The organism is Pseudomonas sp. G11-1 (assembly GCF_024031555.1).
Classification (GTDB): Bacteria; Pseudomonadota; Gammaproteobacteria; order Pseudomonadales; family Pseudomonadaceae; genus Halopseudomonas; species Halopseudomonas bauzanensis.
Window position 1 is genome coordinate 861,196 of record NZ_QEYQ01000002.1, and the last position, 51,569, is coordinate 912,764.

Genomic DNA, 51,569 nt, shown 5'->3' on the forward strand with positions numbered 1-51,569 from the left:
AGCAACCCGGACATATCGACGTCGATATCCTCACGCAGCAGCCGATAGCATCCCTTCTCCGCACGCCGCCGGGCCAGGGTGATCAACTGGCACAGTCGTTGATAGCCCTGCAGGTTCTCCACCAGCAACACCAGCTTCGGCCCGTTCTCTACCTGCATTTCACTGCCGACGATCAGCGGCAGCTGGTGTTCCTTGGCCGCCTGCCAGGCCCGCACGATGCCGGCCAGGGTACATTCATCAGTGATCGCCAGAGCTTGATAACCGTGCTGACGCGCTCGGGCAAACAGTTCATCGGCACTGGAGGCACCCCGCTGAAAGCTGAAGTTGCTCAGGCAATGCAACTCGGCATAGGCCGCGCTCATGCGAACCAGCCTTGCAGCATGAACGGCCCCGAGCCGTCGACCGCGCGCCAGACCCAGGCCCGACGCCCGTCCCGGGTGCGGACCAAATAGTAATCCCGCCGCAGATCGCCGGCATCCCACCAGCCCGACTCGATGCGCTCGGGGCCCGCGATAATTTCGGGGACCAGGTCATTGAGCGGCTGCGGCTCGGTCAGCAACCAGCCCGGCCGCGGCCGGCCATCGTGCTGCCCTGCTCTGCCGCCCGTCACATCGGTACGCCAACTGTGCTCCGGACGGTGATCAGCCACGGCGGCCAGCCCATACACGGCCTGGTCTCCCAGGCGGGCACGCAATCGTTCACGCAGCTGCTCCCAGGGCTGGGATTGTTGCGGCCGTTCGACAAAGAGTGTTTGTGACTGCGGTACGAAATCCGGCAGGTTCGGTGCCGACAGGCGCAGCGCCAGTACCGGGGCGGGCAGCTGTAGCTGTTCCAGGCGGCCGCGCGCCACATCGAACAATAACTGGGTATCACGCTCCGGCGTCAGCAGGCCCACCGGCACCGCGGTGGCAGCCAGACTGCGGTGCTCCAGCGCCAGCATGAATTGCTGCACGCCGCAGTCCCGGCCAGCAAGGAAGGCATGCAGATCGGCAATCAACCGGCGTAGCGGAAACAGCAACGCCTGGTGGTTGTTGACCTCGAAGTTGAATTCGATCCGGGCAGCAAATTCATCAGCCGGCTGGAAGTTGCCGAGCGCCAGCGGCTGATGACCCAGCAGCGTATCCAGATGCCACAGCACATCCTTGGGGAAACGCCGCCCCAGCGTATCCCGGGGCAATACCAGCAGCTGTTTCACCCGCCGCAGCCCCATGCGGGCCAGGGCTGACACGATGTCGGCCGGCAAGCCACAGCGACTGATGGGCAGGCGTTCGACTTCCCTCTGCAGGGCAACATCGTCCACCGCCAGGCCGTCATGCACATTGGCCAACATCCGCGCCGCCGCCGGGTTGGGCGCCAATACGATGCGGTGCTGAAAGCCCAGCTCAGTCAGTTCGGTGCGCAAACGTTCTTCAAAACGTGGCCAGGGGCCGAACAGCCCCAGACTGGACTCGATTTCCAACAGCAGAGCCCGCGGATAATCCAGGCTGACATGGGAGCTGAAACGATAAGCCCAGGCGGCCAGGAAATGTTGCCAGTGATCGATCTGCTGTTGATCATACTCGGCCACGGCAAAACCACTGGTCAGTGCCTGCGCGGCAATCAGCGTCTGACCGGGCTTGAGCCCCAGCTGACGGGCTGCGGGATTGACTGCCCGGATGATTCGACGCTGCGCCGGACCGGCCACCAGCACCAGCGGCTGGGCCTGATCGTCACGGCTGCGCGATACGCCATCCAGCGCCAGTTGAGTGAGCAGAATACAGGCCCAGCGCATGGTCAGAGCGCAACCGACTGACCCGGCACCAGCGCGCCCCGGCATTTGAGCACCCGCACTTGTCGTGGCTGGCAATCCACTGCCAGACGCAGGGCGGCTGGCGACGGATTGACCGCCTCGCGCAGAGAACGGCAGGCAAACCCCAGGGTCTGACCGGTCGCGGCCGCCAGTTGCAAGCGGCGCAACCCACGATCATCGATGCGCTGCGGCCAGCACAACACCGCCGCGCAGCTGCCCGAGCGCAGACATTGCTCCGCCGCCCACAGTGACTCCCGCTCGGGCGCATCGATCAAGGTCATCCAGCGCAGGTCGACTCCAGCCTGGAGCCAGGCGTGGGGATAGGGAACATGAGGCGGTGCCACCAGCACGATCCGTTCCCCCGCCCGGGTCAGTCGCGCCAGGGTCGGCCACAACAACTGCAGTTCTCCCGCGCCAGGCGCCGCCAGCAGAATCTCACTGAGCGCCGCCTCCGGCCAACCACCGCCGGGCAGCAGCGCATCCAACTGCGGGTGACCGGTGGGCTGAGCCGCAGCTGGCGTGGCCTCGCCCCGCCCTTTCCATACCCGCTGCTGGCGCAACAGGGCATCGAGCGACACCACTGCGCTCATCGGCCCGGCTCCAAAAGCAAGGCAGCAGAGTCAACCTGCACAAACCGAATAGGAGAGGAATAACCAACCATGAGGATACCGTTACACTGTATAGGCATACAGCATATTGAGTACCCCAACCGCGGTCAATCTGCAGTGGATGAATGGATGCCTGGGGTGGTCATCAACTCAACGCCGCCGGAGAAACTCCAGATCTTCCGGCCGGGTGACCTTGATATTGTCTGCCCGCCCTTCCACCAGACGCGGCGCCTGGCCGGCCCATTCCATGGCCGAGGCCTCATCGGTGATCGCCACGCCGGCCGCCAGCGCGTCGCTTAACGCTGTGCGCAGCGCACCGAGGCGGAACATCTGCGGGGTATAGGCCTGCCAGAACAATGAACGATCCGGAGTAGAACTGACCCGACCGTCCGGTCCGGCCTGTTTCAAGGTGTCGCGCACCGGCACCGCCAGCAGCCCGCCGACGGGATCATGCTGCAGCGCAGCCAGCAGCGTCTGCAGATCGGACTGAGCCAGATTGGGCCGGGCGGCGTCATGCACCAGCACCCAGTCCTGCTCCCCGGCGCCCAGCGCCGTGAGCGCCTGCAGTCCGTTGAGCACCGAGTCGGCTCGTTCACGGCCACCATCGGCCCGGGTAATGCGTGGATCACGCGCGCAGGCCAGTTCCGGCCACCATTCATCAGTTGGCGACAGGCAAACCACCAGGCCGGATAATCCGGGCTGGTCGAGAAAACAGTCGAGGGTATGTTCGATCAGACAGCGCCCATTCAAGGGCAGATATTGCTTGGGACGATCGGCGCGCATGCGCGAGCCGACGCCGGCAGCAGGAATGACCACCCAGAAAGACAGCGGGTGGTCAGTCATTACCGCTCAGCTGGAACAGGGTTTCGCCTTCCTTGACCATGCCCAGCTCATGCCGGGCACGTTCTTCGATGGTTTCCAGCCCCTGCTTAAGCTCGATGACCTCTGCGGTGAGCACGCGATTGCGCTCCAGCAGCTTCTCATTCTCGCTCTGCTGACTGGCGATGTCCTGCTTGAGCTGGGTGACATGCGCCAGACTACCCTCGCCCACCCACAGTCGATACTGTAGGGCGGCGAGCAAGGCCAGTGATATCACCCAGAGCCATTTCAAACGGGCAGTCTCCCCGGAAGCCGATTATCAGCCACGAAACTCGGCACGGCCCTTGTAAGGCGCCTGACCAGCCAGTTGCTCTTCGATACGCAGCAGCTGGTTGTACTTGGACACCCGGTCGGAGCGGCACAGCGAGCCGGTCTTGATTTGACCAGCAGCGGTACCCACCGCCAGGTCGGCGATGGTGTGATCTTCGGTTTCACCGCTGCGATGCGAAATCACCGCAGTGAAGCCAGCCGCCTTGGCCATCTGGATGGCTTCCAGGGTTTCTGTCAGCGAGCCGATCTGGTTGAACTTGATCAGGATGGAATTGCCGATTTTCTCGTCAATACCGCGCTTGAGGATCTTGGTATTGGTCACGAACAGATCGTCACCGACCAGTTGCACCTTGGCCCCGATCTTGTCGGTCAGCACTTTCCAGCCAGCCCAGTCGGATTCGTCCATGCCGTCTTCGATGGAGATAATCGGATAACGTTGGCTCAGGCCCGCGAGGTAGTCAGCAAAACCGGCAGCATCGAATGCCTTGCCTTCACCGGCCAGGTCATACTTTCCATCCTTGTAGAACTCGCTGGCAGCGCAATCCAAGGCCAGGGTTACGTCTTCACCCAGCTTGTAACCGGCATTGGCAACCGCTTCGGCAATGGCACCCAGAGCATCTTCGTTGGACGCCAGGTTCGGTGCGAAACCGCCCTCGTCACCTACCGAGGTGCTCAGACCGCGCGCCTGCAGTACCGCCTTGAGATGATGGAAGATCTCGGTGCCCATGCGCAGCGCATCAGCGAATGTCTTGGCGCCTACCGGCTGGACCATGAACTCCTGGATATCGACGTTATTGTCGGCGTGCTCACCACCGTTGATGATATTCATCATCGGCACCGGCATGCTGTACTGGCCGGGTGTGCCGTTCAGATCGGCAATGTGTGCATACAGCGGCACGCCCTTGGCCTGGGCAGCGGCCTTGGCAGCGGCCAGGGAGACCGCGAGAACGGCGTTGGCGCCCAGCTTGGCTTTGTTCTCGGTACCATCCAGCTCAATCATGGCGCGATCCAGACCGGTCTGATCCAGCGCATCACGGCCGACCAGCAGTTCACGGATGGGACCATTGATATTGGCAACGGCTTTCAATACGCCCTTGCCCAGGTAGCGGCTCTTGTCGCCATCGCGCAGTTCCAGCGCTTCACGGGAACCGGTGGAGGCACCGGAGGGGGCGCAGGCACTGCCGAGGATGCCGCCTTCCAGAATCACATCCGCTTCAACGGTCGGGTTACCGCGCGAGTCCAGTACTTCACGACCCTTGATTTCAATGATCTTCGCCATGATTGCTGCTTTCTCCATCTGAAACATGCTTTAAGAAGTTAAAGGGGTTTGCCTGCCGCTCAGGCAGTTTCAAGTTGCGGGAAGCCCTTTACCAGATCATCCAGCGCCTTGAGCTGGGTGAGAAAGGGTTCCAGCTTGTCCAGCCGCAGGGCGCAAGGGCCGTCGCACTTGGCATTGTCCGGGTCCGGGTGCGCTTCGAGAAACAGACCGGCCAGGCCCTGGCTCATGCCGGCCTTGGCCAGATCAGTGACCTGGGCGCGCCGTCCGCCCGCCGAGTCGCTGCGCCCGCCGGGCATCTGCAGCGCGTGGGTCACATCGAAGAATACCGGATACTCGAACTGCTTCATGATGCCGAAGCCGAGCATGTCCACTACCAGGTTGTTGTAACCAAAGCTGGAGCCCCGTTCGCAGAGAATCAGCTGATCGTTACCGGCCTCTTCGCATTTTGTCAGGATGTGCTGCATTTCCTGGGGCGCCAGAAACTGCGCCTTCTTGATGTTGATAACCGCGTCGGTCTTGGCCATGGCCACCACCAGATCGGTCTGCCGGGACAGGAAGGCTGGCAGCTGGATGATGTCACATACTTCGGCCACCGGCGCCGCCTGATGCGGCTCGTGCACGTCGGTAATGATCGGTACCTTGAAGGTCTGTTTGATCTCTTCGAAGATCTTCAAACCTGCTTCCATGCCCGGACCACGATAGGAGTTGATCGACGAGCGATTGGCCTTGTCGAAGCTGGCCTTGAACACGTACGGGATACCCAGCTTGCGGGTAACCTCGACGTATTCTTCGCAGATACGCATGGCCAGATCACGGGACTCCAGCACGTTCATGCCGCCAAACAGCACGAACGGCTTATCGTTGGCTATATCGATGTCGCCAACGCGGACTATCTTCTGCGCCATAGCGTAGATCCTCAGGCTTTCTTGGCTGCACGCTGCTTCAGCGCGGCATTGACGAAGCCGCTGAACAGCGGATGACCATCACGCGGCGTGGAGGTGAACTCGGGGTGGAACTGACAGGCGACGAACCAGGGGTGATCCTCGACCTCGACCATTTCCACCAGCGCACCATCCATCGACCGCCCGGACACTTTCAGGCCACTCTTCTGCAATTCAGGCAACAGGTTGTTGTTGACCTCGTAGCGGTGACGGTGACGCTCGACGATCACATCCTGGCCGTAGCAGTCGCGGGCCTTGCTGCCGGCTTCCAGGGCGCATTCCTGCGCGCCCAGGCGCATGGTACCGCCCAGGTCGGAAGACTCGTCACGGGTCTGCATTTCGCCGGTGGCGGTCTGCCATTCGGTGATCAGACCAACTACCGGATGCTTGGAAGTCTTGTCGAATTCGGTGGAGTTGGCATCATCCCAACCCAGGATATTGCGGGCGAACTCGATGACTGCCACCTGCATACCCAGGCAGATACCCAGATAGGGAATCTTGTTTTCCCGGGCATAGCGCACGGCGGCAATCTTGCCTTCGACGCCGCGCAGGCCGAAGCCACCCGGCACCAGAATGGCATCCACATCTTCCAGCTGGCCAGTGCCATTCTCCTCGATGATTTCCGAGTCGATATAACGCACATTGACCTTGGTGCGGCTCTGGATGCCAGCGTGGCTCAGGGCTTCGATCAGCGATTTGTAGGCATCCAGCAACTCCATGTACTTACCGACCATGGCGATGGTGACTTCCTTCTCCGGATGCAGCTTGGCATCCACCACCCGCTCCCACTCGGACAGATCGGCACTGCCGCATTCCAACCCGAAACGCTCGGCGACATAATCATCCAGGCCCTGGGCATGCAGGATGCCGGGGATGCGGTAGATGGTGTCGGCGTCCGGCAGGCTGATGACCGCACGCTCCTCGACGTTGGTGAACAGGGCGATCTTGCGCCGGGAGGCCAGGTCGATCGGATGATCGGAGCGGCACACCAGCACGTCGGGCTGCAGACCAATGGAGCGCAGTTCCTTGACCGAATGCTGGGTCGGCTTGGTCTTGGTTTCGCCGGCGGTGGCGATATAGGGCACGAGTGTCAGGTGCATCAGCATGGCGCGTTTGGCGCCCACTTCCAGACGCAGCTGGCGGATGGCTTCGAGGAACGGTTGCGACTCGATGTCACCCACGGTGCCGCCCACTTCGACCATGGCCACATCGGCATCGCCGGCGCCACGGATGATGCGGGTCTTGATTTCATCGGTGATATGCGGAATCACCTGGATGGTGGCACCCAGATAATCACCACGGCGCTCCTTGCGCAGCACGTCTTCATAGACGCGACCAGTGGTGAAATTATTGTTCTGGGTCATGCGGGTACGAATGAAGCGCTCGTAGTGCCCCAGGTCCAGATCGGTCTCGGCCCCATCATGGGTGACGAAGACTTCGCCGTGCTGGAACGGGCTCATGGTACCCGGATCCACGTTGATGTAGGGATCCAGCTTGAGCATGGTGACCTTGAGGCCACGTGCTTCGAGAATCGCCGCCAGGGATGCCGAGGCGATGCCCTTGCCCAAAGAAGATACAACACCACCCGTGACGAAGATGTAGCGCGTCATGAAAAACCCGTAGATTGAAGTTAGGCGACCGCAGTCGCAAGGAATCGAAGGGAGACCAAAGTCTCGTCAAGATGGGAAGTCAGGATACCAGACAGCCCCACCTTGCTCAATCTAAAACCGGCTCCCAGCACACACTGAATCCGGCCTCACTGGAGCCTGCTGCTGCCCCTTCGGCCGTCCAGCGGCCAGCCACCGAAATCAGTTGGTTGTCGCAGTATAGCAAGGGGATTGCCGGCCGCAGCCAGACTGGAATGCCAGCCTGCTGGAACAGATCCTTGAGACTCTGACGCGGCCGACCGGGCAGCTTGATTTGCTCACCACCACATCGATAGCCGATGCGCCAGACACCCTCCCGGATCGCGATGCCAGCACCGGGCCGCAGATACAGGCGGCCATTGCCTGCCGTCAGCCGGGTGTCGATCAATTGCGCCAGCGGCTGCTCGACCCCGGCGGGTACCCCTCCAGCCGGCAACAACCACAGGCGTCCCGACGAACGGTGTAGCTGCGCGCCGTCCACTTGCACGACCGGCTGACCGTCCGGCGCAGCGCCGAGCTGACTCATCAAGCTGTGCAGATGGCGCTGGTCCGGCAGCCTGATGGCATGGCTGTGCAACCAATAACGCAGCAGGTTCTTTTGCCGTGCCGCAGTCAAGGTGGCGAGGATCGTCATGTCCAGACTGGGCCAGCAACACAGCCAGTCATCGATCACTCCACCCGCCGCCAGCGATAGGTCTTCAGCGGCCCGCTCATCCAGCAGTTCGTTAGCTTCGGCCGCATGCTCGGCCAGCCGCAGCAGGTTCTGCGGCATGCTCGGCCAGCGCTGGCGTAACTGTGGCAGCAGTTCGTGGCGCAGGGCGGTGCGGGCGTAACGCGGATCGGCGTTGGCCGGATCATCGATCCATTTCAATTGTTGACAGCGGGCCCAGCCAGCGAGCTGTTGGCGCGACCAAGGCAGCAGCGGCCGCAACAGCTGACCTGCGCCCAATACGCGGCTGCTCGGCATACCTGCCAGCCCGCGCAGACCGGTGCCGCGCAGCAGGCGAAACAACAGGGTTTCCAGCTGGTCATCGGCGTGATGGGCCAACAGCAGCCAGTCTCCGGTCTCCAGCAACCGCTCGAACACGCCATAGCGGGCATCCCGCGCCAGTTCCTCGATGCTACCGCCGCCTGGCAGCTGCACCCGCTCGATATGCAGGGGAATATCCCGGGCAGCACATTCGCGTGCGCAATGCTCAGTCCAGCGGTCCGCATCGGTGTGCAGGCCGTGATGTACATGAATGGCTTTGAGAGGGGGCAGCGGATGGTCGCGGCGCAGTTGCACCAGGGCGTCCAGCAGCACCATGGAATCCAGCCCACCGGACAACCCCAACCAGCAGGCCGGGGCGTCCCTACAGGGCGCCAGCTGTTGCAGCAGCCCCTGCAGAGTGAACATGTTACTTGATACCGAAAGCCATCAGGCGCTCGTAGCGACTGTCCAGCAGTTCTTCGGCAGACTGCTCGTCCAGCTTCGCCAGCTCGGCAAGCAGTTGCTGCTTGATCCGCGCCGCCATGGTTTCCGGCTCGCGATGAGCGCCACCCAGCGGTTCGGGGATCAGATTATCGACCAGACCCAGTTCCTGCAGGCGGCTGGCGGTAACCCCCATGGCCTCAGCAGCGTCGGACGCCTTCTCGGCCTTCTTCCACAGAATCGAGGCGCAGCCTTCGGGCGAGATCACCGAGTAGATGGAATACTGCAGCATCATCAGCCGGTCGCAGACACCGATAGCCAGCGCGCCACCGGAGCCGCCCTCACCGATAACGGTAGAGATGATCGGTGTCTTCAGACGCGACATGACCTGCAGGTTCCAGGCGATGGCCTCACTCTGGCCACGCTCTTCGGCATCAATGCCGGGATAAGCGCCGGGGGTGTCGATGAATGTTAGGATCGGCATATTGAAGCGCTCGGCCATCTGCATCAGGCGGCAGGCCTTGCGATAGCCTTCGGGCTTGGGCATGCCGAAGTTGCGACGGACCTTTTCCTTCACGTCACGGCCCTTCTGATGGCCGATAATCATCACCGGCCGGCCGTCCAGGCGGGCAATACCACCCACGATGGCGGCATCATCGGCAAAGTGACGATCGCCATGCAGCTCTTCGAAATCGGTAAAGATGTGGCGGATGTAGTCCAACGTATAAGGGCGCTGCGGATGCCGGGACATCTGAGCCACCTGCCAGCTCGACAGGTTGGAGAAAATGCTCTCGGTGAGCGAACGGCTCTTGTCCTGCAGACGGGTGATTTCTTCGGTGATATTCAGCGAATTGTCGCTGCCCACCAGACGCAGCTCTTCGATCTTGGCCTGCAAGTCGGCAATCGGCTGTTCAAATTCGAGGTATTTCTGGCTCTTGATCATAAGCGTCGATTATCCGCGTGGCCCCGCGTCGGGGCATCCTGTTTTTTGCGTTACCTTACGGGATTGCCTCGGCTGCGTCGAGCAGCCCGGTCCCGTGAGAATGTCTGAATTCGGTTTATCTATAGTGCAGGGAGACGCTGCCTTTACCCAACTGGTCACGTAGCGTCTGCACCAGGTCATCAGCCGGCTCCACCCGCCATGCTTCGCCCAGGCGCAGCATGGCCAGCGCATCAGGGCGCTGCACTTCGATGGTGACTGCACATTCGCCCTTATACTTCTGCAACACGCCGGCCAGCCGGTTGAGACAGTCCGGACCGTGCCGGCGCGTATCGAGATTGATGCGCACACTGTCCAGCAGCGAGGTGCGCGCCTCTTCCAGGCTCATGACCCGCTTGGCGCGCACACGCATGCCACCGGAGAAATCATCCACCGCCACCTCGCCTTCCACCACCAGCAGCGCATCTTTCTGCAACAGCGATTGCGCCGCCTGATAAGCCTCGGCAAACAGCGAGACCTCGACCCGGGCCGAGCGGTCATCCAGCGTCACGAAGCCGACCTTGTCACCACGTTTGCTTTTCATTACCCGCAGATCGAACACCAGACCGGCGATGGTCTGCGACTCGCGCGAGGGCTTGAGGTCGATGATCCGCTGCCGGGCGAAACGGCGAACCTCCTTTTCGTATTCATCGATGGGGTGGCCGGTCAGGTACAACCCCAGGGTATCCTTCTCACCGCGCAGGCGCTCCTTGAAGGTCCACTCCCGCGCCTGACGATAGGCTTCATACACATCCCGCTCGGTGGACGGCCCGAGCAGGTCGCCAAACAGGTCGTCGTGACCACTGTCGGCGCTGCGGTGGGTCTGTTCGGCGGCGGCGATCGCCTCTTCCATGGCAGCTGCCAGGGCGGCGCGATTGCGGTCGACCTGTTGCAGATAGGCCTGCTGTTCGGTATCGAAGAAGGGGCCCAGCGAATCCAGCGCGCCGGAGCGGATCAGCGCTTCCATGACCCGCTTGTTGATTCGCTTGAGGTCGACCCTGGCGCAGAAGTCGAACAGGTCGGCGAAGGGACCACCTTCCAGGCGGGTGTTGACGATCGTTTCCACCGGCCCCTCCCCCACGCCCTTGATGGCGCCGAGACCGTAGACCACGCTGCCGCTGTCATCCACAGTGAACTTGTATTCAGAGAGGTTCACATCCGGCGCCTTCATCCGCAGCTTCATGCTGCGGCACTCCTCGATCAGCGTCACCACCTTGTCGGTGTTGTGCATATCCGCCGAGAGCACCGCGGCCATGAACGGAGCCGGATAGTGGGCCTTGAGCCAGGCGGTCTGGTAAGAGACAAGACCGTACGCCGCCGAGTGCGACTTGTTGAAACCGTAACCGGCGAACTTTTCCACCAGGTCGAAGATATTGCCCGCCAGGTCGGCGTGAATACCGTTGTTCTGGCAGCCTTCGAGGAAGATCGCCCGCTGTTTGGCCATTTCCTCGGGCTTCTTCTTACCCATGGCCCGGCGCAGCATGTCCGCACCGCCAAGGGTGTAACCAGCCATCACCTGGGCAATCTGCATCACCTGTTCCTGATACAGGATGATGCCATAAGTCGGCTTGAGCACCGGTTCCAGACCGGGATACTGATAATTCGGGTGCGGGTAGGAAATCTGTTCGCGGCCGTGTTTACGGTTGATGAAATCATCGACCATGCCCGATTGCAGCGGGCCGGGGCGGAACAGGGCCACCAGGGCGATCATGTCTTCCAGGCAGTCAGGCTTGAGCTTCTTGATCAGCTCCTTCATCCCGCGCGATTCCAGCTGGAATACCGCGGTGGTCTCGGCCTTCTGCAGCATCGCGTAGGTGGGCGGATCATCCAGCGGGATGCGGTCGATGTCTACCGGCTCCAGGCCTTTGCGCGCCTGTTCACGGTTGATGGTCTCCATTGCCCAATCGATGATGGTCAGGGTACGCAGGCCCAGGAAGTCGAACTTCACCAGACCGGCAGCCTCGACATCGTCCTTGTCGAACTGGGTTACCAGGCCCTCACCGGCCTCGTCGCAATACAGCGGCGCAAAGTCAGTCAGCTTGGTCGGTGCAATTACCACGCCCCCGGCGTGCTTGCCGACGTTACGGGTGATGCCCTCCAGCTTCAGCGCCATGTCCCAGATTTCCTGGGCTTCCTCATCAACCTGCAGGAAATCGCGCAGGATTTCTTCCTGCTCATGGGCCTTGGCCAACGTCATGCCGACCTCGAAGGGGATCATCTTCGATAGCTTGTCGGCCAGACCGTAGGACTTGCCTTGCACCCGCGCCACATCACGTACCACCGCCTTGGCCGCCATGGTCCCGAAGGTGATGATCTGCGATACCGCATCGCGGCCGTAGGTGTCGGCCACATACTCGATCACCCGGTCGCGGCCCTCCATGCAGAAGTCGATATCGAAGTCAGGCATGGAAACCCGTTCCGGGTTTAGAAAGCGCTCGAACAGCAGGTCGTATTCCAGCGGATCCAGATCAGTGATCAACAACGCATAGGCGACCAGCGAACCTGCTCCGGAACCCCGGCCGGGGCCAACCGGCACGCCGTTGTTCTTGGCCCACTTGATGAAGTCCATGACCACCAGGAAGTAACCGGGAAAGCCCATCTCGATGATGATATCCAGCTCGAACTTCAAGCGATCGAGGTAGACCTGGCGGCGTGCTTCGTAGTTTTCCGACTCGGGCGGCAATACTTTCTTGAAGCGCTCTTCCAGCCCTTCCAGCGAGACCTGGCGAAAATAGTCGTCCATGGTCAGGCCGTCGGGCACCGGGAAGTCCGGCAGATAGTAGGTACCCAGTTGCACGTCGATATTGCAGCGCCTGGCGATTTCCACGCTGTTGGCCAGCGCTTCGGGAATGTCCGAGAACAGCTCGGCCATTTCCTCGGGTGACTTCAGATACTGCTCTTCGCTGTACTGGCGAACCCGGCGCGGATCATCCAGCGCCCGGCCTTCGCCAATGCAGACGCGGGTTTCGTGGGCTTCGTAATCCTCCCGGTAGATGAAACGCACATCGTTGGTGGCCACCACCGGACAATCATGCCGCGCCGCCAGGGCGACCGCGGCGTGCAGATGCTCTTCATCATTGGGCCGTTTGGTGCGCTGCAGTTCAATATAGAAACGGCCGGGGAAGACTTCCATCCAGTACCGCAGCAGGCTGTCGGCATGGGCCGGATCACTGGATAGCAGGGTCTGGCCGATTTCCCCCTCCTTCGCGCCGGACAGGGCAATCACGCCTTCGCTGGCCTCGGCTACCCATTCGCGGCGGATAGTGACCAGACCATTACGCTGGCCATGCGTGTAGCCGCGAGATATCAGCTCGGTGAGATTGCGGTAGCCCTGACGATCCATGGCCAGCAGGGTCATGCGGCTGAGGTGGTTCTCGTCTTCCTCGCCGGTCAGCCAGATGTCCACCCCGGAAATCGGCTTGATACCAGCACCCATGGCGGTCTTGTAGAACTTGACCAGGCTGCACATGTTGTTCTGATCGGTCACTGCGACCGCCGGCATCCCTGCCCCGCCCACCGCCTTGATCAACGGCTTGATCCTGACCAGGCCATCGACCAATGAATACTCGCTGTGGACACGCAAATGGATGAAGGAAACGCTCATGTCTGTCCTGATTCGGAGGCTGGGGAATTAGCCGGGTGATTGTAACGGTGGGGGGAGCTGGGGGCCAGTCTGGCAGAAAAGCTTCGCGGCCAAGACCGCTCCTACAAAAAATCAGGGAATCACCACCACTCCCGAGCCGCCAGTCGTTACTTCTTCCATCACCGTCGTAACCGGCCCTGCCGCCAACGCCTCACGCACCGGCGCGAAGGAGCGGCGATGAATCGGCGTCGCGCCGAGCACTTTGATAGAAGACAGGTGTTCGGGCGTTGGATAACCCTTGTGCTTGCCTATACCGTAGCCGGGATAGAGCAGCTCCAGCTCTTGCATCTCTCGATCACGGGCGACCTTGGCCAGAATCGACGCAGCAGCGATGGCTGGCACCCGGCCGTCGCCCTGGATCACCGGCTCGCTCGGCATCGGCAATACCGGGCACCGATTGCCGTCCACCAGCACCCGGTCCGGGCGAATGGACAAACCCAGCACCGCGCGCCGCATCGCCAGCATGGTAGCGTGCAGGATGTTCAACTGATCGATTTCCTCGACCTCGGCACGGGCGATAAACCATGCCAGCGCGCGCTCCTGGATCAATGGAAACAGCTCTTCGCGGCGCGCCTCGTTCAGTTTCTTCGAATCGTTCAATCCCTCAATGGGCCGCAGCGGATCAAGGATCACCGCGGCGGTCACCACTGCGCCACAGAGCGGACCACGGCCTACTTCATCAACGCCGGCGATCAGCTCATCACCCTCGGGCAGAGTCCAGTCCATGAGCATCTGGGTCATGCTAGCCGGCCCTTGCGTTGCAGCAGTTCGAGGATCGCCGCCGCTGCAGTGTGATCGGCGTCGCGGCGCAACATCTGGTGCAGCTCCAGGAAGACTGCCTCGGTCTGCTCCCGCTCGGGCGTGGGTCCCAGACGCGCCAGCAATGCCTGGCCCATAGCCTCGGGCGTAGCATCGTCCTGTAGAAACTCGGGAGCGACTTCGCGTCCGGCCAGCAGGTTCGGCAGCGCCACATGGCCAACCTTGACCAGACGCTTGAGGATCCTGAAGGTCAGCGGCGCCATGCGGTAGGCGACCACCATGGGCCGTTTGAACAGCATCGCCTCCAAGGTCGCCGTACCCGAGGCAATCAGCACGGCATCGCAAGCGGCCAGGGCTTCATGGGCCTGACCGTCGAGCAGCGTCAGCGGCAGTTGCAGGTCGCTCTCGGCCAGTATCGCTTCCATCTGCTGGCGCCGCTCGGGATTGGCGCAAGGCAGGACGAACTGCAGATCGGGGTTGCGCTGCAGACACCAGTGCGCAGTCTGCAGGAACAGCAGGCCAAGCTTGCGCAGCTCACCGTTGCGGCTACCGGGCAGCAGCGCCACAACGGTTGCGCTCTCGCTCAGGCCCAGCGTCTGTCGGGCACCGCTGCGGTCCGGCTGGAGCGGAATGCGGTCAGCCAGCGTATGCCCGACGCAGCGTACCGCCACGTCATGCTCGCGATAGACTTGTTCTTCAAATGGAAACAACGTCAGCATCAGGTCGGTGGACTGACGGATGCCCAGCACGCGCTTCTTCCGCCAGGCCCAGACCGAGGGGCTGACATAATGCACGGTCGGGATGCCCACTTCACGCAGCCGCCGCTCGACACCGAGGGTAAAATCCGGCGCATCGATACCAATGAAGACATCGGGGCGGCGTTGCTGGAGAAAGCTCACCAGCTCACGGCGTATGCGCAGCAGCTCGCGCAAACGTCCCAGCACTTCGACCAGCCCCATCACCGCCAGCCGCTCCATCGGCACCTGGGTAATCAGCCCTTCGGCCTGCATGCGCGGCCCGCCGATACCGATGAATTCGGCGTCTGGATGTATTTCCTTCAGCGCCCGGATCAACCCTGCGCCCAGGGTATCGCCGGATGCTTCACCGGCAACCAGGGCGATACACAGGGGGCGTGAGGATGGCACCGCAGAGGTATTCATGGCTCAGCGCGTGATGCCGCGGGTCGAAGCCAGAATCGAATCACGATACAGGGCCACTTCGGGATATTGGCTGGCCTCGTCATCAAGCAACTGCAACGCCTCCTGCAGCGTCTTGCCCTGGCGGTAGACCACCTTGTAGGCCCGGCGCAGCGCGGCGATCAGCTCCTGACTGTAACCCCGACGGCGCATGCCCTCGAAATTCATGCCATGAGCACTGGCCGGGTTGCCGCCAACCATGACGAAAGCCGGGATGTCCTTGAACACCGCGCTGTTGGCCGCACTCATGGACCAGGCGCCGATGTGGCAGAACTGATGAACAGTGGTGTAGCCGCCGAGAATGACGCCATCCCCCACATGCACATGGCCGGCGATGGTCGCGTTGTTGGCCATGATGATGTTGTCACCGACGATGCAATCATGGGCGATATGCACATAGGCCATCAGCAGGTTGTTGCTGCCGATGGTGGTCACGCCACGGTCCTGCACGGTGCCCCGATGCAGGGTGCAGCCTTCGCGAATGACATTGTTGTCGCCGATGACCAGCCGGGTCGGCTCACCATGGTACTTCTTGTCCTGGCAATCCTCGCCGACGGAGGCGAACTGGAAAATCCGGTTGCCCTGGCCGATGGTCGTCGGCCCGCGGACCACCACGTGAGGCCCAATGACCGTTCCCGCACCAATCTCGACATCCGGCCCGATAAGGGTCCAGGGGCCGACCTCGACGTCATCAGCCAGCCGTGCGGCTGGATCAACGATCGCCTGAGGGTGAATTCGACTCATACCTTGTGTTCCGCACAGATGATTTCACCGGAACAGGCTTCCTTGCCATCCACCAGAGCACGGCAGGCGAACTTCCAGATTCCGCGCTTGTTACTCAGGTAGGCTGCTTCCAGCTGCAGCTGATCGCCGGGTACTACGGGCTGACGGAAACGCAGCTTGTCGGAGCCGACGAAATAATACAGGGTGCCATCTTCGGCCTTGGTGTTCATCATCTTGAACCCCAGCAGACCGGCTGCCTGGGCCATGGCCTCGATGATCAGCACGCCCGGCATGATCGGGTGACCCGGAAAGTGACCATTGAAGAAAGGTTCGTTGACCGACACATTCTTGTAGGCGCGAATACGCTTGCCCTCGAGGTCCAGCTCGACTACCCGATCCACCAGCAGGAAAGGATAGCGGTGGGGCAGGTATTCTTTAATTTCGTTGATATCCATTATGTCTTGAGGCCTTGCAGTGAAGGGTTGGATGCGCAATACGCACAGCTCAGGACTCAGATGAGCCCTGCGTCGCCTGAGTCACCGCGGGCAACTGCTTCTCCAGTTGTTGCACACGCTTGGCCAGCCCATCGAGCTGGCGGAAGCGTGCGGCACTTTTCTTCCATTCAGCGGCAGGCTGCATTGCGGTACCGGAGGAATAGGCTCCCGGTTCGGTAATGGAGCGCGTGACCATGGTCATGCCGCTGACAAATACGTTGTCGCAAATCTCGATATGGCCAACCATGCCCACACCGCCGGCGATGGTGCAATGGCGACCGATGCGGGTGCTGCCGGAAATACCGACGCAGGCCGCCATGGCCGTGTGTTCACCGATCTGGACGTTATGGGCGATCTGGATCTGGTTATCCAGCTTGACGCCGTTGCCGATGACGGTATCGCTGATAGCGCCGCGATCGATGGTGGTATTGGCACCGATCTCCACGTCATCACCGATCAGCACACCGCCGATCTGGGCGATCTTCTGCCAACTGCCGCGGTCATTGGCAAAGCCGAAGCCTTCGCCACCGATCACTGCACCGGACTGAATGACCACCCGCTCACCCATACGCACGTCGTGGTACAGGGTGACGCGCGGTGCCAGCCAGCTGTCGGCACCGACCCGGCTGCGCGCGCCGACGAAGCATTGTGCGCCCAGAGTGACGTTGGCACCGATGACCGCATCCGCCTCGATCACCGCACCGGCGCCGATGGAGGCCGTGCCATCGATCTGGGCCGACTCCGCGATCACCGCCGTCGGGTGAACCCCCGGCTGCGGACGCGGCTTGGGGTCGAAGCGATGCGATAACCGAGCATAGGCCAGGTAGGGATCGTCGACAATCAAGGCGTTACCGGCAAAGTCAGCGGCATCCGCCTCGGTCAACAACAGGGCACCAGCCTGGGTGGTGGCCAGCAACTTGCGGTATTGACGATTGGCAAGGAAGCTCAGCTGGTCCGCGCTGGCGTCCTGCAAGGTAGACAGACCTATGACTACCTTGCTGCCATCACCGACCAGTCGCGCACCCAGGCCGTCAGCCAGCTGCGCCAGGGTGAAACTGATTGAATCCGCCATCCCGATCAGCGCGCGCTATTCAGGCGCTCGATGACCTGACGGGTAATATCGAATTCCGGTTTCACGTCCACTACTGCGCTGCGATCAATGACCAGATCATAGGCACCGGCCTGCAGGACACTTTCCACTGCCTTGTCCAGCTTCGGCTTGAGCTGCTCCAGCATCTCGCGGTCGGACTGGGCCTTGGCATCGTTCAGCTCCTTGGACTGGACCTGGAACTCACGGGCCTTCTGGCGAAACTCCAGTTCGATTTTCTCCACCTCGGTCTGCCCCAGCTTCTCACCGTCACGCTGCATGCGATCCTGCAGACGCTTGGCTTCAGATTCGAGGTTCTTCAGACGCTGCAACTGGCTACCGAACTTCTTTTCTGCGTCCACGGAATAGCGCTTGGCTGCGTCCGACTCAAGCAAGGCCATCTGATAGTCCAGCACAGCGATTTTCATCTGCGCGGCAGCCGGGAAACTGGCCAGCGCAAACACGGACAATATTGCTACGGAAATAAACTTGCGCACTCTGTGACACTCCTGATGAAAAATGGGGTACCCGGTTTCAGAACGTCTGACCCAGGGTGAACTGGAAGACCTGCCGATCATCGTCAGACTCGTCGTTCAGCGGCACACCAAGGCTGAAGCCCAGCGGACCCAGGGCAGTCAACCACGACAAGCCAACGCCGACACTGTAACGGATTTCGCTAGCGGCCACATCAGGGCAACTGCTGCAATAGGTGTTGAAGACGTTACCGGCATCAAGGAACAGCACTGTGCGCAGCGAGCGTTGGTCCTGGACGAAGGGCGCGGGGAAAATCAGCTCGGCACCACCGGTGATCTTGACGTTACCACCGAAGGGTAACTCGTCGCGATCCGGGTCATCCGGGTGGGGGGTGCTCTTGGGACCCAGGGTACTGTCTTCGAACCCGCGCACCGAGCCGATACCGCCGGCAAAGTAGTGCTCGTAGAACGGTACCTGCTTGGTCGAACCGAAACGCCGGGCGAAACCGCTGTCAGTATGCAGACGCAGGGTCCAATCCTGGGTGATCGGGAAGAACCGCTGGCCGCGGTAGCCGATCTTGTAGAAATACAGGTCGCTGCCCGGCATGGTGGTTTCCAGCCCCAGACTCTGCGAGTAACCGCGATCCGGGAACACACCCCGGTTGAGCGTGGATTGCGACCAGCCGATATTGGCCTTGACGCTGAAGAAGTTGTCGCCTTCGGCATCGAGGAACTCACCGATCTCCTGCACGGTGTAGACCCCTTCCTTGATCTTGTCTTCTTGCAATGACAGACCGAAGGACAGACGCGAAGTATCGCTGATCGGATAACCGATATTGAAGCCGGCACCATAGGAGTCGACCGAGTAGCTGGAGATATCCACATCCAGCTCATCGTAATCGGTGGTGCGGTAGAAGGCGTTGTAGCCCAGGCTGACACCATCGGCGGTGAAATAGGGGTTGAGGAAACCGAACGACAGCGCGGTCTGGTAGGCCGAGCGGTTGGCGCTGAAGCTGACGCGGTTACCGGTACCGAAGAAGTTGTTCTGGCTGATCGAGCCACCGAGAATCAGGCCGGTGCCCTGGGCAAAACCGAGGCTGGCGGTCACCGAGCCGGAGGGCTGCTCTTCCACGGTGTAGTTGACGTCAATCAGGTCGTCAGCGCCGGGAACCGGCACGGTTTCAACGTTCACTTCCTTGAAGAAGCCCAGGCGCTCGAGACGCACCTTGGATTGGTCGATCAGGTAGGTTGATGCCCAACCACCTTCCATCTGGCGCATCTCGCGACGCAGCACTTCGTCATCGGTCTTGGTGTTGCCACGGAAGTTGATGCGGTTGACATAGGCACGCTGGCCAGGATCGACAACGAAGGTTACATCGACGGTGCGATCTTCCTCGTTGACCTGGGGAATACCGTTGACGTTGGCGAAGGTGTAACCCTCGTTACCCAGGCGGCGACCGATCAGGTCCGAGGTCGCTGTCATTACCTGGCGCGAGAACACCTGGCCCGGCTCGACCAGCAGCAAGCGGCGAACGTCCGCCTCGGACACCACCAGGTCGCCCGACAGCTTCACGTCATTGACGGTATACAGCTCGCCTTCATTGACGTTGACGGTGACATAAACGTGCTTCTTGTCCGGGGTGATGGATACCTGGGTGGAGGTGATATCCATATTGATATAGCCGCGGTCCAGGTACCAGGAGCGCAGCCGCTCCAGGTCGCCGGACAGTTTTTCACGGGAATACTTGTCATCGTTACGGATGAAGGACAGCCAGCCGGTGGTCTTGAGTTCGAACAGCGGAATCAGCTCTTCGTCGGAAAACACCGAGTTGCCGACCACATTGACGTGCTTGATGGAGGCGACCGAGCCTTCATCCACGACGATTTTCAGCGCCACTCGGTTGCGCGGCTCGGCAATCACCTGGGCATCGATATCGGCGGAATAACGGCCCTGAGCTACATACTGGCGCAGCAATTCGTTGCGTACGCCTTCCAGCGTCGCCTGCTGGAAGATCTCCCCCTCAGCCAGCCCGGCCATGCGCAGGCCGTCGAGCAGGTCCTCGGACTTGATCGCCTTGTTACCTTCCAGTTCGATGGAAGCAATGGATGGCCGCTCAACTACATTGATGACCAGCACATCACCTTCTCGACCCAGCTGGATATCCTGGAAGAAGCCGGTACGAAACAGGGAACGGGTAGCATCGACCAGCGACTGATCATCCACATCGTCGCCGATGTTGAGAGGCAAGGCACTGAACACACTGCCAGCGGAAACACGTTGCAATCCATTGACGCGTATGTCGGAGATCTGGAAGGCATCGGCATAAACTCCCGGCGCCAGGAGTATCAGCAATAGCGCAGGCAATAGGTAACGTTTCATGAAATCCGTTCTGGCTGACTGGTTAATTCTTATCTGCCGCATGCGACAGCTCGGGTATTGGAGCGGGTGTCACCAGGACATTCCCGCTTCCGTATCTCTATGCCGCTCAGCTGCCCAACCGGCTTATATCGTTGTAGATGGCGAATAACATCACGCCGACAATCATGGTCAATCCTATCTGCAATCCCCACCCCTGGATACGCTCGGAAAGGGGCTTGCCTCTAATCCACTCGGCCACGTAATACACCAGATGACCACCGTCGAGCACCGGAATGGGCAGCAGATTCAACACCCCCAGACTGATGCTCAGATAGGCAATGAAACCGAGAAAGCTTTCGACTCCAGACTTGGCCGAGGCGCCCGCCACTTTAGCAATGGTTATCGGGCCGCTCAAGTTTTTTGCCGAGACCAGCCCGGTGACCATCTTTTTCAGCGAATCGAGGGTCAGCGCGGTCATGTCCCAGGTTTTCATCACTGCCACCGGGATCGCCGTCAGCGGATTGTGGCTGATGCTGCGCATCATGTGCTCGGGCCATTCGAAGGCTTCGATACCGGCACCGATGAAACCGATCAGCCGGCCATCCTGCTCACGGGCCGCGGGAGTCAGGGCCAACGTGCGGATGCCTCCCTCACGCTCCACGGTCAATTCCAGTGTCTGACCGGCGCTGGCCTGAATAGCCGGCACCACGTCCACCAACCAATCGCTGACCGGCTCGCCATCGATCGCCACGATCAGATCGCCCGCTTGCAGTCCAGCCGCCGCGGCCGCGCCATCCGGACTGATCTGCCCGATCAGCGGAGGCACCGCCGGCTTCCAGCTGGTCAGACCCAGCGCCGCTACCGGGTCCGGCTGTTCGGCCCCGCGCAGCCAGCTCTGCAACTGCAGGGTATAACTCTGCGGCGCGCCGCCCTCACCTTCCCGCGCCAGCAGCTGCAGCTGCCCCGTTTCGCCAAGGCGGCGGATCAGCTGCAGATTGACTTCATGCCAGGTGGGCGTCGCGGTACCGTCGATCTCGAGGATCTCCAACCCTTCGCGCATACCGGCGCGCTCGGCGATACTGCCGGGCTCGACCGGGCCGGTTACCGGCGCGACCGTGGTGATACCCAGCACCGCAATGATCCAGAATGCCAGGATAGCCAGCAGGAAGTTGGCCAACGGGCCGGCAGCGACGATGGCAATGCGCTGCTTGACGCTCTTGCGGTTGAACGCTTGATCCAGCTCCTGCTCCGGCACCGGACTCTCGCGCTCATCGAGCATCTTGACGTAGCCGCCCAACGGGATGCCGGCAATCACATACTCGGTGCCCTGGCGATCATGCCAGCTGTACAAAGCCGGCCCGAAGCCGATGGAAAAGCGCAGCACTTTGACGCCGCACCGACGCGCGACCCAGAAATGGCCGTATTCGTGAATGGTGACCAGCAGCCCCAATGCCACGATGGTGGCCAGCAGAGTAAACAAAAGATCCATTCAGCGCCTCATTCGGGGACCGGTCTGAGTCTCATACTCAGACCCGCTTGACCAGCCATGTTTCCGCCTGTTCACGGGCCTGCTGATCAGCCAGCATGACCTGTGGCAGCTCTTCGACCCGCTCGGGCGGAAGGCAGTTCAATGTGTGCTCGATAATAACAGGGATGTCGGTGAAACCAATGCGTCCACCGAGAAAGGCCTGCACGGCCACCTCGTTGGCGGCGTTGAGGATGGCGCAGGCGGTGCCGCCAGCGTCAAAAGCCTGCCGAGCCAAGGACAGACAGGGGAAACGCAGCGGATCAGGGGCCTGGAAGTCCAACCGCGCGGTCCGCAGCAGGTCGAGCGCACTGACCCCGGAATCGATCCGCTCCGGCCACGCCAGAGCGTGGGCGATGGGGGTACGCATATCGGGATTGCCCAGCTGCGCCAGCACCGACCCATCGACGTAATCGACCAGCGAATGCATCACGCTCTGTGGGTGCACCACCACCTCGACCTGCTCGGGTCGCGCATCGAACAGCCAGCAGGCCTCGATCAGCTCCAGGCCCTTGTTCATCATGCTGGCCGAGTCCACAGAGATTTTCTGTCCCATCGACCAGTTGGGGTGCGCGCAGGCCTGTGCTGGTGTTACCCCGACCAGGTCTTCCAGCGCATAATCGCGGAAGGGTCCGCCAGAAGCGGTGAGCAGAATACGCCGCACGCCTACCTTGCCGAGGCCGGCGCCGTAGTTCTGCGGCATGCACTGAAAGATGGCGTTGTGCTCGCTGTCGATCGGCAGCAGCTGCGCGCCAGACTGGCTCACCGTCTGCATGAACAGGGCGCCAGACATGACCAGCGCTTCCTTGTTGGCCAGCAATACGCGCTTGCCGGCACGTACTGCCGCCAGCGTCGGGGCCAGTCCGGCCGCGCCCACAATGGCCGCCATGACTACCTGGACACGCTGATCGGCTGCCACGTCGGCCAGCGCCTCGGACCCATGCAGTACCCGGGTCGGCACACCGGCCGCCGCCAGACGCGGCTGCAGTTCAGCTGCCTGGGCCGCGTCCGCCACCACAGCGAACACCGGCCGGTGCTGTTGACACTGCGCCTCCAGCACAGCCATGCGGCTGTGCCCGGTCAGAGCGAAAACACTGTAGCGGTCAACGTGCCGGGCCAGCACATCCAGAGTGCTGACGCCGATCGAGCCGGTCGCACCCAACACTGTAATCCATTCGTGACTCAACCCAGCAGACTCCCGAACAGATACCAGCCCAGGGAGAAAACCGGTACCGCCGCCGTCAGGCTGTCGATGCGGTCCATCACACCTCCATGCCCGGGCAACAGGTTGCTGCTGTCTTTCAGCCCCTGCTCGCGCTTGAACAGGCTTTCGGTCAGATCACCCACGACCGAAAACAGGACGACTACCAGGGTACCAACCATACCGATCAGGATAGATTGCATGGACCAGCCGAGATAGAGCATCGCCGCCACGGCGAGCAACTGGGTCAACAGCACACCACCAAGCAGACCCTCGATGGTCTTGCCGGGGCTGACCCGCGGCAGCAGCTTGTTGCGGCCGAAGGTCTTGCCGGCAAAATAAGCGCCGATATCCGCCGCCCAGACCATCACCACCACAGCCAGTATCAGCCACAGCCCGCCGTCCAGCGCACGCAGCCAGACCAGTCCGTACCACGCCGGCAGCAATATCAGCAAACCGAACAGCTGCGCAATCAGTGAGCCGGTCCAGAGTCCGCGACCGTTGGGGTAGCGTATGATCATACTGGTCGCCAGCAGCCACCAGCCCAGTGCCGGCGCCAGCAGAAAATGCGGCGCCCAGGCATCGCGATACAGGCCGACCAGCATCAGCGCCACCGCCAGAGCATAGATTACCCGCCCTTTCTGCGAGGCCTCACCGGCAAGCCGGGCCCACTCCCAGGCTCCCAGGGTAACAATGAAGCCGATCATCACGGCAAACCAGAGATGGTCGAGCAGCACAAAGCCGGCGATGACCAGGGGCGCTAGAATCACGCCGGTGAGAATGCGTTGCTTGAGCATCAGGACTCCGCTGCCACTTGTTCGCTGGTCTTGCCAAAGCGCCGCTGCCGGCGAGCAAAATCCGCCAGTGCCTCGCGCATGGCATCGTGTTTGAAATCAGGCCAGAAGAGATCGGAAAAATAGAGTTCGGCATAGGCCATCTGCCACAGCACGAAGTTGCTGATACGCCGCTCGCCGCCGGTGCGAATACACAGATCGGGCAGCGGCAGACCGGCAGTACTGAGCCGGGCTGCGAGATCATCCGCTTCGATGGTATCAGCGTCCAGAATGCCCGCTGCAGCATCGCGCGCCAGCGAACGGGCCGCCTGGGTGATATCCCATTGCCCGCCGTAATTGGCTGCCACCAGCAGCCGCAGACCACGACATTCAGCAGTGTAGGCCTCGGCATCCGCCATCGCCTGCTGCAACTTTGGCGCAAAGCGGCTGCGCTCACCAATGATGCTCAGACGGATGTCGTTATCCCGCAGCTTGCGCACTTCCCGGTGCAGCGCCAGCAGGAACAGCTCCATCAAGGCGCCGACCTCAGCCTGCGGCCGGGCCCAGTTCTCACTGGAGAAGGCGAACAGCGTAAGTACTTCCACCCCTTCCCGGGCGCACACCTCGATGACCGCACGGACGGCATCCACGCCCGCTTTGTGCCCTGCCACACCGGGCAGGAAACGTTTGCGTGCCCAGCGGTTGTTGCCATCCATGATGATGGCGACATGGCGAGGGACGGACCCGGTTGCAGCTTTATTATCAGTCATGATCAGGGTCTGCTGGTGTGCTGAACAAATTCATCTCCTGGTGCCCCTGCCCCGATCAGGCGCGCCCTTGGGCAGCACCCGCCAGGGCGGGATCTGCCTCAGATGGCCATCAGGTCCGTTTCTTTGGCTTCCAGCGCCTTGTCGATCTCGGCAATGTACTTGTCGGTGAGTTTCTGCACCTCATCTGCGGCACGACGCTCGTCGTCTTCGCTGATTTCCTTTTCCTTCTGCAGGTCCTTCAACTGACCCAGCGCATCACGACGGATATTGCGTACTGCCACCCGCGCGTTCTCCGCTTCGCTGCGCGCCTGCTTGGTATAACCCTTGCGGGTTTCCTCGGTCAGTGCGGGCATCGGCACACGGATGGTGGTGCCGGCAGTCGCCGGGTTCAGACCCAGGTCGGAAGTCATGATGGCCTTTTCCACAGCCTGAATCATGCTCTTGTCGAATACGCTCAGGGCCAGCGTACGCGAGTCTTCGACGGTGACGTTGGCCACCTGACGCAGCGGCGTGTCGGACCCGTAGTAGGACACCATAACGCTGTCGAGAATGCTCGGGTGTGCCCGACCAGTGCGGATCTTGGCGAAGGCGACGTCCAGCGACTCGGCCGACTTCTTCATACGTTCCTGCGCTTCTTGCTTGATTTCGTTGATCATTACTCAGCCCTCGATCAATGTTCCCTCGGCGCTTCCTACCACTGCATTGAGCAGCGCGCCAGGCTTGTTCATGTTGAATACCCGCAAGGGCATCTGGTGATCGCGGATCAGACAGATGGCTGTCAGATCCATTACACCCAGCTTGAGGTCCAGCACCTGGTCATAGCTGAGCTTGTCAAAACGTTCGGCATTCGGATCCTTCATCGGATCGCGGTTATAGACGCCGTCCACCTTGGTTGCCTTCAATACCACATCCGCATCCACCTCGATACCGCGCAGGCAGGCGGCAGTGTCGGTGGTGAAGAAGGGGTTACCGGTACCAGCGGAAAATATTACCACGTCGCCACCAGCCAGATAGCGCATGGCCTTGCGTCGATCATAATGCTCGGTGACGCCTTCCATGGTGATAGCTGACATCACCCGGGTCTGGATATTGGAGCGCTCCAGGGAGTCGCGCATGGCCAAACCGTTCATTACGGTGGCCAGCATGCCCATGTGGTCACCGGTAACCCGGTCCATGCCAGCGGCACTGAGAGCGGCGCCGCGGAACAGATTGCCGCCACCGATCACCAGTCCCACCTGTACACCAATGCCGATCAGTTGGCCGATTTCCAGCGCCATGCGGTCCAGCACCTTGGGATCGATACCGAAGTCTTCGGTACCCATCAGGGCCTCTCCGCTGAGTTTGAGAAGGATTCGCTTGTACTTGGGCTGACGGCTGCTAGGTAGCTGGGCCATTCATCACTCTCCTGCTGTGGCTGGTGAAACACTCAACAAGTCACACCCAGACCATCAGGATGGCGACTTGTTCAGTATTTCTTAAAAAGAAGGCTTCACGCCTGCGCGGGAAGCCTTCCGATACTACTCTGGTTGCAGACTCCGCGCAGGGAGTCTGCAGAGCGCTGGTCACGCCGCGCAATTACTGCTTGGAGGCAGCAATCTGGGCAGCTACTTCGGCAGCGAAGTCAACCTCGGCACGCTCGATGCCCTCGCCCACTTCAAAGCGGGTGAAGGAAACGATTTCAGCACCGGCTTTCTTGGCCAGCTCGCCGACCTTGATTTCCGGATCCTTGACGAAGGCCTGCTCGACCAGACTGGCTTCGGCGAGGAACTTGTTGATCCGGCCTTTGACCATATTCTCAACAATGTTCTCCGGCTTGCCGGCGATCTTGTCAGCATTCAGGCTCAGGAAGATTTCCTTTTCCTTCTCGATCACTTCAGGAGATACCTGGGAAGGATCAAGCAGCTGCGGGTTGCTGGCAGCCACGTGCATGGCGATGTCACGGGCCAGCTCGGCGTCGCCGCCTTTCAGGACAACCAGCACACCGATACGATGACCGTGCAGGTAGGCACCCACCACGTCGCCTTCAACACGGGTCAGACGACGGATGTTGACGTTCTCACCACACTTGGCAACCAGCGCCTCACGGGCGGTTTCCTGATCGGCGATCAGCGGAGCAGCGTCGGTGTAACCGGCAGCGAAACCCTTCTCCAGGCTATCGTTGACGAAGCCCTTGAAGTCGTCTTGCAGCGCCAGGAAGTCGGTCTGGGAGTTGACTTCGATGATAATGGCTGACTTGTTGTCGTCCGCCACCTTGACAGCAATGGAGCCTTCAGCGGCAATGTTGCCAGCTTTCTTGGCGGCCTTGATCGCACCGGCAGCACGCATGTCGTCGATGGCTTTCTCGATGTCGCCATCCGCTGCGGCAAGCGCCTTTTTGCAATCCATCATGCCCTGGCCGGTACGCTCACGCAGTTCCTTGACCATGGCTGCAGTAATCTGTGACATGAATTATTCCTCTGGCTTGCTTGATTGGGAGCCACCCGGACCACAGGGTAGCCTCATCATGTTGCTTTCAAGATATTTCAACATAGTGCAAAAAGGGGGCAAGGCCCCCTTCTTGGTTACGGCATTGAGACCACGCCGGTTCCTGCTCAGCCTTCGGAGGCCTCGGGAGCCGCAGCAGCTTCTTCGACGAACTCGTCGACACCGCCGCTGTTTTTGCCGCGCAGTACAGCATCAGCCATGGCGCCGGCGTACAGCTTGATGGCGCGGATGGCGTCATCGTTACCGGGGATCACGTAGTCGATGCCTTCGGGGCTGCTGTTGGTATCGACGATGCCGATGACCGGGATGCCCAGCTTGTTGGCTTCGGTGATAGCAATGCGCTCGTGCTCGACGTCGATGACGAAGATGGCGTCAGGCAGGCCGCCCATGTCCTTGATACCACCCAGGCCGCGATCCAGCTTTTCCAGGTCGCGGGTGCGCATCAGGGCTTCTTTCTTGGTCAGCTTGGTGAAAGTCCCGTCCTGGGACTGAACTTCCAGGTCACGCAGACGCTTGATGGACTGACGGATGGTCTTGTAGTTGGTCAGCATGCCGCCGAGCCAGCGATGATCAACGTAGGGCATGCCAGCGCGGGTGGCTTCTTCAGCAATGATCTTGCTGGCAGCGCGCTTGGTACCGACGAACAGCAGCTTGTTCTTGCCACTGGCCAGTTTCTCCACGAAGCTCAGGGCTTCATGGAACATCGGCATGGTCTTTTCCAGGTTGATGATGTGAATCTTGTTGCGAGCGCCGAAAATGAACTTGCCCATTTTCGGGTTCCAGTAACGGGTCTGGTGGCCAAAGTGCGCACCGGCCTTCAGCATGTCACGCATGGAAACTTGGGTCATGATAACTCCATATATAGATCGGGTTGGGCCTCCACGCATCCCGCTATCCAACCCCGAAGGGCACCCAGGACAACGTGTCGATACGTGTGCGGTTTCAGTAAATACCTGAGGTAAAAATCTGCGGTTCTCTCAGGCGCGGCGCTTTATACCATAGAGTGGGGGGCCGAATAAAGGCTGGCGTGCCGAACGGCGCCTGCCCCGGGCAGCCTTTCTATCTGATAAACTCACGCCCAATCAATCCATTCCGCACGCCAGTCGGCGTGGCAAGACGAGAGAATTCCCCCAATCATGAGCGTATCCATCAAGACCCCCGAAGACATCGCCGGCATGCGCGTCGCCGGCCGACTGGCCGCCGAAGTGCTGGAAATGATCGGGGAATACGTCAAGCCGGGCGTGACCACCGATGAGCTGAACCAGCGTTGTCACGACTTCATCATCAATGAACAGAAAGCCATTCCCGCGCCGCTGAACTACGGCGGCGGGCACGGTCGCATCCCCTTCCCCAAGTCCATCTGCACCTCGCTCAATCACGTGGTCTGCCATGGTATTCCCAACGACAAGCCGCTGAAGAATGGCGACGCGATGAATATCGATATCACTGTAATCAAGGATGGCTACCACGGTGACACCAGCAAGATGTTCCATGTTGGCGAGGTGCCCGACTGGGTCACCCGACTGTCCCGCGTTACCCAGGAGTGCCTGTACAAGGGTATCTCCGTGGTTCGCCCCGGCGCCCACCTCGGTGATATCGGCCAGATCATCCAGGACCATGCCCACGCCAACCGTTACAGCGTGGTGCGCGACTATTGCGGCCACGGCATCGGCAAGGTCTTCCATGAAGAGCCCCAGGTGCTGCACTACGGCAAGGCCGGCACCGGACTGGAGCTGAAGGAAGGCATGATCTTCACCATCGAGCCCATGCTCAATCAGGGGCGTGCCGAAACTCGGCTGCTGGGCGATGGCTGGACCGCCATCACCAAGGATCGCAAACTCTCTGCCCAGTGGGAGCACACTATCCTGGTCACTGCCGATGGCTATGAGGTGCTGACTCTGCGCAAGGAAGAAGACTTCCGCTAAAGGCCAACTCTGCCGAGGAATCATTGTGGATCACGAACTGTTTGACCCTGGCCAATTCCAGGCGGACCTGGCCCTCAAGCGCAGCCCGATTCCGGCTTTCAAGAAAGCCCTGCGCCATGCCCGCGAGGTATTGCAGGCACGTTTTGAGGGCGGCCGGGACATTCACAAGCTGATTCACGATCGGGCCTGGCTGGTCGATCAGATCCTGCGCCAGGCGTGGACTACCCTCGGCTGCCCCGACGAAGCCGATATCGCCTTGCTGGCTGGCGGCGGCTACGGGCGCGGGGAATTACACCCCCATTCGGACATCGACCTACTGATCCTGCTACGCGATGGCACCGGCGATCGCTACAACGAGGCTATCAGCCACTTTCTCACGCTACTCTGGGACATCGGCCTGGAAGTTGGCCAGAGCGTGCGGACCATCAGCGAATGCCAAGACGAGGCGCGCGCCGATGTCACCGTGATCACCAATCTGATGGAATCACGGACACTGGTTGGTGACGAAGCCTTGCGCCAGGCCATGCTCGACGCTGTCGGGCCGCAGCACATGTGGACCAGCGCCGAATTCTTCCGTGCCAAGCGCGCCGAGCAACATGCCCGTCACGCCAAGTTCAATGACACCGAGTACAACCTCGAACCCAACGTCAAGAGTTCACCCGGCGGGCTGCGTGATATCCAGACCATCGGCTGGGTCGCCCTGCGCCACTTCGGCACCAGCGACCTGCGCGAACTGGTCGAACAGGGCTTCCTGAACGAGCCGGAGTACAACATCCTCGCCGGCGGTCGCACCTTTCTCTGGCAGGTACGCTTTGCTCTGCATGCCCTGGCCGGGCGCGCCGAGGACCGGTTGCTGTTTGATCACCAGCGCGCCATCGCCCGTCTGTTCGGCTTTGAAGACAACGACGCCAAGCTTGCGGTCGAGCGCTTCATGCAGAAGTACTACCGCATCGTCATGTCGCTGTCGGAACTTAACGACCTGCTGATGCAGCATTTCGAGGAGATCCTGCTGCGCGATGCCGAGTCGGCAGAGATCCAGCCGCTCAACTCCCGCTTCCAGGTGCGCAATCACTACATCGAAGTGACGCACCCGCAGGTATTCAAGCGCACGCCCTTCGCGCTGCTGGAAATCTTCGTGCTGATGGCCCAACATCCGGAGATCCGTGGCGTGCGCGCCGACAGCATCCGCCTGCTGCGTGACCATCGCCATCTGATCGATGACAACTTTCGCAGCGACATCCGCAACACCAGCCTGTTCGTCGAACTGCTGCGCTGCCGCGAAGGCGTGCACCGCAACCTGCGTCGCATGAATCGCTACGGCATTCTCGGGCGTTATCTGCCGGAATTCGGCCGTATCGTCGGGCAGATGCAGCACGACCTGTTCCACATCTATACCGTGGACGCCCACACGCTCAACCTGATCAAGCACCTGCGCAAGCTGGGCCGCCCCGATTATCAGGAAAAGTATCCGCTGGCCTGGAAGATCTTCTGCCGCCTGCCCAAGCCGGACCTGCTGTACATGGCCGGACTGTACCACGACATCGCCAAGGGCCGTGGCGGCGATCATTCCGAGCTGGGTGCGATCGACGCTACGCTGTTCTGCCAGCGTCATCAATTGCCCGCCTGGGATACCCACCTGGTCAGTTGGCTGGTGGAGCATCATCTGCTGATGTCCACTACCGCCCAGCGCAAGGATATCTCCGACCCCCAGGTGATCCACGACTTCGCCGTCCAGCTGGGCAACCAGGTGCGCCTGGACTACCTGTATGTGCTGACCATCGCCGATATCAACGCCACCAACCCCAATATGTGGAACTCCTGGCGGGCCTCGCTGCTGCGCCAGTTGTATACCGAGACCAAGCGCGCCCTGCGCCGCGGGCTGGACAATCCGCCCAATCGCGCGCAATTGATCGCCGACACTCAACATGCCGCCATGGATATCCTGGTACGCACGGGCATCGACGAGGAGGACGCCGAAGCGCTCTGGGCACAACTGGGTGACGATTACTTCCTGCGCCACACCGCCAGCGATATCGCCTGGCATACCGAAGCCATCGTGCAACATCCCGAGCACCGCGGCCCGCTGGTGCTGATCAAGGAAACAGCCCAGCGTGAATTCGAGGGCGCCACCCAGATATTCCTCTACACGCCCGAGCAGCACGATCTATTCGCCGTGACTGCCGCAGCCATGGATCAGCTCAACCTGAGCATTCAGGACGCCCGGGTGATCACCACCACCAACCGCTTCAGCCTGGATACCTATATTGTGCTGGACGCCGATGGCGGCCCGATCGGCGATCATCCCGAACGCATCCGCGAGATCAAGGCCGGGCTGCTTGAGGCACTTTCCGACCCCGACGCCTACCCCGCCATCATCCAGCGCCGGGTGCCGCGACAGCTCAAGCACTTCGCCTTCGAGCCCGAGGTCACCATCTTCACTGACCATAGTGGACAGCACACCACGCTGGAATTGAGCGCGCCCGATAGGCCAGGCCTATTGGCCAGAATGGGAAAAATATTTCTCGATTTCGACATCAGCGTGCAAAATGCGCGCATCGTCACGCTGGGTGAGCGTGTGGACGACGTATTCGTGATCACCGATGCGGACAATCAACCACTGTCCGATCCGCAATTGTGCGAGCGATTGCAGAGCACCATCATCCGTACACTCGGCCCCCACACCCAGCAGTCGGATAACGGCATACCCCATTCAATCGTGTTTTGAGGATCGACCCCGGATGAACCAGGACCTGCAGCAACTGCAACCCTACCCCTTTGAAAAGTTGCGGGCACTGGTCGCCGATATCACCCCCAACCCGGCGCTGTCACCGATATCCCTGTCGATCGGCGAACCCAAGCATGCTTCGCCGGCCTTCGTGCTGGACGCCATGGCGGCACACCTGGACAAGGCGGCCATCTACCCCTCGACCGCAGGCCTGCCGGCGCTACGCCAGGGTATCGCTGACTGGCTGAGCCAGCGTTTCCAGCTGCCCACCGGCATGCTCGACGCCGACCGGAACGTATTGCCGGTCACCGGTACCCGCGAGGCGCTGTTCTCCTTTACCCAGGCCGTGGTGCAGCGGGACCCGCAAGGTCTGGTGGTCAGCCCCAACCCCTTCTATCAGATCTACGAGGGCGCAGCGCTGCTGGCCGGCGTACAGCCACATTATCTGGCTTGCGATGCCAGCAATGGGTTCATCCCCGATTTCGACAAGGTGCCGGCAGATATCTGGCGGCGCTGCCAGTTGCTGTTCATCTGCTCCCCCGGCAACCCCACTGGCGCAGTCACCTCACTGCACACCCTGCAGAAACTCATCGCGCTGGCGGACGAGTACGACTTCGTCATCGCCTCGGATGAGTGCTACAGCGAAATCTACTCACCGGCCCAACCGGCTCCGGTCGGTCTGCTGCAGGCCTGTGCCAGTCTGGGACGCACGGACTTTTCCCGCTGCGTGGTGTTTCACAGTCTGTCCAAGCGCTCCAACCTGCCCGGTCTGCGCTCCGGCTTCATTGCCGGCGACGCCCGTCTGCTCGAACCCTATCTGACCTATCGCACGTATCACGGCTGCGCCATGCCGGTCCAGACTCAATTGGCCAGTCTCGCCGCCTGGCAAGACGAAGCGCATGTACAGACCAACCGCAGCCTGTACCAGGCCAAGTTCGATGCCGTACTGGACATCCTCGGTGATGTCATGGACGTCCAGCGCCCCGATGCCGGCTTCTATCTGTGGCCCGTCACGCCCATCGATGACGAAACCTTCACCCGTCGCCTGCTGGCCGAGCAGAACGTGGCCGTGGTACCGGGACGCTACCTGTCACGCGATGTCGAGGGCCATAACCCTGGCGCCGGTCGTGTGCGCCTGGCGCTGGTTGCACCGCTCGGCGACTGCATCGAAGCAGCGCAACGCATTCGTACCTTTATCAGGAGCCTCTGACCATGATCACCCTCTACGGCATCAAGGCCTGCGACACCATGAAAAAAGCCCGCACCTGGCTGGACGAACATGGCGTCGAATACCAGTTTCACGACTACAAGAAGGAAGGCATTGATGCTAACCGGCTGCACGCCTGGTGCACCGAACATGGCTGGGAGAAAATTCTCAACCGCCAGGGCACGACCTTCCGCAAGCTCGATGACGCAGACAAGCAGGACATCGACCAGAACAAGGCCGTCGCTCTCATGCAGGCCAACCCCTCAATGATAAAAAGACCGGTACTGGATACCGGCTCACAGCGTCTGGTCGGCTTCAAGCCCGATCTCTACGCCGCTGCCTTCTGACTACATGCACAAAGGAACCACCCCTGATGAGTGACCATTTCAGCCTGGCCCTGGGTATCGGCACCCAGAACAATGCCGGTGACTGGTTGGAAGTGTACTATCCCCAACCACTCCTGAAACCCGATCGCCGTATCGTTGCCGTTTTCGCCGAGCAGCTCGGCTACGACGGTGGCAACCAGGCCATCAACTTTAACGCCAGTCAGTGCGCCGCACTGGGCAAAGCCCTTATCGATGCAGGCTTTGCCGAGCTCGGCGCATTGGCCAACCAGTTGGAGCACAGCACCCGCCCGCTGGTCGCCACCATTCTGGAAACCGATGACGCGCCCATCACCACCCCCGGTGCCTATCTCAAGCTGCACCTGCTGTCGCATCGTCTGGTCAAGCCCCATGAAGTGGTGCTGGCTGGCCTGTTCCCGCTGCTGCCCAATGTTGCCTGGACCAACGAAGGCGCCATCGACCTGAGCGAGCTGCCCCAGCGCCAGCTGGCAGCCCGCCTTGAGGGCCGCGATCTGCAGGTGCACAGCGTCGACAAATTCCCGCTGATGACCAACTATGTCGTGCCCAGCGGTGTACGCATCGCCGACACCGCCCGAGTCCGCCTGGGCGCCTACATCGGCGAAGGCACCACCGTCATGCATGAAGGCTTCATCAACTTCAATGCGGGTACCGCCGGTACCAGCATGGTGGAGGGCCGCATCTCCGCTGGCGTATTCGTCGGCAAGGGCTCGGATCTGGGTGGCGGCAGCTCGACCATGGGTACACTCTCCGGCGGCGGCAATATCGTCATCTCGGTGGGTGAAGGCTGTCTGATCGGCGCCAACGCCGGTATCGGCATCCCGCTGGGTGATCGCTGCACCGTCGAAGCCGGCCTGTACATCACCGCGGGCCTCAAGGTCGCGCTGCTGGACGACGCCGACAACCTGGTGGAAATCATCAAGGCCCGCGACCTGGCCAACCAGCCCGACCTGCTGTTCCGCCGCAACTCACAGACCGGCTCGATCGAGTGCAAGACCAACAAGAGCGCTATTCAGTTGAATAGCATCTTGCATGCGCACAATTGAGTGATTGAGTGAAGGAAAAGCCCGGCTCGCCGGGCTTTTCTTTATGCCCGGTTTATCGCAACGCCAACCAGCGCACCACCGAACCAGCACGCCAGGCCTCTTCACTGGCCGGCACCCAGGCCAGCACATCCGCAGCCATCATGTTCGACAGCATATGCGACGCCTGGCGCGGTAACGGTGCGAGGGTTGCAGTGCCACTGAGTGGATCTGTCCTTAACTGCATGCGTAGCCACTGATCACGCTGGTCGGCCGGCATGGCATCCTCCTGTAAGGCGGCATAGCCCCACTCCGGCTCAGCGTCCTCACCTTCCAGGGCGCGAATCACCGCTGCCACATGCACAACCAGCCCCACGAGTACCGCTGCCGGATTGCCCGGCAAGCCAATCAGTGGAATGCTACGCCCGGCTTGAGTACGGGTGCCGAACCACAGCGGCTTGCCGGGCTTTTGCGCCAATTTCCAGAAATGCCGTGTCAGCCCAAGACGCTCTGCTGCGTCCGGCACGTGGTCCCGGTCGCCGACCGACACACCACCGGTGGTGATGACCGCATCCGACTCCTCCAGCGCCTGTGCCAGCGCCTCGCACACATTATCGAAACGATCCGCCACCACACAGCAGCGCACCAGGGGCTGGCCACGCTGCGCCAGCCAGCCGCGTACCAGCGGCCCGTTGGCATCAAAGATTTGCCCAGGTGCCAGCAGCTCTCCCACCGGTTTCACTTCATCACCGGTCACCAATACCGTTATCCGCGCCCGGGGATGCACTTTGACCCGCGATACACCGGCCATGGCAAGCGCCGCCAGGCGGCCCGCATCCAACCGCAGGCCAGGGTCAGCCAGGACAGCCCCCCGTCGTAATTCCTCACCACGCAGACGCAGATCGGTCGCTGGCGCCAGTGCACGCTCGACCCTGACCACACCACCCTCACCCACCACCCATTCCTGGCGCACTATGGTATCGGCCCCCGCCGGCACCGGTGCTCCGGTCAGAATGCGCATGGCGCAGCCCAGTGCCACTGCCCGGGCCGTGCTCTGGCCGGCGGGAATCTCCCCGCTCAGCGTCAACCTTACCGGCCGCTGCGGCGAGGCACGTTGCAGGTCCTCACTGCGCACGGCATACCCATCGACTGCACTTTGATCGAACAACGGCAGATCCACTGCCGCCCGCACCGTTTCCGCCAGCACCTGCCCCAGTGCCGCTTCGATGGGCAGCTCCTGCGCCGACAGCGGCGCCAGCACCCGTCGGTAAGTCGCCAGAGCGTCCGCCACGGACAGCAAGCCCTGCGTTGTTCCGCATGCCATCAGTTGTAACCACCCGGATGCGGCTGGCCGGCCCGACATACCTCCAGCAGGTGCACCAGACCAGGCAACAGCGCCGCCAGCGTTTCTTCAGCCCCGCGACGGCTACCGGGGAAGGTGATCAGCAGGGTATCGCCGGCCAGGCCGGCCACGCCCCGCGACATCATCGCGTAGGGCGTTCGGCGCTGACCGAAGTCCCGGGCCGCTTCCATCATCCCCGGCAGCTCGGTGGTCAATAGCGGCTGTACGGTCTCCACGGTGCAATCCCTCGGCCCGACACCCGTGCCGCCTACGGTAATCACCAGCGCTATACCCTGCGCCAATTGAGTCTGCACTGCGTCGCGCAGCTGCGTGGGTTCATCGGGCAACACCTGGTAATGCACCGGCTCAAAGCCGGCCGCGGACAAGCCGACCTGCACCGAACGCCCGGCGGTGTCCGGCTTCCGGCCAGCCGCCACGCTGTCCGACAGCACGATCACCGCTGCGCTCAGGGGTGCCCGCAGATATCGGCGAAACTGCGATTTGCCCCCGGTTTTCTCCAACAGCCGACCATCGGTGATCTCCAGGCGATCCGGGCTGGTATGCGGCTTGAGCATGTCATACAGGGTCAGCGCCGCCACCTGCGCTGCGGTCAGCGCTTCCATCTCGACGCCGGTGGGGCCGATGGTCTGCACCTCGGCGAAGATGGTCACCTGTTCTTCGCCCAGTTCGAAGATCACCTCAGCCCGGTGGATCGGCAGGGAATGGCACATCGGCAGCAGTTCGTCGGTGCGCTTGGCGGCCAGTATTCCGGCAATGCGGGCAGCCTGCAGCGCATCGCCCTTGTCTGTGTCGCCGCGCCGCAGTCGCTCGATACAGTCCTGCGGCGCCCGCAGCCGGCATTGGGCCCGGGCGCTGCGGAACGAGTCTGGCTTGTTGCTGACATCTTTCAAGGGCGATCTCCATCACAGGTGTCGCGGGCGTCGGGGCGAATGCAGCAGCCCTGCACATAAGCGCTGCTGCCATCGGTGTAATGCTCTTCCTTCCAGATCGGTGCCTGGTGTTTCACTTCATCGACCACATGACGGCAAGCCTCGAAAGCTTCCGCACGATGGCCCGACCGGACCACGCAGGCGATCGCCACATCACCGATGCGCAGCGAGCCAAGCCGATGCACCACCCGGCAATAGCTTAGGCCGAAACGGCGGCAGGCATCGTTTTCAATATCGGCGATGCGCTTTGTCGCCAGCGGCGCATAGGCGGTATAGCTCAGGCTTTCCACTGACATGCCCTGATGATGGTTGCGTACGGTACCGACAAACAGCGCCAGCCCTCCGCACTCCGGATAGCGATCCAGCGCCAGCAAGGCCTGAATATCGATAGGTTCATGGGTCAGGTGCAGCATGCTCAGCCTCCGGCCACGGGTGGCAGCAGAGCCAGTTGGCCACTCGCCGGCACCGGGTCGGAGCGCAGTAGCACCTCGCTGCCACAGACCACCGCACACTGGTCCAGCCGTGGCTGCAAAGCTGGCCAGTGATCCGCCAGCAGCACCAAAGCATCGGCCACCGTCGCTGGCGGCGGGGACGCATTGAGCGTGAGCCGCTCATTGCCTGCCAACAACGGAATCAGCTCACCATAAAATTCAAAAGACAGGTTCATCAGCCCCCCATTCCATGCATGGTTATCAATCGTGCCACCGGGCCGGGCGTCGCCGCATAGCCAGCGTCCTTGTGCCAGACCCGTTGCGTAATGCGCTGGCGCAGCGCGCGGTCATCCTCGCCGCTGCGTAGCGGCGTCAGCAGGTCGTGCCCCTGGCGAGAAAACAGGCAGGTGTACAGATGGCCGTTGGCGGTCAGTCGGAGTCGATCGCAGGAGGCGCAGAACGGACGCGTCACGGTCGAGATCACGCCTACCGTGTAATCACCATCGAGCCGATATTGGGTAGCTGGGTTCGAGCTGCGCGGCAGCGCCTGCACATGATGGAGCTGCTCAAGGACGCCAAGGATCTGTGCTTCGGACACCACCTGGCCTGCCTGCCAGCGCCCCGGCTCATCCAGCGGCATGTACTCGATAAACCGCAGCGGCAGCTGCCGTGATCGCGCCCACGCCACCAGTGGCAGGATCTGATCGTGGTTGTAGTCCTGTATCAGTACCGCGTTCAGCTTGACCGCAATGCCACGGTCGCGGGCCCGCTCGATGCCCGCCAGCACCGGCGCCAGCGGGCTACGGGTGAGCGCCTGAAAGCGCACCTCATCCACCGCATCCAGACTGATGTTCAGATCATCCAGGCCAGCCTCGATCAGATCGTCGAGCAGCATAGGCAAACGGGTGCCATTGGTGGTCATCGACAGTCGCTTCAAGCCGCGTTCGCGCAGGCGCGACAATGCCGCCACGCAGGCCACCACGTCCTTGCGCAACAGGGGTTCACCGCCGGTCAGGCGAATCTCCTCGATACCGGCATCGACAAACAGGGTCGCCAGCCGTACCAGCTCCTGCCGGTCCATCAGCTCGCGGCCGGGCAGCCATTGCGGGTGCTCCGGCATGCAGTACCGGCAGCGGAAATTGCAGCGGTCGGTGAGAGATAAACGCAGCTTGCGTTTGGAGCGCCCGAAACGATCCTGCAGCAGCGGGCTGGTGGCCATGTCCATGGTCAGCTTCCTCGACTCAAACGGGCGCAGGCGTGGGCCATGTCTGCGGGGATATTCACACTCCATAGCGGCTCCGGCTGCACGTCGGAGAAGTCCACCGGCTGAGCGCCGATACTGGCCAACCAACGGCGCGGCGCACGCTCGCCGTTGTCCAGGGCGGCGGCGAGATCCGCTTCCAGGCTGCGATGCAACAGGCAGCACAGGTAATGTCCCTGCCCACCTGACGCGGCATATACCGCCCTCAACTCATGACCGGCGCGGGTGGTTAAGCGAGACAGCAGATCATCGGGCAATATCACCGCGTCGCAGGGAATGATATGTACCCATGGTGTGGTGGCCGTACGCAGCGCAGCCAGAACACCCGCCAGCGGGCCGCGAAAGTCCGGCCAGGGGTCATTCACCACCGGGACGCCCAGAGCGCGGTAGGCGCATAGATTGCGGTTGGCGATGATGAGCCTGGGTATTCCCTCGGGCAGGGTTTGCAGTATCCGCTCGACCAGGCTGCTGCCGAGAATCGGTATCAACCCCTTGTCCAGGCCGTGAAGCCGCCGCCCCTGCCCGCCGGCGAGAATCGCTACCGTCACGCCCTTCACGCGTTTTCCGCCAATCGCGCATTCGCGATCAGCGCGCGAATTTCAGGCTGGCAGGATCCACAATTGGTGCCCGCTCTCACACAACGCCCGACCTCTTCCACTGAGGTCAGGCCGTTATCGCGAATAGCGTCGAGAATGGTATTGCGGCCTACCGAGAAGCATGAGCATACCGTCGCACCGGCATCGTCCGCCGGGTCCACGGAGCGGCCCAGCTTGAGCCCGACCACATCCGCCTCGGACAACGCCTGCTTCTCGAACAGGCGCCCCAACCAGCTGCGTGAAGGCAAGTCGGCGCGGGGTGACAGATAAACGCAGGCCAGCAAACGATCAGCATCGAGCGCCGCGGCGCAGTAGTCCTGGGTGCCATCCTGGTGAACATCCAGCCAGATCGAGGGCTGCCCGACGCCCAACAGCGCTCGGCTCCACTGTTGCGGGTCCTCGATCAGACCCCGTCCGGCCAATTCATAACGGAGAAAGCCATCGCCCTGAATCCGTACCCAGTAAGCCGGCGCATCTGCCTTCGTGAATTGCAGGGGCGAACGGCTGAAGACCACCGCATGCCAATCCACCGGGAAAGGCGACACCAACGCCGGCGTGTGCTTGAACTCCGGCTCACCGGACAGCGGATCGACCACCGGATTGACCAGCGCACCCACGCGCGCATCCGACGCATTAAGGTCATTCCAGTGGATGGGCACGAACAGCGTGCGGCGAGGTTGATCGGCAGTGCAGCGCAACCGCGCAACCATCGCGCCCCAGCGACTGGCCACGCGCACCAGAGTACCGTCCTGCACCCCGCAGAGCATGGCTTCATAAGGGTGCATTTCCACGAAGGGCTCCGGCAAATGATTGGCCAGACGCGATGCTCTACCGGTCCGAGTCATGGTGTGCCATTGATCACGGATACGACCGGTGTTAAGTACCAGCGGAAATTCGTCATCCGGCGCGTTGGCCGGGGCGCGGGGTGGAGTCGGCACCAGCCGGGCCCGGGCATCCGCATGAAAGAACCGTCGATCATGGAACAACCGCGGGGTGCTGTCCCCTCTTCGCAAGACTGGCCATTGGCATGGGCGCAGGCGGTCGTAAGCGTCGGTATCGAGACCCGCCAGACCACCAATATGAAAAGCCCGTTGTACACCGTGCTGATCGTTGCGCCAGGCGGACAGGCGTGCGTGCTCATCGAATATCTGGTGTGGGCCTTGGTAGTCGAATCCCTCGAACCCGAGTCGGCGAGCCACTTCACATACCGCCCACCAGTCGGGCTTTGCCGCTCCCGGCGGCGGCAGAAAGGTCTTTTGCCGGGACAGGCAGCGTTCCGAATTGGTTACCGTACCGTCTTTTTCGCCCCAACCCAGCGCCGGTAACACCACCTGCGCTGCAGCGGCGGTATCGGTATCTGCGAACAGATCGGAGACCACCAGCAGTTCGCAGCGGTCCAGCGCTTCCCGTACCCGATCAGCATCCGGCAGACTGACCACCGGATTGGTAGCCATCACCCATAACGCCTTGATGCGGCCATCATGCACCGCCTCGAATAGGTCCACCGCTTTCAACCCCGGCTCGTGGGCAATGACCGGGCTCTGCCAGAAATCCTGCACCAGTTGCCGATGCCGCGCATCGTTCAGTTCCAGGTGGGCGGCCAGAGTATTGGCCAGGCCGCCGACCTCCCGTCCGCCCATGGCGTTAGGCTGACCGGTGATGGAGAACGGTCCCATGCCGGGCTCGCCAAGTCGCCCGGTGAGCAAGTGGCAATTGATGATGCTATTGACCTTGTCGGTGCCACTGGAGGACTGGTTCACACCCTGGGAAAACACCGTTACCACTTTCCGGGTATTGGCGAACATCGCGTAGAACGTCTGCAGCATCGCCACGGGGACGCCGCAGGCCTTGGCCACTACTTCCAAGCGGCCGGCGCTGGCGCGGGCAGCAACCAAAGCTTCGGCGGCACCGCCGGTGTGATTGGCGACAAACTCGGTGTCCACTACGCCGTGCTCTTCCAGATAGGTAAGCAAGCCGTTGAACAGCCACACATCCGAGCCCGCCTTCACCGACAGATGCAGATCCGCCTGCTCGCAGGTGGCGGTCCGGCGCGGATCGACCACCACGATACGTTTCTCCGGGCGCTCGCGCCGGCTTTGCATCATTCGCTGATAGACGATGGGATGGCACCAGGCGGTATTGGAGCCCACCAGCACTACCAGATCCGCCTCCTCCAGATCCCGATAATTACCACCCACCAGATCCTCGCCGAAGGCTCTTTTATGGCCGGCGACGGCAGAGGACATGCACAAGCGGGAATTGGTATCGATGTTGGCGGTACCCAGCCACCCTTTCACCAGCTTGTTGACCACGTAATAGTCTTCGGTCAGCAACTGGCCGGAAACATAGAAGGCCACCGCCTCCGGGCCGTGCTGGTCGATGATACGCCGCATGCCGGTGGCCACCCGATCCAACGCCTGGTCCCAGGAGGCGGCCTGCGTCCGCCCCTCGCCATCACGCAGCAACGGTTGCAGGCAGCGCCCTTCCAGTCCCAGGGTATCTGCCAGCGCGGAACCTTTGACGCAGAGACGACCGTAGTTGGCGGGATGCTCCGGATCGCCCTGGATGTGCAACCGGTTCGGCTCGCCTGCTTTACCCACCGTGGCGATCACCCCACAACCCACGCCGCAATAGGGACAGGTAGTACAGGTCATGCGTCCATCTCCGCCAGCGCACCGGCCAGAGTCTCGGACGCCTCCAGCAGCGTCCGCACCAGCGGTTCGCAACTGCCACAGCCAGTAGCAGCGCCGGTACAGGTCTTGATGGCGGCCAGGTCGCAGCACCCGTCGGCGAGGGCCTGACATAGCGCCCCTTTGCTCACGTTCTGGCACTGGCAGAGGATGGCGCTATCCGGCAACTGCGTGACGTCGAGATTCAGGGGCGCGCCCAGGGCAGGCAGGATCAGCTGTTCCGGCGTCTCAGGCAGCGGCATGGCATTGAGCATCAGTTGCAACAACGTATTGTATTCCCGGGCCTCCCCTACCAGCACACCGCCCAGTAGCTGGCGCCCGTCCTCGCTTACCACCAGTTTCTTGTAAATCTGCTTGCGCTCATCCTCATAGCGGTAGCAACAGGCACCCGGCGTGCTGGCATGGGCATCACCGAAGGAGGCGACATCCACGCCCATCAGTTTCAGCTTGGTGGACATATCAGCGCCGGTGAACTGCCGCGTCGGCGTGCCATCGCGCGCGTGTCGCAGATGATCAACCGCCACGCGCGCCATCTCGTAACCCGGCGCCACCAGGCCATAAATGCGTCCCCCCCAGAGCGCGCATTCACCAATGGCATACACAGCGGGATCGGAAGTACGACAATGGTCATCGATAACGATGCCGCCCCGCTCGCCTACTGCCAGACCCGCGTCGCGGGCCAGACTGTCCTGGGGACGAATACCCGCGGAGAACACCACCAGATCCGCTTCCAGATGTTGACCGTCGGCAAAGTTGAGCCGATGACGGTAGAACTCACCGTCGACGATTTCCGTGGTGCTCATGCCGGTATGCACCGACACGCCAAGCTGCTCGATCTTGCGTCGCAACAACCTGCCGCCGCCGTCATCCACCTGCACGGCCATCAAGCGCGGCGCAAATTCGAGCACATGGGTCTGCAAGCCGATGTCGTGTAGCGACTTGGCCGCTTCCAGACCGAGCAGGCCACCGCCGATCACCACGCCCACTTCAGCATCGCGACCGGCGGCCATGATTGCCTGCAAATCCTCGATGGTGCGGTAAGTCAAGCAGCCGGGGCGTTCCCGTCCCGGTAGCGGCGGTACAAAGGGATAGGAGCCGGTGGCGAGCACCAGCTTGTCGTACCCGAGCGTCGCGCCCTTGCTGGTCAGGACCGTCTTGCTGTTCAGGTCGATGTGCTCGGCACCTTCTCCCACACGCAGCTCGATACCATGGCAATCAAAGAAGCCCGCTGGCACCAGACACAGATCCTCGCTGCTGCGCCCGGTGAAAAACGCCGATAGATGTACGCGATCGTAGGCCGGGCGGGGTTCTGCACATAGCACCGTCACCTGATAGTGTTGGTGCAACCCGCCGGCCACCAGGTGTTCGAGGTATTTCTGGCCGACCATGCCATTGCCAACCACCACCAGCCGTTGCTGCTTCATCACTGTCTCCCTCAGGCCTGATACTCAGCGCTGTTGTCCGCCGCCAAGGCAGATCGTTGCGCCAGGGCATCCTGAAGCAATGCCTCTTCTTGTACTTTATGAGCTGCGGAAAAGCGCACGGCGATGGCGCACAAGGCACTGATCAATACCACAGAGCCAAGAATGAACAGGGTTTGCTGCACTTCTCCGACCCACAGCAGCAGAAAGCCGGCCGCGACCGCACCCACATTGCCTCCAGCACCGACAATACCGGCCACACCGCCGAGTGCTTCGCGATCAATGAACGGCACCAGTGCATAGGTGGCGCCGCAAGCCATATGGGTGAACAGTCCGAAAGCGAGCATCGACAGCACCGCCAGATGGAAGCTGTCCATCACCGAGAACACCAGCAATCCAAGCCCCTCACCCACCATCAGCACAAACAGCACCTTGGTGCGCGCATCCAGACCGCCACGGCGCGCCACCTGGTCGGAAACCCAGCCACCGAGCGCACGGGCAAACAGCGCCAGCAGGCCGAAGCTGCCAGCCACCAGCCCAGCGGTCTTCAGTGACATATCGAAGTTGTCGAGAAAATAGATGGCCACCACGTTATGCATGAATATTTCCACACCAAAACAGGCGCCATAGGTGATGAATAACAGCCACACGCGGTAGTTGCCGGCAGCCAACTTGAAGCTCTTCCAGCCGCCTTTCTTATCCATGCCGGGTAATTCCCCGGCGGCATGCAACTCGCTGAAGTTGCCCGCCATGCAGTCCTGGGTGTAACGCCAATAAAGAAACGCCATCACCAGCATCAACACACCGGGTACCAGCAAGGCCACGCGCCAGCCCAGCGCCTCTCCGGCGCCGAGCATGATTACCGCACCCAATACCAGGGGCATGATCGCCTGGGCGGCGCCGCCGCCGGCATTCCCCCAACCTGCCGCCGTTGCATTGGCCGTACCCACCACATTGGCTGCATACATCACCGACGTGTGGTATTGGGTGATCACGAAGCTGGCGCCCACGGCACCGATCAACAGGCGGAAGAACAGAAAGCTCTCGTAACTCTGCGCTGAGGCTACGCCGAACACCGGAATGGCACCCAGCAACAGCAGACCGGTGTAGGTTTTTCGCGGGCCGAACCGATCACAAAGCGGGCCGATGATCAGACGAACCAGAATGGTAATCGCCACCGCAGCAATATTGATGTTGGCAATCTGCTTGGTGGTCAGATCAAACTCGCCCCGGATCACCGGCATCAGCGGGGCACAGGCGAACCACGCGAAAAAACAGACGAAGAAGGCCATCCAGGTCAGGTGGAACACCCGGGTCTGAATCAGGCTCAGATCAAGAAGTTGCAGGCGGGTTGCTTTATCAGTGTGCACAGATTGCGCTCCTTATCAGGACACACTGGGAACAGCAATTGCCATGCCATGGCTGTAAATGACGCGCAGTAACGGACCGCAAGCCAGCCGCGCTGACTGCTTATCCGAACCATTAATGTTTTATAGAACAGAAGATTAGGGGAGTTTTACCAGGCACCCCTGATTGCCGAGACCCGCCTGGTATCTTGTCCTGGATGTGCTGCTTACCGCCGCCTTCGCCGCCCACTTGGGGTGCAGCTCTTGCTTCGGTGTATGGATCAGGTGCAGATGATGGTGCTGATGCTCAAGTCAGTATCGTCAATGGGTTTAGTTCACGGGCCAGTTATTTCGCCGGTCTGGAATGAGGCCGCAAAGCGGCTGTCACTTCAGCTGCTTTTTTGAAAACTCGTTCTTGGGCAAGCCCGACTTCGCGCGCGGATAAAAAATCAGGCCAACCCATATCAGAGTGCCCCAATGACAAGCCCCCAACCGCAAGGAGAGTTGTATCACCCGAAACGCAACCCAATGGTCGAACGCCACCGGATGCACCATAGCCAGCATCAGCATGCCCACCCCGGTCACCCACTTCAACTGCCGCGACAACCACTCGGGAACTCCTTCCGCTTGAACCCCTTTTAGCCTGAAAAGGGGTATTTATAACTTCCTTCCACCACGGGTGCGCCGTCGGCCACCTTATCCTTGATTAAGGAAAGAACAGCTTGCTCTTGATCCTTACGGAAATAAATGGGATACAGGTGTAGATGGTGCTCTTTATTTGTAAGGTCAACCTCTGCTGGGTCAATTACCTTGTTTTCCCAATCAACACTAAATGCAATCAACCCTTTTCGTTCATCCAATAGAGCCTTGCGAATCTCTGACCAGATGACCTCATCACGACGAAATCGTTTGTAGATTGCCTTGTAGTTTGAGTCACCACCCACGGATGCCAGAAGAATGCCCACCAACGCCGGGCCTGCCAGTGCGGCAATGGATAGCGCGGGATTGCTGATCAGAGCCATCAGGATGATGCCGACGATGATAAAGGGGAATACCTTAAGGAAGGTAAACACCAAATCGGGGATATCCTGCCACTGGCAAATCTCCAAGCGCTTTTCGGTGGCGCGATAGACGAAGACGGTTTTTTCCATACCATTCTTATAAGTAAGAAAAATGATTATTGTTATTGAAAAAAGAAATCCGCTGGCCATCAAACCGTCGCCTTTAGTGTAAAACACAAGAGAGGCTATCATCATCGGAACAACAATCACTCCAGCCAAGCAAATCCAGATCAGAATATTTCGATCAATAGCTTTTACAGTCCAAGTCAAGACCTGCGGCTCAGCAGCATACTGCCACTCTATCTGATCAGATAAATCCAGTGTTTTTATCCACCCGGTACGTCGCATCAAATAACTCCCAAAGAAACGGCATTACGTGAGCCAACAGGAATACTATCAATTACTAACAACTTAACATCCTCATCAGGCTCGGCTAACTGCCCTCTTATGTAGGGATTCTCGTGTAGGCCACCTGTTTTCACACCATGGAGATCGATACTGAAGCGGTAGCCGAGATTATCCGGGCGATTCATGATTGCTGAAGGATAGTGGATCTCGAGCTCGAGTCGATCCATTCCTCTGCTATGAGGCAGGTGGACAAGCCAGACCCGCCAATCTACTGCCATGTATTGAGCTGGCGGCTGGTGTCTATATTGACGGACATCCAGGGCATCCCATTGCCCAATTTCCTCCAGAGCAACCCAGTTTCCATCAGCAAAGTAGTTGGCATACATATTTTTTCGGAATTCGGTCTGCCTAGCCTTACTGAACCAGCTCCCTTCTGTCACCATAATCGGATAGATACGGATATCTTGCCCTGCCACATCAGGCGGCAACATCAGCTTAAGCCAGACACCGTTGCGGTTAGGATTATCATGGTCACTTAATTTCCATTTCAGTGTTTGCGTCAAAACGGTTGGGCGCATCAGTAATTCATGCAAGGCTCTCAGCTCATCCTTGTTGCCCTCTTCCGTATCTGACCAGTAGTTTGCGGCTGATTTACTCCAGCTACTACGGTGCAGCCATAACCTGAACCCTTCCATTTTCAGGCTCTCTACAATCAAGGTGGTGATCAAATACGCGACACCTATTACTGCATATGCGATCACCGTCCAAGGAGCAAATGCTGCCCCCACGGAAAACACACCTGCCATTGCCCCTAATGAACTGGTCGCTTGAAAGGAGGCTACTCCAAACATTCCAATTACCGTAAAGAGCTTTGCCGTCTGAGCCACTTGTTCACTGCTAGATTTGGCGTTACTGATGTCCTCTCGGATCTGGACAAACTCGGCTCCCGACGCGATTACCGCCAACCCCGACATGGCGAAGGCTCGCTTGGCAAAGGTCTTGAACAGGGCCTTATGCTGTCCGTGATCCGGATGCCAGTATTTGGCTGCGGCATCTACAAGACGCACCTGAACAGCCTTACCTTTAACGGTTGCCTCACCAGTAAGACCAGCCATCCTCGCCCAAACCGGCATTATCGCCAGCGCAGTCAAACCACTGAGCATGGTGGCGGCGGCTGTGCTGACTGATAGCTGGTCCTTGGTAGTCCACTCGCCGCTGGCTCCGGCGTCGGCCATGGCGGTGTGGAAGTTCCAGAAGTTCAGCACCGTGACCAACCCTGCCAGCCCCTTGTTGATATTGTTCCGGACCCAGTCGTTGGCTCGTTTGATATAGCTTCCATAATCCTTGGCTTTGGCTTCCAGCTGTTGGGCCAGCTCAGCTCGACCGAGGGTTTCGATGGTGAAAGCCCGCTGCTGAATGACTGTCTGCTGTCGTTGCACGCTTATCTCGCCACGCGCAAGAATTTTGGCGGGCATTTCCAGCATCAGGTTATCCAGTTGTTGTTTGAGCTGTCTCACATCCCGGGTGGCAGCTTGACGATCATGGCGTGCTCCGGTGCGCGCTACGTGGCTCTGGGCATTGAGTTTACGGGTGACCATGACGACCTGTCGCGTCCAGCGTGCGTGTTTCTGTCGGTACTCTGGGTCGAGGATGAGATAGGGTCTGATTTCATCGACTGTGCTTTGCACTGCCACGCTGATGGTCAGATAGGCAACGGGTTTCCATTGCGGGCCAAGCCGGCTGCTGACGGCGGGCAGCAGTTTGTACTCGAAGGCTTCCCAGAGGTCTTCGAAATGTTGGCTGGCGACCTTCAATAGTGTGTCATAGGCGCGTTGGGCCGGTTGGCTCATACGCTGAAACAGGGCGCTGTTGCGGATGGTTTCGTTGCTGAGTACGTCGGTGATTTCCTGTGAGCGCTTCGCAACTGAACCGGCTACCGCCAGGTTGATACCTTCCTGCTCGGTAAACTCCTGTGCCAATCGGTCAATATTCGACGCCAGCTCCTTGTCGAAGTTGTAATGTGCCAAGCCCATCAGGGTGTTTGGTTCGGCGTAGTCCTTGATAACCCAGTCACGACCGGCTTCATGTTGAGTGAGTAGACCCAGCCAGGCATCCGCGTGTTCTATCAGGCTCAGGCATTGACTCTCCTCGGTCTGATCATGAAATACACAGAGGGGGTCTGTCCCCAAACGCTTCAGCCAGACGATCAGGTCTTCAAGACAGATATTCAGTGAGGCCTGATGGCCGTCGAGCTCTACACGCTTTTCCAGTACATATTGCTGAGCTTCGCCAAAGCGCACCTGCCCGCGCAGGGAGTCTCTGGCTCGCCACTGGGCCAACAGCATATCCACGCGATCGACGATGTCTCCGCCATATTCGGCGTTCAGCAAATCCCGCTCTTTGATGGCCTGCTGGAGCCCGACGGTTCCTCCATTGGCGGCATCGAACTGCTGCATGACCCTCGCATCCAGATAACGCTGGGCTTTCCGTTTGAAGGTGTGAAAGGCTTGGTCATCCACATTGAGTGTGGTTTCCAGATCAGAGAAGTCCGCTCCCGCCAGCATTTCCACATACTGAGCCACTGTCAGCCGGTGCATATGCTGTTCTTCAAACTGGGCCAGGGCCAACGCTGGGCCAGCCGCTTGCATGCTCAGGTCTTCAAGTATGCCCAGCGGGTCATCCAGTGCAATGAACAGGGCTGAGTCCTGATCCGGCACGCAGGCCAACACCCGGTCACTACCCAGAGCCGGTTTGCAGGCCTGCTCCGCATCCTGGGCCTGGGTGGCCACCAAGGTGCTGTCGAAACGCAAATCCGCCTTCGCCGTGCCGGGGTCAATATCAGCGACATGCTCTGCTATTTCAGTCAGTGCAGCACAGTGGGGTGCCTGCATGGTGTGGGCATATCCGGCCAGATCGAGGGGGCGCATCCAGCGCGCTTGCTCTGCTGGGTCAGCCATACGTTCGTGAGTGTACTCACTCCACTTCACACTGGAGTAAGCCAGTAGCAACTGGTGCCCTCGTGGATATAACAGGTGGCCCAGCGCGGGCTCCGCGCTACCCCCAACTGCTGCAGCCTGCTTGCTGAAGGTCGCGCCTTGCACACGGTATTCATCCAGCGTGTTGGCTGTCTGGTCGATGACGTACAGCCACCCATCACGCAACTGACGCTGGGTATAGGTCCGCGTGTGCAGAACAGGCAAGGAGTCTGCGCCTTGCCAAGTAGCGGGTATCGGATGCGGGCCCGGTTCACCGCTGGTTTGCGCGGCTTCATCGAGTGCATAGCGCACCGGGAAGATAGCTATTTCCACCTGCTGCAAAGGGCACTGCCCGATACTGGTCATGGGCTTGTCAGCAAACGTGGCGAAAAGGTTGTCTCTGATCTCGCTGGGCGTGCGCATGCTGGTCATGTCGGTAGTCCTTCTGGCTCAGCCATAGTCCGGTAATACTGTTGGAGGCGTTGGTCGGGGGTGAATGCGGCAGTTTGATGATGGCTTAGCCAATGCTGGTAGCACCCATCAGTGACGGTGGCGAAGTCATCGCCATGGGTCAGGCTCAATGCGCACCAGATAACCTGGCTGCGTTCACTGGCCAGCCCCCAAGCCTCAGCGGTGAGTAGCCGGTTATCCAGCCAGCTATCCAGAGCGCTTGGTGTCAGACGCTGTAATGCAACGGGGTGATTGGCTTGCAGACATGCATAGAGGCGGGATTTCAATTGCCAACGATAAGCCTGATCCAGCCCTTGTTGTTGTGCCTCGCCAAATGGATTGCATGGCGATGCACTGGCTCCGGGGTCCGGGCCGTCAAATACCTGCCAACCTGCGTCGGCTGGCTGCCAGGTTACCTGCGGTTGCACGATATGCCATTGGCTGATTGGGCCAAGCACGTGTAATGCGGTGTCACTACCGAAACTGTTCAGCCAGAACCAGGCAACCAGTGGATCGGCATAGCGCAGCAGGTAGGCGTTACCCTGGGTATCGGCCACCTCATTGAACTGACGTAGATGGTCGGCTATCTGTGTCATGGGTGCAGGGCTGGTCAATATAGCCGCAGCCGCGTGCCATTCCGGCTCATCATCGACCTCCTGCCATAGTGTTGAGTCCTGATGCAGGCCGAGCAGGATGGGCCCCAGGTCAGCCAGATCCTGCCAAGGCGTGCCGGCGTAGAGCGGTTCTATTTGCAGTTCTTCATCACGCCGGTATAGGCGCTCCAGCGCTTGCTCATAACGCACACCATCCAGTAACAGATACCGTGTGCTCACGCGTCGCCCCCATTATTTGGGGTACAGATAGCGCACAACGGGGGCGCCAACGACTGTGCCTGCCGCTGCGCTGGTACCAATAGATTGCCGGAGAAAGCGTCAGGTGCTGCTGCGGTCTCCCCGGGCAGCGCCGGCGCCGCCCCACTCCCCTTACCCGCACTCCCACCCGAGTTCATCCGCACCTGCGGTCCGACCATCGATATCCCACTGGGGTCGATCTTGACGAAGCTGCCGCCGGCCTTGAAGGTGATCTCGCTGCCGGACTCGAGGACGACTTTCATGCCGCTGGACAGGTGGATTTCCTGACCGGCTTCGATGAACTGGCCAGTGCCGAGTTTGATGTGCTGGTTGTTGGCGACGGTCAGGTGGTCGTCGGCCTTGATCTCGGTTTTGCGATCGGCATGGGTGGTGTGGTGCTCCTCGGCCAGCAGCTCGGTGTAGCTGTTAGCTTCGACGCGGTCGTGGCGTTCGTTGCCGACGCGGATGTGCTGATCGTGCTGGATATTCTGGTCCCAGTCGCGCTGGGCGTGGATGAAGATCTGTTCTTCACCAGCCTTGTCTTCAATACGCAGTTCGTTGAAGCCGTCGCCACCGGGGCTGCTGAGGGTTTTGAAGGCGCTGCGGGTCTTGTGCTCCGGCAGGCTGTACGGGACCTGGTGGGTCTTGTGGTACAGGCAACCGGTGATCAGCGGTTGATCGGGGTCACCTTCGAGGAAGGTGACCAGCACTTCCATGCCTATCCTTGGGATGGCGATGCCGCCGTAGCGGTCGCCGGCCCAGTTGCTGGCGACGCGGAGCCAGCAACTGGTTTTGTCGTTGGCCTGGCCTTGACGGTCCCAGTGGAACTGGACTTTGACGCGGCCGTGTTCGTCGCAGTGGATCTCTTCGGTTTCGGGGCCGGTGACGACGGCGGTTTGGGTACCCTTGATGGGTTGTTTGGGGTGGTTGTTCTGCGGGCGGTGGATGACGTCCCAGGGGGTGGCAGTGAAGGTGTTGCGATAGCCTTGGGTGAAGTCATCCCCGGGGTTGGTGCTGGTCACCGATTCTTCCAACACTTGGGGCTGTTTGCCTTCGTGGGTTACCGATGTCAGCAGCCAGAGATCATTCCATTCCTGGCGAGGGTGCTCGGTCAGGGCCAGAAAGTGGCCGCTGATCAGGATTGGCTGGTCGCTGTCGCCTTGCGCCACACGGTAGTCGCTGCGGTGGGTTTCTAGGGTTCTGGTGGCCAGGTGTTGGCCGCGGGTGCGGTCTTGGAAACGGCCGGGGTAATCGTAGTCTTCCAGAGTGGGCAGGGCTTCGCTTTGCGCTTTGCTTTCCATCAGCAGGCGCGGCTTT

General features: G+C 60.7%; 45 protein-coding genes (1 of these 45 running past the window's edge). 5 read left to right on the forward strand and 40 right to left on the reverse strand.

Features of this window, described 5'->3' with window-relative positions; all coding sequences use genetic code 11:
* The 26 genes from DHB74_RS10020 to rpsB all read right to left on the reverse strand — a co-directional run.
* On the reverse strand, positions 1-362 hold the start of the coding sequence (locus DHB74_RS10020; protein ID WP_499161358.1) for an error-prone DNA polymerase. The gene continues 2,716 nt to the left of window position 1, outside the view; 362 of the gene's 3,078 nt are visible here — the first part of the coding sequence; it begins with the start codon at positions 360-362; its stop codon lies off the left edge, out of view.
* Positions 359-1,771, reverse strand: coding sequence for a Y-family DNA polymerase (locus tag DHB74_RS10025; protein WP_499161391.1), 1,413 nt, complete (start codon positions 1,769-1,771; stop codon positions 359-361). Before DHB74_RS10025 ends, DHB74_RS10020 begins: the two co-directional genes overlap by 4 nt.
* A gap of 2 nt (positions 1,772-1,773) precedes the next feature.
* A complete protein-coding gene (gene imuA, locus DHB74_RS10030; protein WP_036990843.1) occupies positions 1,774-2,379 on the reverse strand; it encodes a translesion DNA synthesis-associated protein ImuA in 606 nt (201 codons plus the stop codon).
* A 168-nt stretch (positions 2,380-2,547) separates the two neighbouring features.
* On the reverse strand, positions 2,548-3,240 hold the full coding sequence (ispD, locus tag DHB74_RS10035) for a 2-C-methyl-D-erythritol 4-phosphate cytidylyltransferase (RefSeq protein WP_499161359.1): 693 nt from the start codon (positions 3,238-3,240) through the stop codon (positions 2,548-2,550).
* Positions 3,233-3,508 carry a cell division protein FtsB gene (gene ftsB / locus DHB74_RS10040; protein ID WP_036990845.1) on the reverse strand — a complete coding sequence of 92 codons (276 nt, stop codon included), beginning with the start codon at positions 3,506-3,508 and terminating at the stop codon, positions 3,233-3,235. The genes ispD and ftsB overlap by 8 nt, the downstream gene beginning before the upstream one ends.
* A 27-nt stretch (positions 3,509-3,535) precedes the next feature.
* Positions 3,536-4,825, reverse strand: coding sequence for a phosphopyruvate hydratase (gene eno / locus DHB74_RS10045; RefSeq protein WP_074781120.1), 1,290 nt, complete (start codon positions 4,823-4,825; stop codon positions 3,536-3,538).
* A gap of 59 nt (positions 4,826-4,884) precedes the next feature.
* Entirely contained in the window at positions 4,885-5,730 is an 846-nt protein-coding gene (gene kdsA, locus DHB74_RS10050; RefSeq protein WP_036990846.1) for a 3-deoxy-8-phosphooctulonate synthase, read from the reverse strand.
* An 11-nt stretch (positions 5,731-5,741) separates the two neighbouring features.
* A complete protein-coding gene (gene pyrG / locus DHB74_RS10055; protein ID WP_036990848.1) occupies positions 5,742-7,376 on the reverse strand; it encodes a CTP synthase in 1,635 nt (544 codons plus the stop codon).
* Positions 7,377-7,482: 106 nt separating this feature from the next.
* Positions 7,483-8,808 (reverse strand): tRNA lysidine(34) synthetase TilS, encoded by a 1,326-nt coding sequence (gene tilS / locus DHB74_RS10060; RefSeq protein WP_499161360.1) that lies wholly within the window; start codon positions 8,806-8,808, stop codon positions 7,483-7,485.
* Position 8,809: 1 nt separating this feature from the next.
* Positions 8,810-9,766, reverse strand: coding sequence for an acetyl-CoA carboxylase carboxyl transferase subunit alpha (gene accA / locus DHB74_RS10065; RefSeq protein WP_036990853.1), 957 nt, complete (start codon positions 9,764-9,766; stop codon positions 8,810-8,812).
* A gap of 115 nt (positions 9,767-9,881) precedes the next feature.
* Entirely contained in the window at positions 9,882-13,406 is a 3,525-nt protein-coding gene (gene dnaE / locus DHB74_RS10070; RefSeq protein ID WP_499161361.1) for a DNA polymerase III subunit alpha, read from the reverse strand.
* A gap of 111 nt (positions 13,407-13,517) precedes the next feature.
* Entirely contained in the window at positions 13,518-14,177 is a 660-nt protein-coding gene (rnhB, locus tag DHB74_RS10075; RefSeq protein ID WP_499161392.1) for a ribonuclease HII, read from the reverse strand.
* Between the two features lie 5 nt (positions 14,178-14,182).
* On the reverse strand, positions 14,183-15,364 hold the full coding sequence (lpxB, locus tag DHB74_RS10080) for a lipid-A-disaccharide synthase (RefSeq protein ID WP_136869157.1): 1,182 nt from the start codon (positions 15,362-15,364) through the stop codon (positions 14,183-14,185).
* Positions 15,365-15,367: 3 nt separating this feature from the next.
* A complete protein-coding gene (gene lpxA, locus DHB74_RS10085) occupies positions 15,368-16,144 on the reverse strand; it encodes an acyl-ACP--UDP-N-acetylglucosamine O-acyltransferase (RefSeq protein ID WP_036990858.1) in 777 nt (258 codons plus the stop codon).
* Entirely contained in the window at positions 16,141-16,581 is a 441-nt protein-coding gene (fabZ, locus tag DHB74_RS10090) for a 3-hydroxyacyl-ACP dehydratase FabZ (RefSeq protein ID WP_036991225.1), read from the reverse strand. Before fabZ ends, lpxA begins: the two co-directional genes overlap by 4 nt.
* Before the next feature lie 46 nt (positions 16,582-16,627).
* Positions 16,628-17,689: a UDP-3-O-(3-hydroxymyristoyl)glucosamine N-acyltransferase gene (gene lpxD / locus DHB74_RS10095; RefSeq protein ID WP_136869156.1), complete on the reverse strand. Its 1,062-nt coding sequence runs from the start codon at positions 17,687-17,689 to the stop codon at positions 16,628-16,630.
* Positions 17,690-17,694: 5 nt separating this feature from the next.
* Complete coding sequence (locus DHB74_RS10100; RefSeq protein WP_074780855.1) at positions 17,695-18,201, reverse strand: OmpH/Skp family outer membrane protein; 507 nt, start codon at positions 18,199-18,201, stop codon at positions 17,695-17,697.
* Positions 18,202-18,238: 37 nt separating this feature from the next.
* Complete coding sequence (gene bamA, locus DHB74_RS10105) at positions 18,239-20,557, reverse strand: outer membrane protein assembly factor BamA (protein ID WP_136869155.1); 2,319 nt, start codon at positions 20,555-20,557, stop codon at positions 18,239-18,241.
* Positions 20,558-20,663: 106 nt separating this feature from the next.
* Positions 20,664-22,025 carry a sigma E protease regulator RseP gene (gene rseP, locus DHB74_RS10110; RefSeq protein ID WP_036990867.1) on the reverse strand — a complete coding sequence of 454 codons (1,362 nt, stop codon included), beginning with the start codon at positions 22,023-22,025 and terminating at the stop codon, positions 20,664-20,666.
* Between the two features lie 37 nt (positions 22,026-22,062).
* Positions 22,063-23,247, reverse strand: coding sequence for a 1-deoxy-D-xylulose-5-phosphate reductoisomerase (gene ispC / locus DHB74_RS10115; protein ID WP_499161362.1), 1,185 nt, complete (start codon positions 23,245-23,247; stop codon positions 22,063-22,065).
* A complete protein-coding gene (locus DHB74_RS10120) occupies positions 23,244-24,059 on the reverse strand; it encodes a phosphatidate cytidylyltransferase (protein ID WP_136869152.1) in 816 nt (271 codons plus the stop codon). Before DHB74_RS10120 ends, ispC begins: the two co-directional genes overlap by 4 nt.
* Complete coding sequence (uppS, locus tag DHB74_RS10125; protein ID WP_036990875.1) at positions 24,059-24,805, reverse strand: polyprenyl diphosphate synthase; 747 nt, start codon at positions 24,803-24,805, stop codon at positions 24,059-24,061. The genes DHB74_RS10120 and uppS overlap by 1 nt, the downstream gene beginning before the upstream one ends.
* Positions 24,806-24,903: 98 nt before the next feature.
* Positions 24,904-25,461, reverse strand: coding sequence for a ribosome recycling factor (gene frr / locus DHB74_RS10130; RefSeq protein WP_036990877.1), 558 nt, complete (start codon positions 25,459-25,461; stop codon positions 24,904-24,906).
* Positions 25,462-25,464: 3 nt separating this feature from the next.
* The gene (gene pyrH / locus DHB74_RS10135; protein WP_499161363.1) at positions 25,465-26,199 is read right to left on the reverse strand and encodes a UMP kinase; all 735 of its coding nucleotides are present in this window, start codon (positions 26,197-26,199) and stop codon (positions 25,465-25,467) included.
* Positions 26,200-26,380: 181 nt separating this feature from the next.
* Positions 26,381-27,250 carry a translation elongation factor Ts gene (gene tsf, locus DHB74_RS10140; protein ID WP_036990882.1) on the reverse strand — a complete coding sequence of 290 codons (870 nt, stop codon included), beginning with the start codon at positions 27,248-27,250 and terminating at the stop codon, positions 26,381-26,383.
* Between the two features lie 146 nt (positions 27,251-27,396).
* Positions 27,397-28,137, reverse strand: a complete 741-nt coding sequence (gene rpsB, locus DHB74_RS10145; protein ID WP_036990884.1) for a 30S ribosomal protein S2 — start codon at positions 28,135-28,137, stop codon at positions 27,397-27,399.
* A gap of 288 nt (positions 28,138-28,425) precedes the next feature.
* Between rpsB and map the strand changes: the two genes are divergently transcribed.
* The 5 genes from map to dapD are packed head-to-tail and all read left to right on the forward strand — an operon-like array spanning position 28,426 to position 34,554.
* Positions 28,426-29,214, forward strand: a complete 789-nt coding sequence (map, locus tag DHB74_RS10150) for a type I methionyl aminopeptidase (RefSeq protein ID WP_074780869.1) — start codon at positions 28,426-28,428, stop codon at positions 29,212-29,214.
* Between the two features lie 25 nt (positions 29,215-29,239).
* The gene (locus DHB74_RS10155; protein ID WP_280165292.1) at positions 29,240-31,939 is read left to right on the forward strand and encodes a [protein-PII] uridylyltransferase; all 2,700 of its coding nucleotides are present in this window, start codon (positions 29,240-29,242) and stop codon (positions 31,937-31,939) included.
* A gap of 13 nt (positions 31,940-31,952) precedes the next feature.
* Positions 31,953-33,149 carry a succinyldiaminopimelate transaminase gene (gene dapC / locus DHB74_RS10160; RefSeq protein ID WP_499161364.1) on the forward strand — a complete coding sequence of 399 codons (1,197 nt, stop codon included), beginning with the start codon at positions 31,953-31,955 and terminating at the stop codon, positions 33,147-33,149.
* Between the two features lie 2 nt (positions 33,150-33,151).
* Positions 33,152-33,493 carry an ArsC family reductase gene (locus DHB74_RS10165; RefSeq protein ID WP_036990889.1) on the forward strand — a complete coding sequence of 114 codons (342 nt, stop codon included), beginning with the start codon at positions 33,152-33,154 and terminating at the stop codon, positions 33,491-33,493.
* Between the two features lie 23 nt (positions 33,494-33,516).
* Entirely contained in the window at positions 33,517-34,554 is a 1,038-nt protein-coding gene (gene dapD / locus DHB74_RS10170; protein WP_499161393.1) for a 2,3,4,5-tetrahydropyridine-2,6-dicarboxylate N-succinyltransferase, read from the forward strand.
* Positions 34,555-34,606: 52 nt separating this feature from the next.
* On the opposite strand, the gene DHB74_RS10175 is transcribed toward dapD, so the two are convergent.
* The 14 genes from DHB74_RS10175 to tssI all read right to left on the reverse strand — a co-directional run.
* Positions 34,607-35,854, reverse strand: a complete 1,248-nt coding sequence (locus tag DHB74_RS10175; protein ID WP_499161365.1) for a molybdopterin molybdotransferase MoeA — start codon at positions 35,852-35,854, stop codon at positions 34,607-34,609.
* Positions 35,854-36,783 carry a bifunctional molybdenum cofactor biosynthesis protein MoaC/MoaB gene (gene moaCB / locus DHB74_RS10180; RefSeq protein ID WP_036990894.1) on the reverse strand — a complete coding sequence of 310 codons (930 nt, stop codon included), beginning with the start codon at positions 36,781-36,783 and terminating at the stop codon, positions 35,854-35,856. The genes DHB74_RS10175 and moaCB overlap by 1 nt, the downstream gene beginning before the upstream one ends.
* Entirely contained in the window at positions 36,780-37,235 is a 456-nt protein-coding gene (locus tag DHB74_RS10185; RefSeq protein WP_499161366.1) for a molybdenum cofactor biosynthesis protein MoaE, read from the reverse strand. Before DHB74_RS10185 ends, moaCB begins: the two co-directional genes overlap by 4 nt.
* A 2-nt stretch (positions 37,236-37,237) precedes the next feature.
* Entirely contained in the window at positions 37,238-37,489 is a 252-nt protein-coding gene (locus DHB74_RS10190) for a MoaD/ThiS family protein (protein WP_499161367.1), read from the reverse strand.
* On the reverse strand, positions 37,489-38,478 hold the full coding sequence (gene moaA, locus DHB74_RS10195) for a GTP 3',8-cyclase MoaA (RefSeq protein WP_074780892.1): 990 nt from the start codon (positions 38,476-38,478) through the stop codon (positions 37,489-37,491). Before moaA ends, DHB74_RS10190 begins: the two co-directional genes overlap by 1 nt.
* 2 nt (positions 38,479-38,480) lie before the next feature.
* Positions 38,481-39,071, reverse strand: coding sequence for a molybdenum cofactor guanylyltransferase MobA (gene mobA, locus DHB74_RS10200; RefSeq protein ID WP_499161368.1), 591 nt, complete (start codon positions 39,069-39,071; stop codon positions 38,481-38,483).
* Entirely contained in the window at positions 39,068-41,764 is a 2,697-nt protein-coding gene (locus DHB74_RS10205; RefSeq protein ID WP_499161369.1) for a nitrate reductase, read from the reverse strand. The genes mobA and DHB74_RS10205 overlap by 4 nt, the downstream gene beginning before the upstream one ends.
* Positions 41,761-43,224 (reverse strand): nitrite reductase large subunit NirB, encoded by a 1,464-nt coding sequence (gene nirB, locus DHB74_RS10210; protein ID WP_499161370.1) that lies wholly within the window; start codon positions 43,222-43,224, stop codon positions 41,761-41,763. Before nirB ends, DHB74_RS10205 begins: the two co-directional genes overlap by 4 nt.
* Before the next feature lie 11 nt (positions 43,225-43,235).
* On the reverse strand, positions 43,236-44,591 hold the full coding sequence (locus tag DHB74_RS10215) for an MFS transporter (RefSeq protein ID WP_499161371.1): 1,356 nt from the start codon (positions 44,589-44,591) through the stop codon (positions 43,236-43,238).
* Positions 44,592-44,951: 360 nt separating this feature from the next.
* Complete coding sequence (locus DHB74_RS10220; RefSeq protein WP_499161372.1) at positions 44,952-45,173, reverse strand: hypothetical protein; 222 nt, start codon at positions 45,171-45,173, stop codon at positions 44,952-44,954.
* Between the two features lie 32 nt (positions 45,174-45,205).
* Positions 45,206-45,976 carry a hypothetical protein gene (locus DHB74_RS10225; RefSeq protein WP_499161373.1) on the reverse strand — a complete coding sequence of 257 codons (771 nt, stop codon included), beginning with the start codon at positions 45,974-45,976 and terminating at the stop codon, positions 45,206-45,208.
* The gene (locus tag DHB74_RS10230) at positions 45,976-49,383 is read right to left on the reverse strand and encodes a T6SS effector BTH_I2691 family protein (RefSeq protein ID WP_499161374.1); all 3,408 of its coding nucleotides are present in this window, start codon (positions 49,381-49,383) and stop codon (positions 45,976-45,978) included. The genes DHB74_RS10225 and DHB74_RS10230 overlap by 1 nt, the downstream gene beginning before the upstream one ends.
* Positions 49,380-50,234: a DUF4123 domain-containing protein gene (locus DHB74_RS10235; RefSeq protein ID WP_074780916.1), complete on the reverse strand. Its 855-nt coding sequence runs from the start codon at positions 50,232-50,234 to the stop codon at positions 49,380-49,382. Before DHB74_RS10235 ends, DHB74_RS10230 begins: the two co-directional genes overlap by 4 nt.
* Positions 50,231-51,569: type VI secretion system tip protein TssI/VgrG (gene tssI, locus DHB74_RS10240; RefSeq protein ID WP_499161375.1), on the reverse strand; the 1,339-nt coding region annotated here is incomplete at its 5' end. The genes DHB74_RS10235 and tssI, both read right to left, overlap by 4 nt.

Bases quoted from the DNA above. Each gene is read 5' to 3' on its own strand.
- DHB74_RS10025 (WP_499161391.1), bottom strand. From the start codon at position 1,771: ATGCGCTGGGCCTGTATTCTGCTCACTCAACTGGCGCTGGATGGCGTA.
- imuA (WP_036990843.1), bottom strand. From the start codon at position 2,379: ATGAGCGCAGTGGTGTCGCTCGATGCCCTGTTGCGCCAGCAGCGGGTA.
- ispD (WP_499161359.1), bottom strand. From the start codon at position 3,240: ATGACTGACCACCCGCTGTCTTTCTGGGTGGTCATTCCTGCTGCCGGC.
- eno (WP_074781120.1), bottom strand. From the start codon at position 4,825: ATGGCGAAGATCATTGAAATCAAGGGTCGTGAAGTACTGGACTCGCGC.
- kdsA (WP_036990846.1), bottom strand. From the start codon at position 5,730: ATGGCGCAGAAGATAGTCCGCGTTGGCGACATCGATATAGCCAACGAT.
- pyrG (WP_036990848.1), bottom strand. From the start codon at position 7,376: ATGACGCGCTACATCTTCGTCACGGGTGGTGTTGTATCTTCTTTGGGC.
- tilS (WP_499161360.1), bottom strand. From the start codon at position 8,808: ATGTTCACTCTGCAGGGGCTGCTGCAACAGCTGGCGCCCTGTAGGGAC.
- accA (WP_036990853.1), bottom strand. From the start codon at position 9,766: ATGATCAAGAGCCAGAAATACCTCGAATTTGAACAGCCGATTGCCGAC.
- dnaE (WP_499161361.1), bottom strand. From the start codon at position 13,406: ATGAGCGTTTCCTTCATCCATTTGCGTGTCCACAGCGAGTATTCATTG.
- rnhB (WP_499161392.1), bottom strand. From the start codon at position 14,177: ATGCTCATGGACTGGACTCTGCCCGAGGGTGATGAGCTGATCGCCGGC.
- lpxB (WP_136869157.1), bottom strand. From the start codon at position 15,364: ATGAATACCTCTGCGGTGCCATCCTCACGCCCCCTGTGTATCGCCCTG.
- lpxA (WP_036990858.1), bottom strand. From the start codon at position 16,144: ATGAGTCGAATTCACCCTCAGGCGATCGTTGATCCAGCCGCACGGCTG.
- lpxD (WP_136869156.1), bottom strand. From the start codon at position 17,689: ATGGCGGATTCAATCAGTTTCACCCTGGCGCAGCTGGCTGACGGCCTG.
- bamA (WP_136869155.1), bottom strand. From the start codon at position 20,557: ATGAAACGTTACCTATTGCCTGCGCTATTGCTGATACTCCTGGCGCCG.
- rseP (WP_036990867.1), bottom strand. From the start codon at position 22,025: ATGGATCTTTTGTTTACTCTGCTGGCCACCATCGTGGCATTGGGGCTG.
- DHB74_RS10120 (WP_136869152.1), bottom strand. From the start codon at position 24,059: ATGCTCAAGCAACGCATTCTCACCGGCGTGATTCTAGCGCCCCTGGTC.
- uppS (WP_036990875.1), bottom strand. From the start codon at position 24,805: ATGACTGATAATAAAGCTGCAACCGGGTCCGTCCCTCGCCATGTCGCC.
- frr (WP_036990877.1), bottom strand. From the start codon at position 25,461: ATGATCAACGAAATCAAGCAAGAAGCGCAGGAACGTATGAAGAAGTCG.
- pyrH (WP_499161363.1), bottom strand. From the start codon at position 26,199: ATGGCCCAGCTACCTAGCAGCCGTCAGCCCAAGTACAAGCGAATCCTT.
- tsf (WP_036990882.1), bottom strand. From the start codon at position 27,250: ATGTCACAGATTACTGCAGCCATGGTCAAGGAACTGCGTGAGCGTACC.
- rpsB (WP_036990884.1), bottom strand. From the start codon at position 28,137: ATGACCCAAGTTTCCATGCGTGACATGCTGAAGGCCGGTGCGCACTTT.
- map (WP_074780869.1), top strand. From the start codon at position 28,426: ATGAGCGTATCCATCAAGACCCCCGAAGACATCGCCGGCATGCGCGTC.
- dapC (WP_499161364.1), top strand. From the start codon at position 31,953: ATGAACCAGGACCTGCAGCAACTGCAACCCTACCCCTTTGAAAAGTTG.
- DHB74_RS10165 (WP_036990889.1), top strand. From the start codon at position 33,152: ATGATCACCCTCTACGGCATCAAGGCCTGCGACACCATGAAAAAAGCC.
- DHB74_RS10175 (WP_499161365.1), bottom strand. From the start codon at position 35,854: ATGGCATGCGGAACAACGCAGGGCTTGCTGTCCGTGGCGGACGCTCTG.
- DHB74_RS10185 (WP_499161366.1), bottom strand. From the start codon at position 37,235: ATGCTGCACCTGACCCATGAACCTATCGATATTCAGGCCTTGCTGGCG.
- DHB74_RS10190 (WP_499161367.1), bottom strand. From the start codon at position 37,489: ATGAACCTGTCTTTTGAATTTTATGGTGAGCTGATTCCGTTGTTGGCA.
- moaA (WP_074780892.1), bottom strand. From the start codon at position 38,478: ATGGACATGGCCACCAGCCCGCTGCTGCAGGATCGTTTCGGGCGCTCC.
- DHB74_RS10205 (WP_499161369.1), bottom strand. From the start codon at position 41,764: ATGACCTGTACTACCTGTCCCTATTGCGGCGTGGGTTGTGGGGTGATC.
- nirB (WP_499161370.1), bottom strand. From the start codon at position 43,224: ATGAAGCAGCAACGGCTGGTGGTGGTTGGCAATGGCATGGTCGGCCAG.
- DHB74_RS10225 (WP_499161373.1), bottom strand. From the start codon at position 45,976: ATGCGACGTACCGGGTGGATAAAAACACTGGATTTATCTGATCAGATA.
- DHB74_RS10230 (WP_499161374.1), bottom strand. From the start codon at position 49,383: ATGACCAGCATGCGCACGCCCAGCGAGATCAGAGACAACCTTTTCGCC.